At 69.5% G+C, this 48,024-nt stretch carries 47 protein-coding genes; 19 read left to right on the top strand and 28 right to left on the bottom strand.

From position 1 onward, the window contains the following. Positions 1-70 precede the first annotated feature (70 nt). From D7X96_RS22235 to D7X96_RS22215, 5 genes are all read left to right on the top strand, one after another. On the top strand, positions 71-1,762 hold the full coding sequence (locus D7X96_RS22235) for a methyl-accepting chemotaxis protein (RefSeq protein ID WP_120547418.1): 1,692 nt from the start codon (positions 71-73) through the stop codon (positions 1,760-1,762). Positions 1,763-1,777: 15 nt separating this feature from the next. Then, a complete protein-coding gene (locus tag D7X96_RS22230) occupies positions 1,778-2,317 on the top strand; it encodes a chemotaxis protein CheW (RefSeq protein WP_121770657.1) in 540 nt (179 codons plus the stop codon). Positions 2,318-2,321: 4 nt separating this feature from the next. Next, a complete protein-coding gene (locus D7X96_RS22225; RefSeq protein WP_121725303.1) occupies positions 2,322-3,215 on the top strand; it encodes a CheR family methyltransferase in 894 nt (297 codons plus the stop codon). Positions 3,216-3,300: 85 nt separating this feature from the next. Beyond that, entirely contained in the window at positions 3,301-4,089 is a 789-nt protein-coding gene (locus tag D7X96_RS22220) for an SDR family NAD(P)-dependent oxidoreductase (protein ID WP_121770656.1), read from the top strand. Between the two features lie 14 nt (positions 4,090-4,103). Continuing rightward, positions 4,104-5,024: a LysR family transcriptional regulator gene (locus D7X96_RS22215; protein WP_121725305.1), complete on the top strand. Its 921-nt coding sequence runs from the start codon at positions 4,104-4,106 to the stop codon at positions 5,022-5,024. A gap of 12 nt (positions 5,025-5,036) precedes the next feature. Here the strand turns inward: D7X96_RS22215 and D7X96_RS22210 are convergent, their stop codons facing one another. Then, positions 5,037-5,927, bottom strand: a complete 891-nt coding sequence (locus D7X96_RS22210; protein WP_121770655.1) for a CPBP family intramembrane glutamic endopeptidase — start codon at positions 5,925-5,927, stop codon at positions 5,037-5,039. Positions 5,928-6,028: 101 nt separating this feature from the next. On the opposite strand from D7X96_RS22210, the gene D7X96_RS22205 reads away from it, so the two are divergent. Continuing rightward, positions 6,029-6,400, top strand: a complete 372-nt coding sequence (locus D7X96_RS22205; RefSeq protein WP_120547424.1) for a type II toxin-antitoxin system PemK/MazF family toxin — start codon at positions 6,029-6,031, stop codon at positions 6,398-6,400. A gap of 93 nt (positions 6,401-6,493) precedes the next feature. On the opposite strand, the gene D7X96_RS22200 is transcribed toward D7X96_RS22205, so the two are convergent. Further along, the gene (locus tag D7X96_RS22200) at positions 6,494-7,372 is read right to left on the bottom strand and encodes an aldo/keto reductase family oxidoreductase (protein ID WP_121770654.1); all 879 of its coding nucleotides are present in this window, start codon (positions 7,370-7,372) and stop codon (positions 6,494-6,496) included. Positions 7,373-7,467: 95 nt separating this feature from the next. Here D7X96_RS22200 and D7X96_RS22195 point away from each other — a divergent pair, with 95 nt between their 5' ends. Beyond that, positions 7,468-8,376, top strand: a complete 909-nt coding sequence (locus D7X96_RS22195) for a LysR family transcriptional regulator (protein ID WP_121770653.1) — start codon at positions 7,468-7,470, stop codon at positions 8,374-8,376. An 11-nt stretch (positions 8,377-8,387) separates the two neighbouring features. Here the strand turns inward: D7X96_RS22195 and D7X96_RS22190 are convergent, their stop codons facing one another. Then, positions 8,388-8,906 carry a hypothetical protein gene (locus D7X96_RS22190; RefSeq protein WP_120547427.1) on the bottom strand — a complete coding sequence of 173 codons (519 nt, stop codon included), beginning with the start codon at positions 8,904-8,906 and terminating at the stop codon, positions 8,388-8,390. Positions 8,907-9,055: 149 nt separating this feature from the next. On the opposite strand from D7X96_RS22190, the gene D7X96_RS22185 reads away from it, so the two are divergent. Beyond that, positions 9,056-10,252: an FAD-dependent monooxygenase gene (locus tag D7X96_RS22185; RefSeq protein ID WP_120547428.1), complete on the top strand. Its 1,197-nt coding sequence runs from the start codon at positions 9,056-9,058 to the stop codon at positions 10,250-10,252. A gap of 10 nt (positions 10,253-10,262) precedes the next feature. Here D7X96_RS22185 and D7X96_RS22180 read toward each other — a convergent pair whose 3' ends face one another. Then, positions 10,263-11,990, bottom strand: coding sequence for a GMC oxidoreductase (locus D7X96_RS22180; protein ID WP_121770652.1), 1,728 nt, complete (start codon positions 11,988-11,990; stop codon positions 10,263-10,265). Here D7X96_RS22180 and D7X96_RS41035 point away from each other — a divergent pair. The 6 genes from D7X96_RS41035 to D7X96_RS22150 all read left to right on the top strand — a co-directional run bounded on the left by D7X96_RS41035 (position 11,874) and on the right by D7X96_RS22150 (position 17,066). Continuing rightward, positions 11,874-12,302 carry a DUF885 family protein gene (locus D7X96_RS41035; RefSeq protein ID WP_244219682.1) on the top strand — a complete coding sequence of 143 codons (429 nt, stop codon included), beginning with the start codon at positions 11,874-11,876 and terminating at the stop codon, positions 12,300-12,302. The genes D7X96_RS22180 and D7X96_RS41035 overlap by 117 nt on opposite strands. A gap of 321 nt (positions 12,303-12,623) precedes the next feature. Continuing rightward, entirely contained in the window at positions 12,624-13,367 is a 744-nt protein-coding gene (locus D7X96_RS22170) for a hypothetical protein (protein WP_120547430.1), read from the top strand. Between the two features lie 35 nt (positions 13,368-13,402). After that, on the top strand, positions 13,403-13,657 hold the full coding sequence (locus D7X96_RS22165) for a hypothetical protein (RefSeq protein ID WP_120547431.1): 255 nt from the start codon (positions 13,403-13,405) through the stop codon (positions 13,655-13,657). Positions 13,658-13,873: 216 nt separating this feature from the next. Beyond that, positions 13,874-14,797 (top strand): Hint domain-containing protein, encoded by a 924-nt coding sequence (locus D7X96_RS22160; RefSeq protein WP_233609860.1) that lies wholly within the window; start codon positions 13,874-13,876, stop codon positions 14,795-14,797. 61 nt (positions 14,798-14,858) lie between these two features. Further along, positions 14,859-15,653 carry a hypothetical protein gene (locus D7X96_RS22155; protein WP_121770651.1) on the top strand — a complete coding sequence of 265 codons (795 nt, stop codon included), beginning with the start codon at positions 14,859-14,861 and terminating at the stop codon, positions 15,651-15,653. Between the two features lie 6 nt (positions 15,654-15,659). Next, positions 15,660-17,066, top strand: a complete 1,407-nt coding sequence (locus D7X96_RS22150; protein ID WP_121770650.1) for a hypothetical protein — start codon at positions 15,660-15,662, stop codon at positions 17,064-17,066. Positions 17,067-17,069: 3 nt separating this feature from the next. Here the strand turns inward: D7X96_RS22150 and D7X96_RS22145 are convergent, their stop codons facing one another. The 6 genes from D7X96_RS22145 to D7X96_RS22120 form a co-directional block, all read right to left on the bottom strand. Continuing rightward, positions 17,070-17,804 carry a glycoside hydrolase family 16 protein gene (locus tag D7X96_RS22145; protein WP_121723421.1) on the bottom strand — a complete coding sequence of 245 codons (735 nt, stop codon included), beginning with the start codon at positions 17,802-17,804 and terminating at the stop codon, positions 17,070-17,072. 118 nt (positions 17,805-17,922) lie between these two features. Then, positions 17,923-18,285 (bottom strand): DUF3060 domain-containing protein, encoded by a 363-nt coding sequence (locus tag D7X96_RS22140; RefSeq protein WP_121770649.1) that lies wholly within the window; start codon positions 18,283-18,285, stop codon positions 17,923-17,925. A 108-nt stretch (positions 18,286-18,393) separates the two neighbouring features. After that, positions 18,394-21,099, bottom strand: a complete 2,706-nt coding sequence (locus D7X96_RS22135; protein ID WP_158626610.1) for a serine/threonine-protein kinase — start codon at positions 21,097-21,099, stop codon at positions 18,394-18,396. 30 nt (positions 21,100-21,129) lie between these two features. Next, a complete protein-coding gene (locus D7X96_RS22130) occupies positions 21,130-21,621 on the bottom strand; it encodes a hypothetical protein (protein WP_121723422.1) in 492 nt (163 codons plus the stop codon). A gap of 190 nt (positions 21,622-21,811) precedes the next feature. Beyond that, positions 21,812-22,501, bottom strand: a complete 690-nt coding sequence (locus tag D7X96_RS22125; RefSeq protein ID WP_120547438.1) for a DUF8817 family protein — start codon at positions 22,499-22,501, stop codon at positions 21,812-21,814. After that, positions 22,491-22,964 (bottom strand): MarR family winged helix-turn-helix transcriptional regulator, encoded by a 474-nt coding sequence (locus tag D7X96_RS22120; RefSeq protein ID WP_120547439.1) that lies wholly within the window; start codon positions 22,962-22,964, stop codon positions 22,491-22,493. The genes D7X96_RS22125 and D7X96_RS22120 overlap by 11 nt, the downstream gene beginning before the upstream one ends. Before the next feature lie 227 nt (positions 22,965-23,191). Here D7X96_RS22120 and D7X96_RS22115 point away from each other — a divergent pair, with 227 nt between their 5' ends. Next, complete coding sequence (locus D7X96_RS22115) at positions 23,192-25,159, top strand: phosphatase PAP2 family protein (RefSeq protein ID WP_147442677.1); 1,968 nt, start codon at positions 23,192-23,194, stop codon at positions 25,157-25,159. 79 nt (positions 25,160-25,238) lie between these two features. Here D7X96_RS22115 and D7X96_RS22110 read toward each other — a convergent pair whose 3' ends face one another. The 13 genes from D7X96_RS22110 to D7X96_RS22050 form a co-directional block, all read right to left on the bottom strand. Next, entirely contained in the window at positions 25,239-26,123 is an 885-nt protein-coding gene (locus D7X96_RS22110; RefSeq protein ID WP_147468368.1) for a hypothetical protein, read from the bottom strand. Between the two features lie 87 nt (positions 26,124-26,210). Continuing rightward, positions 26,211-27,371, bottom strand: a complete 1,161-nt coding sequence (locus D7X96_RS22105; RefSeq protein WP_121770645.1) for a C39 family peptidase — start codon at positions 27,369-27,371, stop codon at positions 26,211-26,213. A gap of 85 nt (positions 27,372-27,456) precedes the next feature. After that, positions 27,457-29,046 carry a methyl-accepting chemotaxis protein gene (locus D7X96_RS22100; RefSeq protein WP_121770644.1) on the bottom strand — a complete coding sequence of 530 codons (1,590 nt, stop codon included), beginning with the start codon at positions 29,044-29,046 and terminating at the stop codon, positions 27,457-27,459. 21 nt (positions 29,047-29,067) lie between these two features. Next, positions 29,068-29,505, bottom strand: coding sequence for a type 2 periplasmic-binding domain-containing protein (locus D7X96_RS22095; RefSeq protein WP_147468367.1), 438 nt, complete (start codon positions 29,503-29,505; stop codon positions 29,068-29,070). Positions 29,506-29,529: 24 nt separating this feature from the next. Further along, positions 29,530-30,639 (bottom strand): porin family protein, encoded by a 1,110-nt coding sequence (locus D7X96_RS22090; protein ID WP_121770642.1) that lies wholly within the window; start codon positions 30,637-30,639, stop codon positions 29,530-29,532. 339 nt (positions 30,640-30,978) lie between these two features. Next, entirely contained in the window at positions 30,979-31,974 is a 996-nt protein-coding gene (locus D7X96_RS22085; protein WP_121770641.1) for a hypothetical protein, read from the bottom strand. Positions 31,975-32,078: 104 nt separating this feature from the next. Beyond that, positions 32,079-32,714: a hypothetical protein gene (locus D7X96_RS22080; protein ID WP_120547447.1), complete on the bottom strand. Its 636-nt coding sequence runs from the start codon at positions 32,712-32,714 to the stop codon at positions 32,079-32,081. Then, positions 32,711-33,589 carry a ribonuclease HII gene (gene rnhB, locus D7X96_RS22075; RefSeq protein ID WP_120547448.1) on the bottom strand — a complete coding sequence of 293 codons (879 nt, stop codon included), beginning with the start codon at positions 33,587-33,589 and terminating at the stop codon, positions 32,711-32,713. Before rnhB ends, D7X96_RS22080 begins: the two co-directional genes overlap by 4 nt. A gap of 279 nt (positions 33,590-33,868) precedes the next feature. Continuing rightward, positions 33,869-34,264: a carboxypeptidase-like regulatory domain-containing protein gene (locus D7X96_RS22070; protein ID WP_120547449.1), complete on the bottom strand. Its 396-nt coding sequence runs from the start codon at positions 34,262-34,264 to the stop codon at positions 33,869-33,871. A gap of 67 nt (positions 34,265-34,331) precedes the next feature. Then, positions 34,332-35,762 carry a tetratricopeptide repeat protein gene (locus D7X96_RS22065; RefSeq protein ID WP_147468366.1) on the bottom strand — a complete coding sequence of 477 codons (1,431 nt, stop codon included), beginning with the start codon at positions 35,760-35,762 and terminating at the stop codon, positions 34,332-34,334. A gap of 13 nt (positions 35,763-35,775) precedes the next feature. Beyond that, a complete protein-coding gene (locus D7X96_RS22060) occupies positions 35,776-37,548 on the bottom strand; it encodes a M61 family metallopeptidase (RefSeq protein WP_121770639.1) in 1,773 nt (590 codons plus the stop codon). 36 nt (positions 37,549-37,584) lie between these two features. Continuing rightward, positions 37,585-39,072, bottom strand: coding sequence for an RsmB/NOP family class I SAM-dependent RNA methyltransferase (locus D7X96_RS22055; protein WP_370450137.1), 1,488 nt, complete (start codon positions 39,070-39,072; stop codon positions 37,585-37,587). A gap of 181 nt (positions 39,073-39,253) precedes the next feature. Beyond that, positions 39,254-40,930, bottom strand: coding sequence for a metallophosphoesterase (locus D7X96_RS22050; RefSeq protein ID WP_121770638.1), 1,677 nt, complete (start codon positions 40,928-40,930; stop codon positions 39,254-39,256). A gap of 208 nt (positions 40,931-41,138) precedes the next feature. Here D7X96_RS22050 and D7X96_RS22045 point away from each other — a divergent pair, with 208 nt between their 5' ends. The 4 genes from D7X96_RS22045 (at position 41,139) to D7X96_RS22030 (ending at position 42,539) form a co-directional block, all read left to right on the top strand. Then, positions 41,139-41,336 (top strand): hypothetical protein, encoded by a 198-nt coding sequence (locus tag D7X96_RS22045; RefSeq protein ID WP_014398265.1) that lies wholly within the window; start codon positions 41,139-41,141, stop codon positions 41,334-41,336. Between the two features lie 101 nt (positions 41,337-41,437). Then, on the top strand, positions 41,438-41,656 hold the full coding sequence (locus D7X96_RS22040) for a hypothetical protein (protein ID WP_147442680.1): 219 nt from the start codon (positions 41,438-41,440) through the stop codon (positions 41,654-41,656). Positions 41,657-41,841: 185 nt separating this feature from the next. After that, positions 41,842-42,249 (top strand): hypothetical protein, encoded by a 408-nt coding sequence (locus tag D7X96_RS22035; RefSeq protein WP_147468365.1) that lies wholly within the window; start codon positions 41,842-41,844, stop codon positions 42,247-42,249. Next, positions 42,246-42,539 carry a hypothetical protein gene (locus D7X96_RS22030; RefSeq protein ID WP_120547456.1) on the top strand — a complete coding sequence of 98 codons (294 nt, stop codon included), beginning with the start codon at positions 42,246-42,248 and terminating at the stop codon, positions 42,537-42,539. Before D7X96_RS22035 ends, D7X96_RS22030 begins: the two co-directional genes overlap by 4 nt. Positions 42,540-42,811: 272 nt before the next feature. On the opposite strand, the gene D7X96_RS22025 is transcribed toward D7X96_RS22030, so the two are convergent. Genes D7X96_RS22025 through D7X96_RS40030 form a run of 5 tightly spaced genes read right to left on the bottom strand, consistent with a single transcriptional unit; the run spans position 42,812 to position 48,022 of the window. After that, positions 42,812-43,618: a hypothetical protein gene (locus D7X96_RS22025; RefSeq protein WP_121725023.1), complete on the bottom strand. Its 807-nt coding sequence runs from the start codon at positions 43,616-43,618 to the stop codon at positions 42,812-42,814. Beyond that, entirely contained in the window at positions 43,615-44,325 is a 711-nt protein-coding gene (locus tag D7X96_RS22020) for a DUF4956 domain-containing protein (RefSeq protein WP_120547464.1), read from the bottom strand. The genes D7X96_RS22025 and D7X96_RS22020 overlap by 4 nt, the downstream gene beginning before the upstream one ends. A gap of 5 nt (positions 44,326-44,330) precedes the next feature. Beyond that, positions 44,331-46,040 (bottom strand): dTMP kinase, encoded by a 1,710-nt coding sequence (gene tmk / locus D7X96_RS22015; RefSeq protein WP_120547458.1) that lies wholly within the window; start codon positions 46,038-46,040, stop codon positions 44,331-44,333. 6 nt (positions 46,041-46,046) lie between these two features. Continuing rightward, on the bottom strand, positions 46,047-46,766 hold the full coding sequence (locus D7X96_RS22010; RefSeq protein ID WP_120547459.1) for a VTC domain-containing protein: 720 nt from the start codon (positions 46,764-46,766) through the stop codon (positions 46,047-46,049). A 14-nt stretch (positions 46,767-46,780) separates the two neighbouring features. Continuing rightward, the gene (locus tag D7X96_RS40030) at positions 46,781-48,022 is read right to left on the bottom strand and encodes a putative porin (RefSeq protein ID WP_158616177.1); all 1,242 of its coding nucleotides are present in this window, start codon (positions 48,020-48,022) and stop codon (positions 46,781-46,783) included. Positions 48,023-48,024 lie beyond the last annotated feature (2 nt).

The raw sequence follows: 48,024 nt of genomic DNA, 5'->3' as shown, positions 1-48,024 counted from the left end.
GGAAACCCCTCCCCCCGCGAACGCCCCCCGGGCGCCGTAGCGAACTTTTGCTGTCTTCCGGAGTCTCACCATGTTCAACAACCTGAGCATCACGGCGAAGCTGACGCTCGCCTTCAGCGCGATGGTGGCCATCATCATCGCGCTGGTCGTCACGGTGTACACGACCATCGTCAAGGTCTCCGTCACCGCCGAGGGCGACACCGAGAGCCACAAGGTGCTCATCGCCGTGCGCGGCCTGGAGGGTGACATGGCCGACCTGGAGACGGGGCAGCGCGGCTTCATCATCACCGGCGACGACAAGTTCCTGGAGCCCTTCAACCTGGGCCGGTTGAGCATGTCGCAGAACCTGGACAGCATCCGCCAGTTCACCCAGAGCGACCGCCGCCAGCAGGAGCGCCAGCAGGAGATCCGCGACCTGTTGCAGCAGTGGATCTCCCAGCACCTGGAGCCGCTCATCTCCCAGCGCCGCGAGGTCGCCGCGGGCCGTGGAGACCTGGCCCAGGTCATCGCGGTGGAGCAGTCCGCGCGCGGCAAGCAGACCGCGGACCGCATCCGCATGCTGCTCACCAAGCTGGCGGACGACGAGACGACCCTCCTGAACGAGCGCACCGCTCGCACCGCGGCCATGGTGGTGGACCTCTACAACCTGATCATCATGGGCGGCGTGCTGGGCGTGGTGCTCGCGGGCTTGCTGTCCTACTTCCTCACCCGCAGCATCGTGCAGCCGCTGACGGAGGCCGTGCAGGTGACGTCGCAGGTGACGTCGGGCGACCTCACCGCGAACATCGTCTCCCGGGGCACGGACGAGACGGGCCGGATGATGAGCAGCATGCGGGAGATGATCCAGCGGCTGTCGGGCGTCATCAGCGAGGTGCGCGGCGCCGCGGGCTCGCTGTCGTCCGCGTCGCTCCAGGTGGCGTCCGCCGCGCAGGGGCTGTCGCAGGGCACCAGCTCCCAGGCGGCCTCCGTGGAGGAGACCACCGCCAGCCTGGAGCAGCTCAACGTCAGCATCCGCCAGAACTCGGAGAACAGCCGGGAGATGGAGCAGACGGCCGTGAAGGGCGCCCGGGACGCGGAGGAGTGCGGCCGCGCGGTGAAGGAGACCGTGGAGGCGATGAACGCCATCGCGGAGCGCATCTCCATCGTGGAGGAGATCGCCTACCAGACGAACCTGCTCGCGCTGAACGCCGCCGTGGAGGCCGCGCGCGCCGGTGAGCACGGCCGGGGCTTCTCCGTGGTCGCCACGGAGGTGCGCAAGCTGGCGGAGCGCAGCCAGAAGGCCGCGAAGGAGATTGGCGGCCTGGCCACCTCCAGCGTGAAGGTCGCCGAGCGCAGCGGACAGCTGCTGACGGACCTGGTGCCCGCCATCCGCCGCACGTCGGAGCTGGTGCAGCAGGTGGCCAACGCCTCGCGCGAGCAGTCCGTGGGCGTGTCGCAGATGAACCGCGCCATGACGCAGGTGGATCAGGTCACCCAGCGCAACGCGTCCGCCGCGGAGGAGCTGTCCTCCACCGCGGAGGAGATGGCCACGCAGGCCGAGTCCCTGCTGCAGATGATGAACTTCTTCCGGTTGGTGGAGGGCTTCAGCTTCAACGGCCCCACCGCGCAGCGCGCCCCGGCCCACCACCGGGCCCCGGCCTCGCCCGTCCGCGGGCTCCAGGCCGCGGCGCAGGGCACGCTGCCCGCGTCTCCGAACGGAGCGCTGTCCCGGCTCCAGAACGGCGCGGAGCCGCCGGCCCCCCATGACTTCCAGCGGTTCTAGGGAGGCGCGTGAACCATGAGTGATTCCACCGAACCGGGCAACGGCAGGTCCAGCTACCTGAGCTTCATGCTCGCGGGCGAGGAGTACGCCGTGGGCCTCCTGCGGGTGCGGGAGATCATCGAACACCGCCCCGTCACCCGCGTGCCGGGCATGCCCGCGGCCGTGCAGGGCGTCATCAACCTGCGCGGCAGCGTGGTGCCCGTCGTGGACCTGGCGGTGAAGTTCGGGCTGCCGCCCCGGCCCATCACCCGCTGGTCCTGCTTCGTCATCGTGGAGGTGGCGCTGGACGGCCAGCAGACGGTGCTGGGGCTGCTCACGGACACGGTGCGCGAGGTGCTGGAGCTGGGCGCCTCGGACATCGAACCGCCCCCCGCCTTCGGCACGCGCGTGCGGCTGGAGTTCCTGCGGGGCATGGGCCGCCACAACGACGCGTTCATCCTGCTGCTGGACCTGGACCGGCTCCTGTCGCTGGAGGAACTCCTGCGGCTGACGGCCGCCACGGACGAGGCCGCGGCCCCGGCTCCGGCGGCTCCGGAAGCGTCAGGCAACGGGTGAGGGGATGAGCGGGGACGGGCCCTGGCCGTCCGCATTGCCCTCGGAGCTGACGCGCTCGGAGCTGGCGCTGTTCCAGGCCCTGGTGGAGTCGGAGGCCGGCATCCACCTGTCCTCCGCCAAGAGCGCGCTGGTGGCGAACCGGCTGTCGCGGCGGCTGCGGGAGCTGGGGCTCTCGTCCTTCGCCGCGTACCACGCGTACGTCACCTCGCGGGGGAACGAGGCGGAGAAGGTGCGGATGCTCGACAGCCTCTGCACCCATGAGACGTCGTTCTTCCGCGAGCCCCGGCACTTCGAGCTGTTGCGCGAGCACGTCTTCCCGGAGTGGGCGGCCCAGGCGGCGCAGGGCCGCCGTCCCCGCAGCGTCCGGGTCTGGAGCGCCGGGTGCTCCACGGGCGAGGAGCCGTACTCGCTGGCGATGGAGCTGCTGGAGGCGTTCCCCAAGGGCTCCGGGTGGAGCCTGGAGGTCGTCGCCACGGACCTGTCCACCTGGGCGGTGAAGCGCGCGGAAGAAGGCCTCTGGAACCTGGACCGGGCCCGGACCATCCCGCAGGTGCTGCTGCGCAAGTACATGCTCAAGGGCGTGCGCACCCAGGAGGGCCTGATGACGGCGGGCCCGGAGCTGCGGACCTTCATGCGCTTCGCGCGCGCGAACCTGCACGCGCCGGCCACCTGGCCGGTGGGCCCGTTCGACATCATCTTCTGCCGCAACGTGCTCATCTACTTCGGCGCGGAGGCCCGGACGCGCGTCATCCAGGGGCTGCTCTCGCGGCTGCCGGAGACGGGCTACTTCTTCCTGGGGCACGCGGAGAGCCTGATTGGCATCACCGCGTCGGCCAGGTCCGTGAGCGCCAACGTCTACACGCCGCGCCCGGGGCCTCCATTCCCGTCGCGCGAGTAGCCGCCGCGGCCGCTTTCCATTTCCGGAAAGCAGGTGCCCGCCGCTCTCCGTTGTCGTGAAGGCGGCCGGCGCCCATCCTTGCCCCATGAGACCTTTCGATTTCGCGGGCAAGACGGTGCTGGTGACGGGGGCGTCCATGGGCATTGGCGCGGAGTTCGCCCGCCAGCTGTCTCGGCGCGGGGCCACGCTGGTGCTGGTGGCGCGCAGCGAGGGGAAGCTCCAGGCGCTCGCGACGGAGCTGGGCAACGCGCACGTCCTCCCCTTCGACCTGACCGCGCCGGGGGCGCCCCGGAAGCTCCTCGACGCGGTCCGCGCGAAGGGGCTGGAGGTGGACGTCCTGGTGAGCAACGCGGGCTTTGGCCTGCACGGTGGGTTCGACGTGCTGCCCTTGGAAGATCAGCTGGAGCAGATCGACCTCAACGTCCATGCGCTCGTGGAGCTGACGCACGTCTTCCTGCCCATGCTGGAGCTGCGGCAGGGCGGTGTCATCCACGTGGCCTCGATGGCCGCGTACCAGCCGACGCCGTACATGGCGGTGTATGGGGCGACGAAGGCCTTCGTCCTGTCCTTCAGCGAAGCGCTCTGGGCGGAGTACCGCGAGCGCGGCGTGCGGGTGCTCGCCCTGTCGCCGGGGGCGACGGACACGCCGTTCTTCGAGCGCTCCGGAGAGGGCGCGTCCCCTGGGAGGAAGGCGCGTCCGGAGGACGTGGTGGACGTAGGGCTGGCCGCGTTCATCGCCGGGCGCTCGTCGGTGGTGCATGGGTGGGTCAACCGGATGGCGGCCTTCGCCAACCGGTTCTTCTCCCGGGCGCTGAGCGCGAAGCTCATCGCGCGGATGACCCGGCCGAAGACGCCCGCGCTCCCGGCGGCCTAGAGTGTTTTCCATCCATGGAAAACAAACTGCCCGCCTGGGATGACCTCCGCGTCCTGCTCGAAGTGCATCGCGGCGGCAGCTTCCTCGCGGCGGGGCTCCAGCTGGGCCTGTCCACCTCCACGGTGGCACGCCGCATCGGCGCGCTGGAGAAGGACCTGGGGCGCGCGCTGGTCCACCGCACCTCGCAGGGCGCCTGGCTGGAGAAGGAGGCGCTGGAGCTCATCGCGCTGGCGGAGCGCTTCGAGCAGTCATTGCGCGCGCACCGGCGGGACGAGGGAGGACGTTCACCCTACGCAGGCAGGATCCGCGTCTCCGTGCCGGACGGCTTCGGGGGAGGGGCGGCGGAGGCGGCCACGCGGTTCCGGCGGCTGCATCCGGAGACGCAGCTTGAAGTGATTTCAGAGCTGCGGTTCGTGGACCTGTCCTCGCGCGAAGCGGACCTCGGCGTGCGGGGCGGGCGGTCCTCCTCGCCGGTGCTCATCGACAAGCCATTGGGCGAGGTCGAGAGTGGCCTCTTCGCCAGCGGGGACTACCTCTCGCGCTCGCTTCCCAAGCGCTTCCTGGGCGCGGACGACTACCGGGAGCAGGACTTCGTCGTGGAGGACGAGACGCCTCGCGGGCAGGGGCCCTCACGCTGGTTGATGCAGCGGGGCGCGGCTCGCTTCCCCTTCCGCTCCAATTCGATGGAGGCGCGGCTGCACGCGGCGAAGGGCGGCATGGGCCTGGTCATGCTGGGACTGGGGGCCTCGAAGGACCACCCGGAGCTGCTCCCGGTGCGGCTGGAGACGCCGCTGCCGTCGCTCCGCTTCTACCTCACGATGCACAAGGACCTGCGCAAGGTCCCGCGCATCCGTGAGTTCGCGGCGACCTTCGAGGCCGTGTTCGCGGAGTACCTGGCCGCGCAGGCCGCCGCTCGCCGTCGGCCTCGGCGCTGAAGGCCTGAGCGCCTATCCGTTCAGCGCGGGCGCCTGCTCCGGACGGGGCAGCGCCTGCGTCTCCGGCGCGGCGGAGCCCTTCCAGCGCGTCAGGGCGGCAATCACGACGCACAGGACGACGACGCAGAAGATGGACGCCTCCAGGCCGTAGGCACCGCCGGACACCCACTCCGGGCGGCCTTCGAAGACGGGCGTCCACCAGCCTCGGGACTCCTTGCCGCTCACGCCGAAGCCCATCACGGACAGGAACCAGTTCCAGCCCATGTGCACGCCGACCGGCAGCGCCAGGTGCCGCGTGCGCAGGTAGCACAGGCCCAGCATCCAGCCCGCGAGGAAGGTGGTGACCATCGCCACGATGCGCGTGGGGACCTCCATGGCGGTGTTGAAGGGGTGGGCCAGGCAGAAGATGAGGGAGATGACGACCTGCGCCCAGCGGGTGCCCAGACCCCGGATGGCGCGCTGGAAGAGGTAGCCGTGGAAGAGCGCCTCCTCGAAGAGGCCCACGCCCAGCATCAGCCACGCCGCCTTCACGATGGACGCCAGCTGGGCGTTCCCGGCGCGCTCCAGGTGGTAGGCCCCCGCCGCCCAGCCGGCGAGCGCCACCATCCCCACGATGACGATGCCTCCCACCACCCCCAGGCCCAGGTCGCGCCCCGCGCGCCGGTCCAACGACATGCCGAGCGACGTCAGGGGCTGCTTTTCAAGGTACAGGAAGTCGAGGCTGACCAGCAGCACGCCCAGGAAGCCGAAGAAGGAGTGCGGCAGGAACGGCTGCACGGCGTCTGGCAGCAGCGTCCAGACCCACATCAGGATGCCCGCCATGATGGCGGAGGTCACGACGAAGCCCAGGCCCTTCCACCCGTTGCGCAGGTGTCCTTCGCCATCCCGGAACACGGCCTTCATGCGGTTCGACCTCTCAGCGTGGTTGCATGCCCTGCCTACAACCAACGCACGGCGCTGGGAAGGATTGCCCCGGTTCGACACGGCGTGGCACAACCCGTCCCATGAGCACAGGTCCGAGGACGATTCTCCGGGGAGACCTGTACTGGTGTGAGCCGGACGAGGCGCGGGGCTCGGTGCCCCCCATTGCCCACCCCTACCTCGTCATCCAGGACGACGTCTTCAACCGCTCCCGCATCCACACCGTCGTCGTCTGCGCCCTCACTTCCAACCTGAAGAAGGCGGGCGAGCCCGGCAACGTGCTGCTCGACGAAGGCGAGGGCCAGCTGGCGAAGCGGAGCGTGGTGGTCGTGTCCCAGGTGTCCTCGGTGGAGAAGGCGCGGCTCGGAGAGCGCATCGGGGCGCTCTCCGAGACACGGGTCGAACAGGTCCTCGCGGGCCTGCGCTTCCAGCAGGCGTCCTTCTTCAGGGACTGAGCCGCCTCACGGCGGCAAAACGGGATTGCCCCAGGCCCCCGTGCGGCCCGTCGTCGCGGAGCTGCTGGCGCGGCTGCGCGACGCTTCCTGGACTCAGGCGGGGCGGGCGCCGGCCACGGAGTCCAGCTCCTTGAGAGCGTCGTCCGGCAGCTGGAGCTCGCCCGCGGCCAGGTTCTCCTTCAGGTGCGCGACGGACGACGTGCCAGGGATGAGGAGCACGTTGGGCGAGCGGCGCAGCAGCCACGCGAGCGCCGTCTGCATGGGCGTCGCCTTCAGCCGGGCCGCGACGGCGGACAGCGTGGAGGACTGCAGCGGGCTGAAGCCTCCCAGCGGGAAGAAGGGCACGTACGCGATGCCGTCGCGGGCGAGCGAGTCGATGAGCGCGTCGTCCTGCCTGTGCGCCAGGTTGTAGTGGTTCTGCACGCAGACGATGTCCGCGATGCGGCGTCCCTCCGCGACCTGCGTGGCGGTGACGTTGCTCAGTCCGATGTGGCGCACCAGGCCCTGGCGCTGCAACTCGGCCAGGACGGTGAGGGGCGCTTCGATGGAGCCCTCCGCCGGGCCGTGCGTGTCGAACATGATTCGCAGGTTGACCACGTCCAGCACGTCCAGGCCCAGGTTGCGCAGGTTGTCGTGCACGGCCTGGGTCAGCTCTTCCTTCGAGTAGGCCGGCAGCCAGGAGCCGTCATTGCCGCGCCGGGCGCCAATCTTGGTGACGATGACGAGGCCGGCGGGGTAGGGCGACAGCGCCTCGCGGATGAGCTGGTTGGTGACGTGCGGGCCGTAGAAGTCACTGGTGTCGATGTGGTCCACGCCCTGGGCCACGGCCTCGCGCAGGACGGCCCGGGCCGCGTCCGGGTCCTTGGGCGGACCGAAGACACCGGGTCCCGCGAGCTGCATCGCCCCATAACCCAGGCGCTTCACGGGGCGGCCACCGAGGGGGAAGGTGCTGGAGGAATCGATACCGGGCATGCTGCGTCTCCTTTTTGGGATGCAGCATGCATAGCGGGCGCGGGCTTTCGGGATAACGGGGCACGACCCGTACAGGTTGTGCGGAGCGGCGAACAGTGAAGGTCGACCTGGGTGACTTGAACGCCTTCGTGGTGGTGGCCAGGGCCCGCAGCTTCCGCGAGGGCGCGCGCCTGAGCGGGAGCAGCGCGTCGTCGCTGAGCGACGCCGTCCGCCGGCTGGAGGAGCGGCTGGGTGTCCGCCTGCTCAACCGCACGACGCGCAGCGTGGTCCCGACGGAGGCCGGCGAAGGACTGCTGGAGCGCCTGACGCCCGCGTTGACGGAGATGGAAGCCGCGCTCGACGTGGTGAACGGCTACCGCAACCGGCCCGCCGGGGTGCTGCGCCTCAACGTGCCCATCAGCGCGTCACGGTTGGTGCTGCCGCGCATCGTCCCGCCGTTCCTCGCGGCCTATCCAGACATCCACCTGGAGGTCATCACCGAGGACAGCTTCGTGGACATCCTCGCGGCCGGCTGCGACGCGGGCATCCGCTACGACGAGCGGCTGGAGCAGGACATGATCGCCGTGCCCATCGGGCCGCGCGTCCAACGCAACGCCACGGCGGCGGCTCCCGCGTACCTGGAGCGGCATGGACGGCCGGAACACCCCCGGGACCTGCTGCGGCATGCCTGCCTGCGGGGGCGCTTCGCGAGCGGCGCGATGACGCTCTGGGAGTTCGAGCGCGACGGCGAGGTGGTGACGGTGGAGCCCACGGGGCCGCTCATCGTGCGCGCGGGCGGAGCCACGGACCTCGCCGTCGACGCCGCGCTCGCGGGCACCGGCATCGTGCACCTCTTCGAGGACTGGCTGCGTCCACACCTGGAAACCGGCGCCCTGGTGCCCGTGCTCGAGCCCTGGTGGCAGCCGTTTCCAGGGCCCTTCCTCTACTACCCGGGGCGGCGCCTGGTGCCGGCGCCGCTGCGGGCGTTCATCGACTTCATCAAGGCCCCGGAGGAGGCGCGCTGAGTCCGGCGCGCTCAGGGCTCGGACAGGCTCACGGTGAAGCCCTTGGGCACGTTGGAGTCGCCGAGCACGTACGCGGAGGCCTGAGCGGTCCACTCCACGTCGGCCGTTCCGGGGACGGTGTTGGCAGGCACCTCGAAGGCGACCTGCACCGTCCATTCGCAGCCGCTGTTCATGGAGCAGTCGGAACCCAGGCTCCCCACGCTCTTCACCGGCACGCTGACGCCGGGCTCCAGGACACCGGACTGGCTCCCCAGGTTGGACGCAGTGTCGAAGTGGGTGATCACCAGCCTGGGCTGCGCCGTCGCGGCCGGGTCGTTCGGCGTCCACTTCGCCTGGGCCTGGATGCGCAGCTCCCCCGCCACCGGCTTCGCTGGCTTCTCCTTCGCGCTGACCCGGACGACCATCGTGCGCGTGACCTTGGGGGCGTCCGCCGTCAGGCGGATGGGCGCGCCGGCGTGGACCGGAGACGCCACCTTGTCGGACCGGTTTCGCGACGTGGCCATCACACTGGCGCAGGCCAGCAGCAGCATCGCCCGAGACATCCAGGTACGGGCCGCGGCGGGGATCCGCTCGAAGCGGGAGGGATAGGCGGGACGCACAGCCAGCTCAATACCACACACCGCCGCATGGGCTTCCAGGACAGCGTCAGCGGACGAGGGAGTCGGGTAGAAGGGCCGCCATGAAGCCTCCTCGTGTCGTTATCGTGGGCGGTGGTCCCGCCGGAATGGTCCTCGCATATCAGCTCGTCACGAATGGCATTCCGGTGCGCGTCCTGGAGCGCCATCCGGACTTCGAACGAGAGTTCCGGGGAGAGCTCCTGCAAGCGCCGGTCGTCGAAGCGCTGAAGCGGGCAGGGCTCTTCGCCGCGCTGCTGGAGCGAGGGCAGGCCCTGCCGGACATCGAGCGGGTCATGTACGTGGGCAAGCGCCGTACGGTCCGCGTCCCCGGTCCCCGCGAACAGGGGGCCGTGGTGTCCCAGCCCGGGATGCTCGCGCTGCTCCACGAGCAGTGCCTGCGTCATCCCCACTACCGCATGGACTTCGGCACCACGGTACTCGACGCCGTGCGGGAAGAGGGGCGTGTCGTCGCGCTGAAGACCCGCCGCGACGGCGCGGAGGAGCGCGTCGACGGAGACCTCTTCATCGTGTGCAACGGGCGCAACAGCCACCTGCGCAAGTCCTGCGGCCTGGAGACCGAGCAGTTCGACACGACGGCCGATGCGCTCTGGCTGCGCTTCGACCTCTCCGACGTACCGGAGACGCTGCCCACGTCACTCCAGGTGCACATGTTCGGCAAGGGGCGGGTGGTTGTCTACCAACCCTCCACGCGGCACCGGCTGCACGTCGCCTTCAGCGAGCCGGGCGACCTCAACCGGCTGCGCAAGGACCTCCCGGAGCTGCGCCAGAGGCTGCTGCCCACCGTGCCGGACGCGCTCCGGCCCCACGTGGAGCGCAAGCTCGACGAGCACACGGAGTGGCAGGTGCTGCGCATCCTCGTGGACCGGGTGACGCGCTGGCATGCCCCGGGCGTGCTCTTCCTGGGAGACGCGGCGCACACCATGTCTCCGTCGGGCGGGCAGGGCTTGAACCTGGCAATCAAAGACACGTTCGTGGCCGCCAACCACCTGCTGGATGCCCTCCGGGAGGACCGGCCGCTGGACGCAGCGGTCTTCCAGCGCATCCAGGACGAACGCCAGCCCGAGGTCGACCGGGTGCAGGCGGGCCAGACGCGAGCAGGGCAGATGGTGCTCAAGCCGCTCGGAGTGCTGCACGTGATGTTCAGCATCCTGGGCGCGGTGATGGCCATCGCCGGCAAGAAGATGCAGGGCGCGGCCGGGCCCGCCCCCGAGCCGCGCTACCTCACACCGCTCGCTTGAACGCCTCCGCTCAGCCGCGGAGCCGGTCCGCCAGGTCCTGCGCCAGGCCGCACATGGTCAGCGTGGGGTTCCACGAGCCCGACGTGGGGAAGAGGGCTCCGCCCGTCACGTAGACGTTGTGGACGCCGTGCGGCCGGTAGTCGAGCCCCACCACCGACGTCGCCGGATCCCTGCCCATCCACAGCGGCGAGGCCTCGTGCACGATGATGTTCAGGCGGATGTCCTTGCGGCCCGGCCGCTCCGTCTGCCATTGGCCGCCGTCGCCGCTCGCGTCGTCCACCCAGTACTCGACCTCCGGGGCCGCCCCCGAGCACCCCGCGCGCCCCGCCATGACGTCGATGGCCTGATACGTCGCCTCATCCAGCACGTCCCACAGGTGGTGGTCCTGCTCTCCGGGCTGGAGCTGGAGGGTGATGTTGGTGGCCGGGTCCGTGCCGCCGTTCATGCGGATCCAGTTGTCCGGGTTCTGCTCACTGACCTCGCCCAGGGTCGCGCAGACGAACACGACGTAATCCTCGGAGCCCTTGAGCTGCGCCATCGACGCGACGGCCGCCGCGTCCGGGGCCTCGTGGGCGATGGTGCTCTCGTCGGACTCCGGGTTCGCGGAGGCGAAGGCGCTGGTCTGCACGTGGTACTGCAAGCCATTGGGGGCCTTGCCGTCCAGGTAGGTGGCGCCAATCTCCAGCGGAGACAGGTCCTTGAACGCGGACCGCTTCACGCGCGCCGTGATGTGGGACATGAAATGCCCCGTGTAACGCTTGCCGATGTTCGGCAGGGCCTCCTTGAAGGAGTTCATCAGGAGGGTCGCGGGCGGGATGGTCCCCATGGCCAGCACGACCTTCGCGGAGCTCACCGCCAGCGGGCCGCGGCTCGTCTCCAGCGCGGTGACGGTCCCCTGGCCGTCATGCACCAGCCGGTCGACGACGCAGTGGTCCACGATGGTGAGCGGCTGTCCCTTGCCCCGGGCCGCCAGCGCCTTCTGGGATTGCTGCAGGTCCAGCAGCGTGCCCACGGTGGAGTACTTGTAGAACTTGACGCCCTTCCAGGGCGTATGGCCCACGGCGATGGGCGCGGGGAACGCGTTCTGCGCCGAGGGCACGAAGCGCCGGAAGTTCTCCCGGAGGTTCACGTCGATTTGATGCTGGAGGCTTCCGTAGACGCCGTCGTGGACCCGGTCCATCGTGGTGACGTGCAGGAACGCGCGGGCGCGGTCCCAGAAGCCCGGCTGGAGCGTGACGTCGATCAGCTCCTGCGGCCAGTCGCGCATCAGGTCGGGGCCCGGCGCCGGGCACCAGGCGCTCCAGTAGGTGGAGCGGCCTCCCAGCACCGGGATGTAACCCGCCTGGAAGAACTCCTGCTCCGTGGTGGCCATCCGCGACGTGCGCGTCCACGGGTAGGTGGTGGGCGGTGAGCCGGTCGCGGCCTGGAACGCGAGCGGCAGCATCTGGTAGTGCGTGGGCAGCCAGAAGCCGCCCCGCTCCAGCACCAGGATGCGCGCGCTCGGGTTGTGCTTCAGCGTCTGTTCGATGAAGGCGACACCGGTGGGCCCGGTGCCAATCACGATGAAGTCATACGCCGACGCCTGGATGTCCGCCCAGTCATTCGGGGAGGCGAAGAACGCCTGTCCGGCGATCTGATCCGCGCTGGCCTCCTGCGGGCCGGGGACGGGATAGCCCAGGGAGATGCCCTTCGGGATGTTGCGGGAGCCAGCGAAGAACTTCTTGTAATTGGCGGCCATGGGACCTCGTCACGCAAGCGGGGGCTTTGGGGTGCTTGCCTTTGGAGTTGCAGAAGCCGTGCCGCGAACGGTGCGGGGCAGGGGACCACCGCGAGCCGAGGACCTGCGTCGCATCAGGAAGCGTGGGCGTCTTCCCGGGACGCGCTGCCCATCGTCTCCATCCACGAGGCCTACCCGGGCCACTACGTGCGGTTCCTGTGGACCAATCGCATCCAGTCCAAGGTGCGCCGGCTGCTGGGCTCCGGCTCCTTCAGCGAGGGCTGGGGCCTGTACACGGAGCAGATGATGCTGGACGATGACGCCAATCATTGACGCGGAGGCCCTAAGGGATTGCCCGCATATGCCATTGGCGAAATGCCCCTCGGATGCGGGGAATCCACTAGGGCTTTTAATCAGCACTCAAGGTTGGCTTTGCGCGTCAAGTGGTAAAGAACAGAAAATTAAGACAGACCATTGACCGGGGGTGAAGTCTGGTTGTATCCAGATAGGGCTTCACCTCCGCCTTTCCCGGGGCGTTCGAGGAAACTGCTCAAGCCCCGCACATGAGGTGTCACAATGGTGACTGTCGAGCTGGATATCTTCTCGGGGCGTCCCAATCCGCGGTGGACTCTTTCGGAGCGCGAAGCGCGTCAGTTGACCGAGCGCATCCGTGCGGATCCATCGCAGCTGTTGCCGATGGATTCGGACACGGGCGGCCTGGGCTACCGTGGCTTCATCGTGCGTGCCGAGGACACCGGCATGGCGGATGACTGGAAGCGTCTGGGGTTGCCGTCCATGGTGCGCCTGGGTGGCGCGTTCCAGCCGGAGGCGGCGGAGAGCTCCCGCTTCCTGCTGCACACGGCGGAGAGCGCGCGCCTGGACCTCAAGGATCCGGGACCGGTGCTGGCCCAGGCGGAAGCCACCATCATCGACTCGCGCAACGTGCAGGGCCTCGTGACCATCTGCTACCCGAATGCCCAGACCTCCGACACCGACTTCTCGTTCTGGAACGGTGCGAGCTACCAGCCGTACAACAACTGCTACAACTTCGCGAGCAACTACCGCACCAACACCTTCGCCCAGCCGGGACGGGCGGCGGGGTCGATGTACACGAGCATCGACTGCTCGGCGGTGGGCTCGGCGGCGGTGCGCGACGGGTGGCTGACGGCGTGTCGGTCCGACGCGAACTACAACGTGTGTCTGGTCATCTGGCCGGGCTACGACTACCACTGGTACCGGCTGTGCCTGAACAACCACTGGTGCCACAAGCCGGGCGGCACGGCGGCGCGTAACTACGACAACTCGGGGTTGCTCATCACCAACCCGGAGACGTGCAACCGCGGCGGCTACACCATCTTCTGCGGCTACTACAACGGCTTCGGCCTCGTCGTGTCCTGAGGCTTTCCACCACTTTTCAAGCGAAGGAGCGTGTCATGTCGGGAGACTCGAACCGCCGTCACTTCCTCAAGGCGATGGGCCTGACCGCCGTCGCCGCCGTCGTCCCCGTGAGCCTGGGTGCCGCCTCCGTGGCGGGAGCGGCCCCCACCGCCGCCACGGGTGGCACGGGTGCGATGGAGCTGTGGTTGCTGGACACCGGCGCGGGCGTGCTGGACGCGGGGCTGTACGGCACCGCGCGCCAGGACCTCGTGGCGTCCATCCGGGCGCGGGGTGAGGCCCTGCCCTACTGAAGCAGCAGTCCACGCCGCCCCGGTGTCACCGCCGGGGCGGCGCTGTCGTGCGCTGGATTGAGCCGCCCTGGCTCTCCGCGAAGGGGTCTCGTTGAACACGGTGTCGAGCGCCCGCCAAAGGCAGCTGCTCCATCGTTTCCGGCCCTCGTCATTGCTTGTCGTGATGGATGTGAGTGTCTTGCACCCCAACGCTGTTGGCTGTTGATGGAGCACTTCATGAATCGAAGTGGTCTTTTCGTGTCGATGTGTCTGGGAGTCGCGCTGCTGGGTACGGGTTGTGGCGAGCCCGCCGCGGCCCAGGAGAAGGACTCGGTCGGCAGTCAGTCCCAGGAGATCATCTACTGCCCCATTGAGCCGTTGACGGGCGTCGCGCAGTGCCCGAATGACCCGGGTGACCCGGGGGACCCGCCGCCTCCCTCCGGTGACACCGGTCCGGGCATGAACCTGGCGACGTACCAGTACTACGCCGCCAACAACCAGACCCGCTGCGCGGGCGGCATCACGCAGTCGGAGTGCATCACGGAGCTGACGTACGCGCTGAACAACCAGCTCATCACCGCGGCGGCCTACAACTGGGGCACCGCCAACGGCTACTACCCGGCGGTGGACCGCTACAACAAGATCGCCGCGGTCTGTAAGTGCGGCTGCTTCGAGGCGAACACCCAGGTCCTCGTCGAGGGCCGCGATGGCTTCGCCGAGTGGGTGTCCGCGAAGAACATCAGCCAGAGCACGAAGCTGGTGGCGCTGGATGAGAACACCACGCTGAGCGCGCCGGGCTTCATCAGCCAGTCCATCAAGGCGAAGACGGCCGGCGCCGAGCGGGCCGACCTCTTCGTCTTCGCGCTGGACAACGGCCGCGCGCTGAAGGTGACCCAGAACCACGGCATGCTCCTGGCCGACGGCCGCGTGGTGGAGGCCAAGACGCTCGGCGCCGGTGCCGAGTTCGTGGCCCTGGATGGCGCCACCGTCCGCGTCACGAGCATCTCCCGCGAGCCCACCATGCTCGACGTGTACAACTTCGAGGTGAACGCCGACGACAAGGCCGGCCACTTCGTCGCCGCCGAGGGCGTCCTCGTGGGCGACCTGGCCTGGCAGAACCAGCTCGCGCGCGAGCTGGGCTCCATCGCCGTGCGTCGCTAGCCGTTGCCTCTTCCCGCTTCCGGCGAAGCGCCGGAAGCGGGCCTTCCTCCCGGGAGCCTTCATGCGTCGTGGTAGCCGTTGGCGTTCAGGACTGGTGGTGACGGCCGCGGTGGCCTTTGGCGCGAGCCTGCTCGTGGCCCTGTGGCCTGCCGGCGAAACCCAGGCACCGGCGCCCGCCGCGCCGAAGGCCCGGGTCATCGTGCCCGCCACCCTGGAGACCATGGAGGCGAGGGCCACCGCGCTGGCGCAGGAGCGCAAGAAGCAGATGCCTCAGCCGGAGGTTCCCCAGCAGGTGGGTGGGTTTCCTCGCGAAGAGGTCGTGGCCGTGCTCAACGCCTATCAGGACATGATGGCGGTGCAGGGGCTCTACAACCAGGGCGTGACCCGGAAGAAGCTCGTGGAGAGCATCCTGGCCTCACCCCATGGCGCGGAGATCGCCGAGAAGACCCTGGCGGAGCCCTCCTTCGCCCAGGAGGCCTTTGGCGAGCTCCAGGCGGAGTCCCGCTACCTGGCCGTCACCGTGGTGACCGCGGCCGCGCGCAGGGGGGACGACCGGTACCTGACCCGCTCCGCGGAAGCCGTGGCCCGGGATCTCACCGGCTCCCTGGCGCGGGACGGGAAGCTGTCGGAGGGCCGCTCCACGGACCTACACGACCTTGTGCACGCCTACATCGACGTGAAGGGGCTGGAGGCCTTCTCGTCTGGGAATCCCCAGTCCCTGCGGGCGGTGGGGCTCGCTGGCGACCAGCCAGAAGAAGTCAGACGTATCTACGATGAGGTCGTCTTCATGCGCTTGAAGGCCGAATTTGGCCGGGAGCGCGCCTCCGAAATGACCGCCACCCTCATGCGTCCCTGAGGTTTCATGCATCCGCTTCGATGGTCGTTGCAGGCCGTGCTCCTGGGTTCGCTGTGCGCTTGCGGCGGGGACCCTGCCTCTCCGGTGATTCCCCCCGAGGATCCGCCCCTCAGCCAGCAGATGGACCCCGTCCTGGCGGATCAGATTGAAGCCGTCCGCCAGGCCGTCCTGGCGGACCGGTGCTTCCGCGAGCAGCCAGACGTCTCTGTCTGCAACTGGGGGGACTTCGCCTACAACCCCAGCCAGTTCGCGATGAGCCAGAACACGGGCGAAGCCATCCTCGTCATCGATGACTTCCCGACGCTGCCGCCGCGAGCCATCCGCTACAAGAACCGCATCAAGGGCTACTTCCGGGTGAACGGCCAGGGCCAGGTCGGGGCCGTGCCCTTCTCCTGGCGGGCCCCCGTCACGCTCTTCCAGGGCCTCAGCACGTTCGCGACCCCGGACTTCCATCCCGCGGAACAGCTGCGCGCGCTGAGGGAGCCGCTGGCGTCGACCTATGGCTTCTACGATGCCGGGAACAACGCCGGACATGGCAGCTATGTCCTGTCGTTGCTGGTGGAGGCCAATCCCCACCAGCCCCTGGTGCTGCTGGACACCTTGAGCTTCCACAACTTCGCGCTGGAGGACTTCTGTGACGCCTCCGGGTCGCAGGCCTCCCAGGACCGCCTGTGGGCGAAGGCCTCGACCGTCGCGTCGCAGCTGAGTGGCCTGATGTCGGCGCAGGGCGTGCGCTTCGTCAACCTGAGCGCGGGCATGACACTGGAGGCCGTGCGTCAGGAGTGGACAACGTTCTGCTCCGGGCCGCGTCCGGACGACAACGTGCTGCGCGGCAAGCTCAATGCCTACCGCCCCATCTACGACGTGCTCTTCCACACGCCCGGCGTCTTCGCGGCCCAGGCCGCGCTCAGCGCCTCCAGCGCGCAGGACAACCCCTTCGACTTCCCGTCGGCGGACTTCCCCAACCGGTTGCTGGTGGGGTACTTCACGTCGCTCAATTCCGGCCTGGGGGCCGACGGCCGCGGACCGTATTCGCAGATCGCCGGCTGGCCCGAGCGGGCCAACGTCGACATCTACGTGAACACGGGCGTGCTGCCGTACCGGCCCTTCGACTACAACCGGACGCCGCTCTTGCAGGTGGATGGCTTCGGGGTGGACATCCAGCCCATCACCCGCGCCACGACGTCCTGGGTCGCGCCGCTGGCGCTCTCCCGGTTCATCAACGCCCGGTACTCGCACTTCAATGGCATCCCGATGTCGGACGCGCTGATTCCCCTGGTCATGCGCAGGATGCTGCCCGCCCTGTGCGACGACCTGCCGGGACGCTCGTGCATGTACCAGGACCCGCTCCTGTACGGGCAGGTGGAGGCGGTCCGGCTCAACTACCGCCCCCGGGAGTACGTGGCCCCTTGAGGCTCAAGGCGCGGGGGTGAACTTGAACTCCGCGATGACGACCTCCGCCTCCTGCCCGTTCTTGGGCGCACGTCCCTGGAAGAGCCAGAAGTTCATGTGGACGGGCAGGGGGTTCTGGGGAACGCGCTGGACGGAGTCCGGCGGATTGAAGAGCCAGCTGGCCATCTGGTTGACGTTGCCATCCTGGTGGCCATGCAGCGCCTGGAAGAAGACCTGGCTCGACGACCACTGGAAGCGGTGGGTGGAGTAGGTCCCCCCGAGGCTGATGGGGTAGGCCTGATGGGAGTAGGGGATGCCCGTCACGGCGGGGTACACGGCCCAGTTGCCCATCTGCGGCTGGCTGCCGCCCCACTTCGCGAACTCGATGTCGATTTCGTTCGTGGCGTCCGGGCCCACGTCGGGACGCGTGTAGTTGAACAGGCCCAGGACCACGTTGTCGTCGAAGAGGTCCGGCCGGCCAATCACCTTGAACTGGTAGGTGCCAAAGCCCAGCCGCTGCTGCGGCATGTAGACCTCCGCCGCCGTCCAGCGTCCGTTGCGCCAGGCAATCTTCAGGTGGAGGTAGCCATTCGCATCCACCCAGGCGTTGCGGTCATCCCAGGTGTTGGGCCCCGGGCCACCCTGACCGCCGCGGACCTCCCATTGATAGCCGGAGAAGGACACGCTCTTTGCTTCCGCGAGCGGAGCAAAGGCAATGCTGGACACGAACGCGATTCCCAGGATTTGTGCGCTGCGCATGGACAACCCCCATTTCGAGAAGCTTGAGATGGGATTGTGCCACCGTTGCGGCAGCCCCACAGCGTTCCCGGGGAGCCCCTGCCTGCTTGGGCGGTTCGGGGCTCCCGGGCCCAAGCGACTACTTCACCTGGGTGACCTTGTTGTCCGTGCCGGTGCGGCTGATCTTCGGCTTCGACTTGCCGAGACCGCGCTTCCAGGTGACGGAGTTGGAGTTGCCCGTCACGGAGATGGCACCCGTGGCCTCCGCCTTCACGTTGTTGTCGGAGCCGTTCACGGTGATGCTCTTGCACTCGCCGGTCAGCGTCACGGTGTTGTCCGCGCCGGTGATCTCCACGGTGCTGCCCGGAGTGCACGCGTGGGTCGCGGTCTCGCCAGTGCCGGTGATGTCGATGTTGGCCGAGTCCTCCTGCGCGACGGCCGTCATCGGGCCGAAGGCACATGCCGCCATCATGAACACCGCCGTACCGAGCTTCCTGTTCATCCGTTGTCCCCCTTGGGAGTGGTGCGCGCCTGATGCCGCACGGCCCCATCTACGTGACGGACGGCGGAAGATTCAATCTCGGGATTCAGGTGGCTCCAGGGGAATGGCTCAGTCCTTCCCGAGGCCGTCCACCAGATAGAGCCGGGAGAGCGTCTCGAAGTAGCTGTACGCGTAGGCGCTCCCGTCCGCGGAGAGCGCCAGGGTCATGACCGAGATGAGCCCCGGCGGGGGGCCGCGCGCGGGGACCGTCAGGTGTGGCACGCTTTCGCCTGTCTTCACGTCGACCCGGTAGATCTGGACGGGAAGCGAGACACTGCGCAGGTAGAGGGCCGCGCCGCTCGCGTCCCAACCCACCACCCACTGTCTCGGGAACGTGCCCGGGACCACGCGCTGCGCGTCCCCCGTCGCGGAGAACAGGCGGAGGCTTCCCGATTCATCCACCGCCGCGAGCCAGGCTCCATCGGGGGAAATGGCCGTGTGGAAGCCGGTGCCCTCCGCCGTGACTGGCCGGGGGGCTCCGGCGCCCGGCTCGAACACCCACAAGCGGGCGGGACGCCCCTCCTGGCTCGCGCGCAGCAGCAACCGCTTTCCATCCGGAAACCAGCGCGCCGAAAGCACCGTGGCCACCGGAGCCAATGACACGCGGCGCGGCTCCCCCACGCCGGTGGGCAGCAGGAAGAACTCCATCCGCTCCCCATAACGCACGACCAGCGCCTGCTTGCCATCCGGGGACAGCGCTAGAGGATGCCCGTCTCCCAGCCGGACCGGAGGTGCGCCATGGGTGGTGCGCAGGTACGCGCCATAGGTGGGGCCTTCGATCTGGTTCTCCTCGGAGATGAGCAGCATCCCGCCATCGTGGGACAGGTCCGACAGGATCGAGGCGTCCGTCATCGTGAGATCCCGCTCCTCCCCCGCTCGGCCGAACACGAGCCCCGCCCGGATCACCTGGTGATCCACCAGGACGGTGCCGTCCTTCGAGATGTCGTGGAGCAGCATCCGCCCGGGGCCCCGATCCACGAGTCGCGTCGCGCCTCGCAGGTCGACCGCGAACAGCGCGGTGTCCGCACCGGTGCGGGCGGCGGTGAACCACACCTCGCTCCCATCCGGAGCCCACGCCAGTCCCCGGATGCACGCCCAGTCTCCGGAGAGTTCCCGGGGCGGCCCGTCCTTTTCCAGCACCCAGACCCCGCCCCGGTCGTCCTTCGGGTGCTCATGGAAGAGGAACGCGATTCGCGCGCCATCGGGGGACACCCGCGCGTGGCTGATCCACCCCTGCGACTCGAAGCGCACGGTGCCGGGCGGCCGCTCCAGCCGGAAGGTTTCGCCCACCCGGCGCACCACCGCCAGCGGTCCCTCGCCGCGCCCCCAGTCCGCCTCCAGCACACCGTCGAGCAGGGCTCGCGGCGCCCCTCCCGCCAGCGGCATCAGCCCGAGCGTGGCCGTGGGATGCTCCGGGTCGAAGAACCGGGGGGCGAGCAATACCGCCAGCTCTCCCCGGGACGACGCGGCGAGCACATCCGCGTTCAGTCCCAGGGGCTGCGACAGCGGACGCTCCGTGCGCGCGCTGTAGAGCCCTACGGGGCCTCCCTCCCACGCCGCGCCATAGAGAAACGTGTGTCCATCCGCGGAGAACCGCGCGCTCAGCACGGGGCCGCGCTGGAAGGTGGCCGGCCGGTACGTCGGGCCCGACGCCGGGACCTTCCACGGACGCCCGAACGCCAGGAGCCCACCCGCCACGCACAGCAGCGCGACCGCCAGGAGCGTGAACAGCGCCGGGCGCGGGAGGGCGCGCGGATGCACGGCCGGGGGCCCCTGACTTCCGGAGCGGGACGCGATGGACTCCAGGGCGAAGGCCAGGTCCTGCGCGGATTGGAACCGGTCACCGGGTGCCTTCGCCAGACAGCGGGCGAGGACCGCTCCCAGTTCACCTGGCAGCACGGGAGGCTCATCGCGGAGCGCGGCGCTCATGCGCTCCACCGGGTTGTCACCCCCGAAGGGGACCTGACCGCTCACGGCCTCATGGAGCACCGTGCCCAGCGAGAACACATCCGCGCGAGGATCCACGCTCTGCCCGCGGATCTGCTCGGGGGCCATGTAGCCCGCGGTGCCCATCACCGCGCCGCTCCGGGTCACCGCCGCGTCCTCGCCGCGCTCGGTGAGCCGCGCGAGTCCGAAGTCGAGGATGCGGGCACCGCCCTCCGTGCACAGGAAGATGTTCGCCGGCTTGAGGTCGCGGTGGATGACGCCGCGGGCATGCGCGGCCGCGAGCCCCTGTGCCAGCTGGATGCCCAGCCGCAGGACCTCCGCCAGGGGCAGCGGCCCGCGCATCAACCGCGTCCGCAGGGTGGTGCCCTCCAGCCACTCGGTGACGAGGTAGGGCGTGCCTTCCTGGTCTCCCACGTCGAACAAGGTCAGCAGATGCGGATGGGACAGCGCCCCCGCTGCGCGGGCCTCCTGGCGGAAGCGGGCCAGCCGCTCGGGGTCCTGGGCGAACCGCGCCGGGAGAACCTTCAGCGCCACGTCCCGTCCGAGCCGCCCATCGCGCGCCCGGTACACGTCGCCCATCGAGCCACTGCCGGCATGGCTGACGACGGTGTAGGGCCCCACCTGCTCCCCTGGAGCGAACAGGCGGGGCGGAGGCGCCGCTTCTTCCACCAGCCGTCCCTCCGCGTGCCATGTCGCCGTGACGGAGGCGAGCAGCGCCCCACAGGTGTCACAGCGTGAGAAGTGGGCCTCGGCCAGGGCCCGCTGCTCGGGAGGCAGGCGGTCCTCAACGAAGGCGAGAATCGTTTCCTCGGAAGGACAAGCAGACATGGCGGGGAGCAATTCTAGCCATGTTTGCATTCAAGGCAGAAGTGGCGGGACCGTCACCCGGTACGCGCGGAGGAGCAGGGAACGGGTCCCCTGCGCACCGGAATCCAAGTCAGGCTTCACCTCCAGCACCCACGCGAAGTCCTCGGAGAGCGCGGCGGCGACCAGTTCCTCGAATCCATTGTCGGGTCCCTCCTGGGCTCCCGCGTTCCCGCTGAGCGTCACCGTGGAGGCCTGGCCCGGCGTGCTCTCCACGACCACCAGACGCCGGGCTTCAATCCATTCCAGACCGTCTGGCTTTTCGAGCGCTGACGTCCGGGCGAGCATCACCGGCGCCTCCTCGGACTCCTCCGGCTGGGTGCCAATGGAGACCCGCGTGCCCGTGTCGCTCTTCTCGATGAAGAGGGTGAGCGAGGCTCCCCCAGCGGCGAGACGGACAAGGGTGTTCGTGATCAGATCCGTCGCGTACCTGTTGCCCGAGGCCTTGATGACAGAGACATCGTTGGCGAGTGTGCAAAGGGACATCCAAGGGCAGACGCACATGCGGGCCTCCTCGGGCGGCGTGGACGAGGGCCCGGAAACGTGGCCCTTCAACGCTCTGACACCGGCCAGGGAAACCCTTGCAGCGAAAGTCAGCGCCCTTTTTCCAATGAGGAGGCCATTCTCAATTGCTTACAAAACTGAGTGCCATGAGGAAAGGTGCGGGTCTGATGACCTACGGCTGGATGGCCTCCAGCTCCAACCGGAGTGCTTCGCGCTCTGCCGCCGAGAGGGGTAGGGCGCTGAGGTTCCGGTCCCGCTCCAGGGCGCCAGACGTGTCCCCCAGGGCCCTGGCCAGCTCGGCTCTGGCCGCGAGTGCCCGGGCCCGCTCCAGCGTCGTCCCGGCGCCGTCCTTCTTCAGCGCGGCGTCCAGGACCTTCGCGGCGGCGGCGTCATCGCCCTTGAAGTCGCGCAGGCGCCGGGCCGTCTTGAGTGCCTTGCCGAGGAGGGTGGTCGGAGCGTCCGCGTCGTCGCCGTAGCCCGAGGGCTCGTCCCGCCGGATGAACATGACGGAGTTGCCGGAGGGGTCGACGACGGTGAAGCGGGTCTGCCCCTTTCGCATGCGCGTCATGCGTGGGAGGCCCCGGACGGGAGTCCGGCCATAGGCCTGTCGCAGCGCGGCCAGGAATCGCGCGTGCAGTTCCTCCACCTCGTCCACGATGATCAGGCAGGTGCTGAAGGCCTTCAGCGGATCCAACCCCTTCAGGCCGAAGAAGTGGAGCTGGGCGCCACCCCGCCGCGTCGCCGCATAGGGGTTGGGCGCCCGCTGCTGGTACGTCACCTCGAAGCCCAGCAGGCCGTAGAACTCGAGCGTCGGCGCGAGCTCCACGCAGGGGAGCAGGGGAATGCTGGCGTCACCCTTCATGGGGGCGCGCCTCCACGCCCAGGTCCTTCTCCAGCCGCAGGCGCGCTTCACGGACGCCCTCGACCGCCGCTGCCAGGAGCGCCGGGGCGATGCTGGCGCCCAGTCGGTCCGCCCAGGCCGCATGCGCCTGTTCGACCTTGCGCAAGGCACGGCGCCCGGCGGCGGTGAGCGAGACGCACTTCGCCCGCTGATGATGCGGGTTGTCGACGTACTCCACGAACCCCTCCTTCGCGAGCGCGTCCGCGGTCTGCTGCACGCTCTGCCGCGCCAGTCCCATCGTGCGCGCGACCGCCGCCACCGTCGCGGGGCCATGGTCGATGACACCCAGCACCTGCCAGCGGGCGCTCGTCAGTCCCGCCGGAGCGCTCAGCCGGTCTCCGGCCTGGAGCAGCAGCCCATTCAGCTGGAACACCTCCAGCACCAGGGCGCTGAAGGTCTCCGCCTTCCGTGTGAGAGATGGCATGGACAGGAACCTGTCATTATGACAGGTTCCTGTCAAATGCTCCACTGACCCCGTTCGGGCGCATGCCCTGGGGGACAGGGTCACTGCACGCTGGCCAGCACTCCCGTAGGGGACAGGCCCATTTCCCGACACATGGCGGTGCTCACTTCCAGGCCCTGACCTGCGCGTTCAGGCCCATGGACGCATCTCCCTTCGGCCGGCCCCCCTGCCGGCGGAGGAACCCCCGGATGCGACGCTTTCGTCCCTTGATCCCCTGCCTCGTCCTGCTTGGAACGAGCGCCCATGCCCAGATCGCGAACGGCCTGCGTGCCGAAATCGCCCGAGCCCTCCGCGTCGGTGCCGCGGACGCGGAGTTCGCCGCGCCCCTGCCCGAGAACCCGGACAACAACGACGAGGAGCGCTATCCCTCGCGCTTCGCCAGCTACAGCAAGGGCTTGCAGCACGACGCATTCGGCGACGTCGTCACGACCGAGTACGACAAGCTGCTCGCCTCGCTGATTGGAGGAGACCCGGCCGCCGGCCTCGAAACGCTCTTCCTGGGCGAGCGCAAGCTCGTGAATCCCCTGGCGGGCTTCTCCTATCTGCCCGTGGGGCCGGATCCGCACGCACTCGCCCTGCGGCCCGCGCCGCTGTTCACCAGCGCCGAGGTCTCCGGTGAGCTGGACGAGCTGTACTGGATGTCACTCGTCCGGGACGTGCCGTTCCAGGACTACACCTCCAGTCCGCCCGCGGTCCTGACCCAGGCCATCCAGCGCCTCAATCAACTCCGCGAGTACCGTGGTGCGAAGGAGGGCGGCGTCGTGACCGGCGCGTCGTTGTTCCGGGCCGACCTGCCGGGGAGCGCGAAGGGGCCCTTCATCTCGCAGTTCCTGCTGCTGGACGTGCCTTACGGCGCGCAGGTGATTCCCCAGCGCAATCTGACGCGGGTGCCCGGCGATGACCGGGTCTTCCGCTTCGACACGTGGCTGAGCATCCAGAACGGCGCGCTCCCCACCCAGCCTCCTGTCTACGACCCGGTCCGCCGGTATCTCCGGAACGGCCGCGACCTGGCGGAGTGGGTTCACCTGGACTATCCGGTGCAGTCCAGTCTCAACGCCGCGCTGCTGCTCACCCGGCTGGGCGACGTGGACGCGGACCCGAAGTCCTCGCCGCTTGTCTTTGATGAGCTGAATCCCTACCGGAACTACCGCAACCAGGAGCCCTTCGCGACGCTGGGAAACGGTGACGGGCTGGACGTGGTGAGCCGCATCGTGAATCCGGCGCTGCGCGCGCAGTGGTTCCAGAAGTGGCTCATCCACCGGCGCCTGCGTCCGGAGGAGTACGCGGGCCGCGTGCACAACACCGTGACGGGCGCACGCACGTACCCCGTTCCCCCGGAACTGCTGGCGTCACCGGTGCTGCCGCTGGTCCTGGCCCGCAACAACGCGCTCAACGGAGGCGCGGGCGGCACGTACCTCTTGAACCAGGCCTTCCCGGAGGGAAGCCCGGTCCATCCCGCCTATGCGTCCGGCCACTCCACGTACATCGGCGCGGGGGTGACGATGATCAAGGCCTTCTACAAGGACCTCCCCATCCCGAACCCGGTCGTCCCCAACGCGGATGGCACGGCGTTGGTGCCCTATACCGGCCCCACGCTCTACGCCTTCGACGAACTGGACAAGCTGGTCAGCAACGTCGGCGTGGCGCGGCTCTTCGCGGGAGTGCACTACCGCAGCGACCATGACCACGGCTCGCGCCTGGGCGAACTCCTGGCGCTGCGCACGTTGCAGGACCTGGCGCGCTACTACAACGAGCCCTTCGATGGCTTCCAGGTGCGCACCTTTGGAGGCAACACGCTCACCATCGACCGGGACACGCCCGTGCTGCCCAACTTCGTGAGCACGGTGGACCGTTTCACCCTGGTGAACCCGAGCTCCGGCAACGACCTGGCGCAGGTGGAAAACGGCGCGGTGTTGGATTTGAGCGACCTGGGCACGGCGCAGGTGGCCCTGAGGGCCACGACTTATGAGTCCCAGGTGGGCAGCGTGCGCTTCGAGATCGACGGCACCGTGTACGTCGACAACCAGGCGCCCTACGTGCTCCCCATCACGGCGACCGTCGGCACTCACGTGGTGACGGCGACCCCCTACAGCGAGCCCAACGGGCAGGGGCTCGGGGGCGTACCGCTCACGGTGCGCGTGACCGTGCAGCCCTAGACGGGCACGACGCGCAGTTTCTTCTCCGCTCCGCCGACGACCAGTGAACGGCCGTCGGACTTGTACGCGCGCCAGCGCGTCACGGCGCGCAGCCTGGATCCGCTGGGCTCCAGGTGTACTGGGAGTCCAGCGTCAGCTTCTGATCCACCACCGGGCCCTTCATGCCGCGCGCGGTGAGCAGGAAGGCCTGCACCGGCGCGATGCCCGACACCTCGGCGCGATAGATGAAACGACAGCCCGCGATCCACGTGTCATCCGGGACCGGCGCGCGGGTGCCGTCGAGGCAGGGCTCCGGAAGGAAGCCCAGCTGGTCGGCGCTCTCCGAGTAGCGGTCCTTCTCCCCGAAGTACGCTTTCTGGGACGTGAAGAACCCCTTCAGGTTGCTGGCCCCCTCACACAGCGGGGCTGGCAGCGGCGTCCCCTCCGGCCTGCGCACGCCATGGCAGTCCTCGAGGACGAGCTCCGAGGGCCACACGCGCACGGGCTTCCCGTCCACGAACCCATGCGCCATCTCATACGTGAGCCCTTCGGCGAGCCCGCCCACGCCCACCGCGCGCACGCGGAAGGAGGTGTTGTCCGGCGGCGAGCCGGTCACCGAGATCGCGTAACGGAAGTGGCAACCCGCGAGCCAGGTGGCATCCGGCGTGGGCACGCGGCTGCCATCCGTGCACGCCGCCGGGACGGGGAGCCGTGTGACGTCCTCCGTCCAGCGGTCCTTCTCCCCGAAGTACTCCTGCTGCCCCGCCAGCAGCCCGCTGAAGCCGAGGAGCGCCTCGCATCGCAGCCGCTCGCGCAGCTCCGCCCCGGTGCTGCTAGGCGAGGGCGTGACCTTCGCGGGCGCGCTCGCCTTGACCGGAGCCGCGGCGGGGACCCGCGCGGGAGGCGGCTGCTCCTGGCGCTCACAACCGCCCAGCACCACCAACGCCGGAACGAGAAGGGGGATGCGGAATGAGCGGCTTCGCACTCAGGACTCCTCGGGTTCGCGCTTCAAGGCATCCATCATGGCGTTCCGGGCGCTTCCATGGCCATGAGGGATTGCCGGAAGCCCTCCCTATTCGGTCGCCGGGCCCGCGATGCCGATGGCGCCCGCGTTGCCGCGCATGAAGGCGTCCAGCTCCTCGGCCGTGACCTCGATGGGCGTGCGGCACGCGGACGCTGGATCGCAGACGATGAAGTTGCCCTCCGGCGTCATGCCCACCACCGCGACCAGATGCTCCTCGGCGCCGCCGCCTTGCTCCCAGGTGTCGCCCTTGAGCACCGGGGCGCCCTCCGGGTCCTGAGCGGACGGCTCGACGAAGTTCCCGGAGATGACCACCGACATGCCGGACTCGATGGCCGTCTTGATGCTCGCCGAGTTCGCGGCCACGTCCTCGCAGGTCCCGCCCGCGGCCGTCACCGCGTTCCTCACGTTCTTGAAGCCGGTGTAGAGCGAGTTCTCCTCCCCCAGCGCGTACACCGTCTCGCCCGCGTCGTTGGTCGTCACGCCGTCATTGCCGGTGTTGGTGCTGCCCCAGTAGCGCGCGGCCTGCACCTCGTCGCCGGCCGTGCCGCTGCTCGTGACGTCGGGGATGGGGGGGAGGGTGAGCCCCTCGTTGCGCAGCGCCATGAGCGTGGAGGCGGGGCCGCAGTTGGCATTGCGGGCAGACGGGTCCCCCACCTGCTTCTCCGCGTCGAACTGGTTGACGTAGATGCCCTGGTACGCGTCCGCGGCGTCCGTCTGGTGGTTCTCGGCGCGCTTCTTCGCGAGCTCGTCCGCCTTGACCTGATTGACGAACTCCTCGCTGACCTCCCCGACCAGGCTCTCGTGGACCCAGCCCTGTTTCCCGGACCGGCTCTCCACGTAGACGAAACCCTCCTGGCTCACGGCGCCGTTGTCCGGCGGCGGGATGATCTTCAGCAGCGTCCCCTCCGTGAAGGTGGTGTTGATTCCGCTCTTCGTGGTCGGCCGCTGACGCTGGTTCGCGCCGTCCTTATCCGTGACCGACAGCCAGTCCCCCGCCTCCAGCTTCCCGTCGACTTGCGGAGCCGGAGGTGGCGGCGGCGGGCTCAGCGCGACCAGCGGCGACCTGCCGCGCTCGAACGAGGACACCGCGAAGTTCGTGACGGCCTTCGCGGCGGGTTGCAGCGGTGGGGCGACCGCCTTCTCCACGGCGGTGTTCGCGACGGTGCGCAGCAAAGGCCCCAGGGCACGGCGGATTCCATCAGTCGACATGTCTTGTGCTTCCCCCTCTGAACATCTTCGAGGATGAAAGCGTTCGAGACGCCGGCCGGCGAATTAAACCGGATTAAATCAGGCCCTAGACGCGGAAGCCGCTCACGACGCCCTGGATGCCCCGGAAGGCGACCTCCAGCCGCTGGATGGCGGACTCCACGTCCTCGTTGGCCCGCACGCTGTCCTTCATCATCCGGGAGAAGTCCGTCACCACCGCGGTCATCTGCACGATGCCCGCGTTCTGCTGGGTGAACGAGCCCACGATGTCCTGGGCCGCGCTGCTGCTGTCCCGCACGGCCTCCGTCAGCTCCTGGAGGCTCTGCCCGGAGGAGAGCGCCTCGTGGATGCCCTCCGCCATCTTCTGGTGGCTGCTCTCCAGGGACTCGGTGACGGCGCTCACCGCGGTGCCCATCTCCGACAGCAGGCCGCTGATGCTCTGCGCGCCGCGCTGGGACTGCTGCGACAGCGACCGCATCTCCCGGGCCACCACCGCGAAGCTGCGCCCGTGCTCGCCCGAGCGCGCCGCCTCGATGGCCGCGTTGATGGCCAGCACGTTGGATTGATCCGACAGGTCCTTGACCGTCTGGAGGATGGCGGACGCCTTGCGAGAGCCCTCCGTGAGCCGCCCGATGGCCGGCATCAGCTCGCCCACCTGGGCGCGCAGGTGCTCCAGCGCGTCGCCGCTCTGGCGCAGCCGCGTCTGGCCCGTCAGGCTGGCCTGCTCCGCGCGCTTCGCGACCTGGAGCACCGTGTCGGCCTGCCGCGAGGCCTCCAGCGCCCGCTCCTGGATGTCCCGCATGGCCACGCTCGCCTCCTCGATGCTCGCCGACTGGCGGGTGAGGTGCTCGGACTGCTCGCGGCTGATGTGCGTCAGTCCCTCCACGCTGCCGGCCAGCTCCTTCAGCGTCTCCTGGAGGGTGACGGGGATGGTGCGCAGGCGCTGCACCAGGTGGTTGATGCTCTGGGCCAGGAGGCCAATCTCGTCCTCGGACCGGATGTCGATGACCTGGGTGAGGTCACCCTCGGTGGCGATGCGCGAGGCGACCTGCGTGAGCCGCGTCAGCGGCTGGGCCACCTGCGACACCAGCCACACCGACAGCGACGCGAGCACGCCCAGCAGGATGAGCCCCAGCAGGACCAGGCGCCGCTGGGAGCCCTTGTGCTCCTCCAGGGTGAGGGCGAAGGAGGCGCCCATCTTGAGCTGGTCCTCCTCGGTGGCGCGCTGGAGCGCGTCCCGCACCTGGTTGTAGCGCGTGGCCATCTCCGGGAGCCGGGCGGAGGCCTGGGCGTCCCTGCGGATCATCCGCTCGCTCGTGTCGCGGGCGAAGGCCACGTAGTCGCGCAGCTGCGCCTCCAGCGCGTCCATGCGCCCCGGCGTGATGGCGGGGTTGGTGCGCCCCTCGGCGACCCGCTGGAGGAAGCGCTTCGCGACGGCGTCCGACTCGGCCAGCTGCTCCAGGTCCTCCGCCGCGACCGCGTCCTGGAGTCCCCGTTGCAGCTGTTGCAGCAGCACGTCCAGGTCCCGGCTGAGGAGCACCGCGGGGACGTAGCCCTTCTCGATGCGCTCCAGGTGCTGCCGGGTGCTGCGCCCGAGCAGCTCCGAGAGCCCGATGATGGCCACGAGGAACAGGGCCGCGAGGACGGGGAGCAGCAGGACCTTGTGCTTGAATCGCATGGTGCCGGACTCGTTGTTCTTTCAGTCCAGCAGGGTGATGACCTTCAGCCCGGGGGTGGGGGTGCTCGCGGGCACGTAGCCCACGGCGCCGGGGTTCGCGCGCACGTAGGCGAGGACGTCCGCATCCGACGGCAGCTCCGGGGGCGGCACGTCGCGGCCGGAGAAGATGCGCTGCTGCCAGAAGGCCCGGACCGCGGGCAGCGAGCGCTTCAGGACCTCGTCGCAGAAGGCGGCGCGCACCGGCGAGCTGTCGTTCAGGTCCACCGGCATGGCGGTGACGCCTGAATCCCACTGGGTGCTCTTCTTGAAGAAGAGCTGCGAGAGCCGCGCGCGGCTCAGCTCGTTCACCGGGTTGTCCGGATGGACCACGACCTTGTAGGCCCCGGACGGCGCCCCCCGCGCCGGCCCGGCGAAGAGCCCGGCAAACCCACACAACAAGAGCAGGACAAGCGTTCTCATGGCGTTTCCGGAAAGGGGGTGGGTCTAGAAGCTGAACTGCGTGCCCAGGGACAGGAGCCGCGTGTGGGGCTCCGGGTGGAGGAGCGCCGCCAGGTCGTCAGTGGCCTCGGGCATGGCGAAGCGGTTGCCGATGACGTTGTGGAACGACACCTTGAAGACGAGGTGCGGGTTGAACCAGTAGTTCACCCCCACGGCGGCCTCGCGGTGGCGCAGGTAGGTGAGCAGCTCGGGCGGCACGGCGGTGGCGGAGGCCCAGGTGCGCGAGCCCTCCACGCGTCCGGCCAGCTGCCAGTGCGGGGTGAGGAAGTACGCCGCCTCCACGTAGCCCGTACGCGCCTTGGACTGCTCGGAGAACAGGTTGAAGAACTCGGCCCGCAGCCACAGCGACTCACCCAGGTACTCGGCGCCCGCGCCCACGACGCCCAGCACGTCGTGACTGCCCTCCGCCTTCGCGGGGTCGCGGGACACGAACCCGGACGCGGTGAAGCGCAGTCCCTCCAGCGGCGCCCACAGCGCCAGCCGGCCGCCGAGCAGCTGTGACTCGATGATGCACACGCCGCCCTCCGCCTCGTCACAGTCCTGGACGAGGGGCTGCTTCAGGTCGAGGAAGCCGCCGTAGGCGTCGTACTCCACCATCCACTCGCCCGGCAGGTTGATGCGGCCGGTGAGCCCCAGGCCGTCGTAGTTCTCCACGCCAATCGTCGTGGGGCCGTACGTCCCCTGGGGCAGGGCGTTGAAGGGCCGCAGCGTGCCCACGTCGTAGATCTCCGAGTACAGCGCCAGGGGGAGCTGGTTGCGGCCCGCGCGCAGGCGGAACGCGTCGGAGAAGGAGTACTCCGCGAAGGCGTAGTCCACCTCCGGCTCCAGCGACTGGCCGGGGGCCTTCTCGAAGGAGAACTGCGTGTTGATGACCAGCCGCTCCGCGGGGAGGGCCCGGACCAGCAGCGTGGTGCCCAGGTCCTGCAGGCCCACGTCCTCATTGCCGGCCAGGTAGACGTTCTCCCAGGTCTTGCCGGTGCTCAGGTGTGAGTACCCGTGGATGAAGAACTTCCCATCCGCCAGGGACATGCCGGACGCGGTGCCGGAGACCAGCAGGACTCCCAGACACAGGAGGAGCCGTCGCAGATGAAACATGGGAGTGCCTTTCAACGACGACCGAACGGGGGGCTGACTGGATTTTATGTGTATAAGAAAATTAAACCTCCTGTCCAGAGGAGGAGAGCGCTGAGCCGCGCACGGCCCTCCCCGAAACACCGCCGATATCTGGGGTGTCAAACGGGATCTTGGTTTGTTCGGGTTGTCGCGCTGGGCGGTGAAACGTGGTTTCACCGGTCTGGATGCGACACGGGAGGCGGGTGAGACATGCGCGCCGAGGGGGGCTGCGCCTGTGGAGCCGCCGCGGGCACTCCATCCTGGTGCATGGCAGTTGAAACAACCATGCGGAAATCGAGAGGACTCCACTCGGAGCAAGGACTAGCGGCGCTTCGTCCAGTCCCGGAACGGGGTCGCCTTCCAGCCCGTCCACTTGGACGGATCGTACTCCATCAGCGAGCTGCCTGGCACCTTGACGAGGCCAAAATGCGGAAGGGTGAGGATTGGCGTTTGACCTGTCTCCACGTCGCGCTGGCCCAGGTCTTCTGCCTTTTCCTCACCCCAGCCAGCAGCCAGCGCGGACATGATCATGTCCTGGATCAACCCGACCCGTTCCTGACGGATCCGCAGATCCTCGTCCTGCAGGCCCAGGTTCTCCGGCTTGAACAAGAATTGGGCGGACGTCGTGTCGGGTGTGTAGCTCATGGGCATCTCCGACGTGTAGAAGCCGGGGCCAATGCCTTTTCGATGATTGATGCCGGCCTTGCTGGACATGACCAGATAGGTGTTCAAGGCGCGCCGGGTGGTATCCGTGTAAGGGTGCGCATACAGCGCCCAGGCGTCGCCGACCCAGTGCGACTTGGTTAGCACGGGCATCGTCGTGTCCGTTTTCCACTCTGGCGGCGGCTGCTTGCCGAACCGGGTGAAGAACTTCGCCTGGAGGACGAACTCGACGCTGGCATCAAAGAAGTACCCGCCCACCACCCGCAGGATGCACAGGCTGGCCAGGTCTTTCGCGGCGGAGAGGGCGGCCAGACGCTTGAGGCTCGTGTAGACGTGACGCGCGGTCTCGGCCACGGTCGTGCTCGCTTCACGGGTGTCCTGCTTCCACCAGGTGAACAACTCACTCATCGACATCACCCAGATCTTGGGGTTGATCCGGTGAAGGACTGTCTCGGCGACGCGCTTGTTCCGGGACTCACACCAGAACACGATGCGGTTCCAGGGGACGTTCGTGAGATGGCTGGCTGTCCGGACGCCCTGGAACGCCTTCTCCGAACCCTCGTCGAGGTCGCCGATCCAGGCAAAGTTGACCATGTCGACGCCGATCTTCCTCGAGCCTTCGGCGAACTCGACGAGTTCTTGAATCCCAGGCATGTGCTGGCTCCCTTTGTGACAGCGATTGGAAGGCTTGACGCTATCCTTTTCGCGCACTCGGGGTAAATCCAGTTCACGCAGCTGCAGGCCGCCGGGCCCTCCGTCTATCGCGCTCGCTGCAGATGAATCATTGCCTCATCCAGCAGCGCGGCCACGCCCCGGCGCACCACGTGCACGACCTTGCGGTGATGTGACGAAGCCGGGTGCGTGTAGTGCGTGGACACCTTGTGGTGCAGCTCCGTGGCGCCCCACACCAGCACCAGGTCCGCCCACTCCAGGTCGCTCTTCGCGCGGTCCGCCGTGCGGCGCTCCGTGCCGTCCACCATGCGCAGGGAGATGGCGCCGCTCAGCTTCGCTTCCAATTCCTCACGCACCGCGGGCGAGCCGCCCACCACCACCACGCGCTGCACGCCGCGCTGGTGGCACATCTCCAGGAACGCCACCTCCGCTCGCCGGTTGGCGCTGCCGCCGCACCGCGCGCAGTGGCTCCGGGGCTCCACCCGCAGGGGCTCCCGGCCGCTCGCGGACGCCACCTGGAGGCAGCCGGGGTCCGAGCACACCTGGAAGAAGCGCTCGGCCAGGACCTCGGCCGCACGCTGGAGCTTGGGCTCGCTCATCCGCGCCTTGCCCGGCCGCGTGAGCCCTGCCTCCTCCAGCACGCCCCGGGCCTTCGCACGCGCGTCCATCAGCGTGACGCCCCGCTCCGCCAACCACCCGTCGATGTCCCTGTCCGCGCTCATCGCTTCGCCATCGGGGCAGAAGTAGCGGCGAACAGCTCCGACTGCATCGGAACGGGCCCTGAGGGCTGCGCCAGTCCGAGCGCCTCGCGCACCGGGCCGAAGCTCCGGCGGTGGATGGGCAGCACGCCCAGGGCCTGGATGGCCTGCACGTGCTGCGCGGTGGGGTAGCCCTTGTGGGCCGCCAGGCCGTAGCCGGGATACCGCGCGTCCAGCTCCGCCATCTGCCGGTCGCGCGTCGTCTTCGCCAGCACGGACGCCGCCGCGATGCTCAACGACAGCGAGTCACCCTTGATGATGCCCCGCTGCGGGGAAGGGCACTGCGGAATCGTGCGCGCGTCCACCAGCACGTAGTCTGGCTTCAGCCCCAGCCCCTCCACCGCGCGCCGCATCGCCAGCAGGCCCGCGTGGTAGATGTTGAGCTGATCAATCTCCTCCACCTCCGCCCGGCCCACCGCCCACGCCACCACGTCGCGCTTGAGCGCCTCCGCCAACGCCTCGCGCTTGTCCGGGTCCAATATCTTCTTCGAGTCGTCCAGCCCCTTGAGCTTGTAGCCCCGGGGCAGGATGGCCGCCGCCGCGACGACAGGACCCGCGAGCGGCGCCATGCCGGCCTCGTCCACACCCGCGACGTGCAGGAGGCCCTGCTCCCACAGCTCCGTTTCGAACTTGAGCAGGTGCCGCAGCCGCTGCCCCTCCGCCCGGTTCTTCTCCTGGCGCGACCGCAGCCGCTTCGCGAGCGCCTGCGCGCCCTGGCGGGGATCAGCTTCCAGCGCTTCCAGCAGCCCCTGGGGGATGGGCTGCGCCTGGGTGACGAACCGCCCGGTCAGCTCGGTGACCGAGCATGCGAGCAGGGCCTGCACATTTTCCGCGGACATGGGGGACCTTCGGGATTGCCTACCCGGCGGGTAGCGCTGTTGCACGGCTTACTGGAGCGGAGGAACACCAGTGCCGCGACAACACGCCCGCACGCACGCCGTCAGGCCAGACGGGCGGGCGGCGAGGCTGGGGGAGAGCCGGACCGACGCGGACGCACGCATGCGGGTTTGACGCATGGCGTAAGTGGTATCGCGTGCGGACGGGTGTGCACAACCGCCCGGCGGCCCGAGGCGGCGGATTTTCCGCGCGCGCCGGGCCTCACTGGCGGGTCTTCCCGTTCAATCCTGGAGCTTGAGCGTCACCGTGTCGGGAACAGGCGTGCAGTGACATGCGTCACACGTCCACTCCACGCGCTCCGCGTGCGTCACGTGCGAGCCCGCGGTGGCCACCACGCGGATGGGGCTGGGCGCGAGCGTTTCGTTGATGGCCGTGGTGACGCCGCGGTCATCCGTGATGCCGGTGATGCTGACGTTGGACTCCAGATTCGTGGCCGTCACCGAAGCGCCCTGGATGTACGCGCCGTCCGACGACATCACCTCCACGCGCAGCGACCTCGGCTCCGCGCAGGTGTCCTCGTGCCGGTTCGCGCTGGGGGCTTCATCACAGCCCGTCACCAGCACGCTCGCGAGGAGCCCCAACCAGCCCAGCCGCTTCCACTTCAGCTGCTTCTCCATCCCCACGCCCCCAACCCGTCCCATGCAGGGAATCTGGTACCGGGGGACGGGTGCTGCAATGCGTGTGTCAGGCTGCGGGCGCGAGCCGCGCATGGGCAAAACGTGCGGCCTCCGTGTCCGGATAACGATGCAGGATGTACCGGTAGATTTCCTCCGCGCGCACCGTGTTTCCCATCTTCTCCCCCTGCACGCGCGCCAGCAGCACCAGCGCGCGGGGCGCGGTGGGCGCATCCGGCGCTGAATCCGCCGCGGCTTCCAAAGCTTTGACCGACAGTGGGAAATCTCCTTCCACCGCCGCGGCCTGGCCAATGAACAGATGGTGTGCCGGCGAAACCTTCAGGCGGGGCAGAACGAGGAGCGCGCCATACAGCGCCAGCGCCTTCGCCACGTCGCGCGCCTCCACCGCCGCGGCGAGCTCCGCCTCCTGGGCGGCCTGGGCCGCTTCGGGATTCTCCACGCCGGCGGCCTCCGCCCGCACGGGCGCGTTCAGCACCGGCGGGGCCTGCATGGGAGAAGTGTCACCCAGCGCGGGCTCCAGGAAGTCGCGAGCGGGCAGGTAGTCCAGCACGTCGCCGTGCACGTACAGGACGAGCCCCAACACGTTCGCCGCCGCGAAGGGCACCAGGCACGTGAGCGCCTCCGCGAGGAGCCGGGGCACGAGGACGATGGGCAGGCCGAGCACCGCCTCCGCCACCCCGTGCAGCGCCCCATGCAGCAGGGTCAGCAGCAGGAACACCCCCGTCACCAGGCGAGCGTCGCGGCCCACCGCGCGGATGCACGCGAGCGCACGCAAGGGATTGAGCGCGGCGAGCACCGACCGTGACATCGCGGCCACCAGCAGCGCCCATGGCAGCCACAGGACCCCCAGGACCGCGAGCCCCCAGAAGAGCGGATCCGTCCAGAGGACGGGCGCGCTCAACGTCACCACCGGGTGGGCGACGCGCGTCAGGACGTCGGCGGAGGACGCGGACTCCAGGAGCCCCCACGCCCGCACGAGCGCGGGCACGAAGACGCCCACGCTGACGCACAGGCCGGTGAGTCCGGGCGCGAGGTTGTCCCGGACGATGTCGCTGAACCCGGGGGCCTCCGGCTCCTCTTCACCCCGCGCGGCGCCCCGCACGAGCGCGAAGAAGGACGCCCAGAAGACCCCCAGCGCGAGCGTGAGCGGCAGGACGGCGATGATCACGATGCCGACGACGGCCAGGCGCAGCACGGTCAGCGCGATGACGACGGCCACCAGCGTCTGGAGCCCCGGCCCGGTGAACGGGAAGCGCAGGGCCCCAGGCAGCCGCGCCGCCAGCGAGCGGTGCGAGCGGTGACGAAGCAATACGTCCGCCGTACCGCCGCAGCGTGAGCAGACGGCGTACTCCACCGTGCCCATGCGCCGGGTCTCCACGCACGCGGGGCACAGCAGGGCGTCGCAGTGCACGCAGCGCCAGCCGGCGGCGGCGTCCGGGTGTCCCGCGCAGGAGGGAGGGGCAGGGAGGGAAGGGGCCATGCGGCCCGGAAGCCTACGCCGGGCCGGGAGTCTCGTCCCAGGGGGAGCCCAGCCACGACTGGAACGCGGCCTTCTGCGCGTCCGTGGGGCGCTCCACGCGCTGGAGCCACACGGCGTCCGCGGGCTTCTGGCCCAGCACCACCGGCACCTCCAGCAGGCGGTCGCGGCGGAACAGCGTCACCCGCACGGTCTCGCCGGGGCGCTTGTCCTCGCAGCGGGAGATGAGCCCCGCGCCATCCACGCGCCAGCCGTCCAGCGCCACCACGTCGTCCTCCGGGTACAGGCCCGCCTCCAGCGCGGGCGTGCCCTCCGGGACGGTGGACAGCGTGGAGGAGCCGCGCACGGTGACGCCCAGCCAGCCCTTGGGCCGGGGCTCGCCCTTGAGGCGCGGCGGCGTGCCGCCCTTGTCGTTGGGGGCCTCGCGCACGCGGAAGGACACCTCCAGCCCCACGTGCGCGAACACGCCGTAGTCCAGGTCCTCCGTGGAGCGCACCGCCCGGTCGAAGAAGGACGTCAGGTCCACGCCCGTCACCTCGCTGGCGGCCTTCTCCACGCCGTCCTCCGGGACGCCGGAGCCGTCGCCATGGCGTTGCCACAGCAACCGCATGACGTCATCCAGGCACTTCGCGTCGCGCGTGGCGCGGCGCACCTCCAGGTCCAGCAGCGCGCACACCACCTCGCCCTTCAGGTAGTAGGAGACGGCGCTGTTGGTGGAGTGCTCGTCCGGGCGGTAGTGCTTCACCCAGCTGACGAGCGACGCCTCCGTGAGCGTCTGCACGCGGCGGCCTGGCGTCGAGTGCAGGAGGCTGAGCGTCTCCCCCAGCCGGGCCAGGTAGCGCGTGGGAGACATCAGGCCCGCGCGGCGCACGAAGAGGTTGTCGTAGTACGCGGTGCCGCCCTCGAAGGCCCACAGCAGCGTGGTGTAGTTCTCCTGCGAGTAGTCGAACGGCACCAGCGCGCGCGGCTTCACCCGCTTGATGTTCCACAGGTGGAAGTACTCGTGCGCCACCAGCGTGAGGAAGTCCTCCCAGCCCCGGTTCGTGGACAGGCCGGTGCGAGGGAAGAGCAGCGCGGTGGAGGCCTGGTGCTCCAGCCCGCCCCGGCCCTTGTCCGTGAGGTAGACGAGGAACAGGTAGCGCTTGAGCGGCAGCCCTTCATACATGCGCGCCTGGGCCTCGCAGACGCGCTGCATGTCCGCGCACAGCCGGTCCGCGTCCGGCACGCTGTCGCCCCACACCACGACTTCATGTGGCACGCCCGCGGCGGTGAAGGTGAGCGGCGTGTGCGGGCCCACTTCGAAGGGGCTGTCCACCAGCGCGTCGTAGTCCGGCGCGATGAAGGTGGCCCCTTGGGAGTCCAGCGCGCAGAACGTGCGCCAGCCCTGGGGCGCGTCCACGGTGACGTGGTGGGGCAGGGCGCGCGTGGCCTCCGTGTAGAGGAACACGGTGGCGCCGTTGAAGTAGGCGTGGCTGCCGTCCAGGTGGCTGGTGCGCACGGACAGCTCGTTCGCGTAGACGCGGTAGCGCAGCGTCACGGCCTGCCCCCTCGCGTCCACGCGCCAGGTGCGCTTGTCCAGGCGGCGCACCGGCAGGGGCCGTCCGTCCGGCCCCTGCGCGGTGACGTCCTGCACCTGGCGGGCGTACTCGCGCACCAGGTAGCTGCCCGGCGTCCACACCGGCATCACCGCGTCCAGCACGTCGGGTCCGGCGGGGAAGGCGGCCTCCACCTCGAACAGGTGCGCATGCGGGCGGGGCATGGCGACGCGGTAGTGGACGGCGAGCGACATGGACGGAGTGCCTTTCTTCCTTGGGGGACCGCGGGGTTACTTCGCCTTGACGAGCACGGCGCCGAAGAAGCCGTCGGTGCCGTGGGTGTGCGGGGCCAGCCGCAGGTAGGGGCCGGGGCCCAGCTTCCGGCCCAGCTCCTCTCCCAGCACCTCCGCCACGGGGCGCACGCTGAAGCCGGGGTGCTTGGACAGGAAGTCCTCCACCACCTCCTCGTTCTCCTCGCGCAGCACGCTGCACGTGCCGTAGATGAGCCGGCCGCCGGGCTTCACCAGCATGGCGAAGCGCGCGAGCAGCGCCTTCTGCCGGCCCACGTGCATCTCCAGATCTTCCGGCGTGAGGCGGTATCTCGCGTCCGGCTTGCGGCGGAAGGTGCCGGTGCCGCTGCACGGCGCGTCCACCAGCACGCGGTCCGCCAGGCCCTTGAGGGGGGTGAGCGCGGCGTCCGCGTCCGGACCTTCATGCGGGATGATCTGCGTGCGCACGTTGTGCACGCCGGCGCGGCGCGCGCGCTTGCGCAGGTCCTCCATGCGGCCCTCGTCCACGTCCAGCGCGTGCAGGTCGCCGCGGTTCTTCATCTGCGCGGCCAATTGCAGCGTCTTGCCACCCGCGCCCGCGCACGCGTCCACCACGCGGGTGGGCGGCGCGTCCACGAGCATGCCCAGCAGCTGGCTGCCCTCGTCCTGAATCTCGAACCCGCCGTCCTTGAAGTCCTGGAGGGAGAAGAGGTTGAGGCGCGTCTCCATCACGAGGCCCAAGGGGGACAGGGCCGTGGGCTTCGTGGACTCCACGTCCTCCGCGGCCAGGCGCTCCTGGAGCTGGGCGCGGTCGCCCTTGAGCGTGTTGGCGCGGACGATGAGCGGGGCGCGCTCGTTCATGGCCTCGGCGGCCTTCGCGGCGTCCTTGCCGAAGACGGCGCGGAAGCGGCCCGCGAGGAAGTCCGGCAGCGACGCGGCGATGGGGAAGCGCTTCTCTTCCGGCAGGGCGTCCAGGTCCGCGGCGGCGTCCGGCAGCCGGTCGAGCACGGACATGTCCGGGCCGGTGAGCCCGCTGGAGCGCGCGACGTAGGTGGGGTCCTCGCCGTGGAGGATGCGGGACGCGGCCAGGCGCATGACGTCCTGGCGCGTGGCGTCCAGCGCGTCGAACTTCCGGTGGGACTTCTCCAGGAGGAAGTCCACGGTGCGCTGGCGGCGCAGGAGGGCGTAGACGCGCTCGGCCACGGCGCGGCGCTCGGTGGAGTACAGGGCCGTCTTGCGGCGCAGCACGAACTCCAGCGCGCGGTCGGACAGGCGGCCCTCGCGGCGCACGCCGCCGTAGGCCTCCAGGCAGGCCTGGAGGACCAGGTCCTCGCGAAGGGGGCGGTTGGGGTTGGGGCGCGCGCGTTCATGCTGGGCGCGGCTCATCTTCGGTTTGTCGGCGCGTTTTCCGGCGTCCTTGCGCTTCTTGGCGCCGGGGCGGGACGAACGGGGCCCGCCGGACTTGGGGGCGCCACCGCGGGAAGGTCCAGGCTTGCGAGTCGTGGCCATGTCGCATGGGGCCTTCGCATCCCCCGGGCCGCGTTGACAAGCGGGGAACGCAAAAGACGCCCCCGGAAGGCCCTGGAGGGACCGGCCGGAGGCGTCTGGGAGCCGCTTCGGGGGGGCTGGGGCCTGGGACCGCCCCTCCCCGGTGGGGTTCTTGGAAAACCTGTCCGACTGTCGGACAGGTTCAGCGGTCGCGGCGCCGGCGGCGCACGAGCCCGGCCACGAGGGCCGCGGCGGCGGGAATCAGGGCGGCGGACGGGCCGGCGGCGCAGCCCCCGGGGCCGTTCGAGCCCTCCCCATCCCCCGGCGTGACGCCCGGCGTCGTGGGTGTGGCCGGAACCTCGGGCCGCGGGTCGGGGTCGGACGGCGTGGTGCCGGGGTCCTCGCCCGAGCCGGTGCCCGGGCCGGTCCCGGGGTCGGTCGTTCCGTTGGACGTCACGGTGACGACGGTGGTGGCCGTCAGCGGCGCGGCGCCCTGGACGGTGGCACGGGCCGTCACGGTGTAGGTGCCGGCCTGGGCGAAGACGTGCTGGGCCTGGGGGCCTTCAGCGGTGGCGCCGTCGCCGAAGTCCCAGGTGATGGTGGCGTTGGCCTGGGGCGCGGTCGCGGTGAACGAGGCCGTGTGGGGCGCGGCGCCGCTGGCGCTGTTCACGGCGACGTTCAGCGTGCCCTGGGGCTGCTCGGGGGGCGCGGGCAGCGTCTTGGAGAGGGTGAAGGTGTCCAGGACGCCGCCGTCCGTCTTCACCAGCTTCGCGGTGAGGTTGCCCTCGACGACGTCCACGTCGAGGAAGCCGTGGGCCGCGTCGTCGCGGATGACGCTCCAGGACGGGCGCGACGTGGCGAACGTGCGCAGGGTGGCGCCGCCGCCGCCGACGACGAGGTAGGGGATGCCCGCCTCGTTCCTGCCGGCCTCGGCGTCACCGAGCATGGGCTTGCTGCGCTCGTAGTCGTGGTCATGGCCGGTGAGGACCAGGTCCACGCCGTACTTCTCGAACAGGGGGCCGAACTGGCGGCGCATGGTGAGCTGCGAGCCGTGCTCGCCGCTGGACCAGGACGGGTGGTGGAAGAAGACGACCTTCCACGGCTGCGTGGTGGCGGCCAGGTCCTTCTCCACGAACGCCTTCTGCGCGGCGAGCGTGCACTTGCTCGCGGACGCCAGGCCCACGGCGCAGTTCGAGTCGATGGACACGAAGTGCACGTGGCCCCAGTCGAACGAGTAGTAGCGCTCCGAGCCCTCCGGGTTGTTGGTGGGCAGGTAGAGGTTGTCCAGGTAGGGCTGGGCCTCCTTGGTCACGTACTCGTGATTGCCGGGCGTGGCGAACATGGGCACCTGCGACAGCAGGGCGGCCATGGGGGTGAAGAGGTTGTTCTGGAACTCGGCCTCGGTGCCGGACGCGTAGGCGTTGTCACCCAGGGCGACGAAGAGCTCCGGCTTGTTGGTGAGCATGGAGGCGGCGACCTTCTTCTGATCGCTTCCACCGGTGCCGAAGTCACCCACCGCGGCGAAGTGCACGCGCCGCGTGCCGGGCACGGGGGCGGTGCTGAACGTCTTCGCGGGAGTCGTCTCACCGCAGCCGTCCACGGAGTACGTATAGGTGGTGGCGGGGGACAGGCCGGTGAGGACCACGGCGTGGATCTTCGCGCTGGCCGAGGACTTCGCCGTCTGGCTGGTGTTGCCCACGCCGTAGCGCACCTGGGCGTTGGAGCAGTTCGACGCCAGCCGGAACGCCACGGTGGCGGTGTCGGGGCCCACCTTCTGGAGGTAGGGATCACGCGGCAGGGCGAGCGCGTCACCCGAGGCAAAGCCCCCGACGAACAGGGTAGCCAGGGCAGCGAGCGATAAAGACTTCGTCCGGTCCATGAATCCTCCGGCCCGAGACATTCGGGACGGGGGCGCAACGGTTCACCGCTCAACGATCATCCGGAAATCAGCCGCCCGGGAGTAGGCAGGGGAGGGGGCGCCCGGTGAGGCGGAAAGACAGACGAGCGGGCTGGCGTTGCAGGTTTCAGGGCATGTTCTTCAGAGGGGCCGTCTTGCGGTGTCCGAAGGGTGCGTTACCCCTGAAGACATGACCGAAGTCCACTCCCAGACCCGAGAGTACACCCTGCCCGCCGGGTGCCCCGTGTGCGAGTCGGACCTGCCGGTGCGCGTGACCGCGACCGGTCCGAACGCGGTCTGCACGCACTGCGGCTGGATGGGGCGTCCCTTCATCACCGTGACGCACGACGGCCTGCGCGTGTCGTACGACGACGCCGCACGGGCCTGAGCGCCGGCAGTATGCCCTTCGCGGCAACGGGTGGCCGAGCGCTACGTCTATCGGGACGGGAAGCCATTGAGCCCGCGTGGTCCGCCCGGAGACCCCGTTCCATGACAGCGCAGATTCGAGACGTTCTCGTGTTCGAGCAGCGTTCCTTCGCACTGATGGCCGTCCGCTGGCACGTTCCGTTCACCGGAGGCCTGGTGGTGGCGCGTGACTCCATTCCAGGGCTCGCGCCCCGCGAGAAGTCCGTCGTGAGCTCCGTGTCATCACCCATCTGGATGTTCAGCGAAGTGCGTGAGTTCCACTTCGTGGAAGGCCAGTGGTGAACCGCACCGCCTGCGCAGACGGATTACAGTGCGCGAGCCCCACCCTCGGGATGAAGCGTGGGACAGGAGGCGGTGGAGATGGCGCCCATTGATGATGTGAAGGCCTTTCTCCTGCTGCATGGGCTGGAGACAGAGCAAACCGCTTATGGCTTGCGCGGGGAACTGGAGTGCGGGCGGATGCGCGAATGAGTCAAGCAGACCTGGTTGCCGTGGTGAACAGGATTGATTCTCGGATCAGGTCCCATCCGTGGATGGATTTTGAGATCTGGGAGTACGTCGGCGGAAACCTGATTGTCGCCGGGTTCATTGACACGACCGTGGAGCCGGATCTCTTCATCAAGTTTGACGGAGTCTTTCTTCTCTCGCTGCCTGCTGAGTGGAACACGGATACATCCAAGAGGGTGTTCCAGATGCTGGAGGGGGACGAGGCGCGTCAGTGGAATCTGAGGTTCAAGGTTGAAATCGGGAACACATTGTTCTCGTTTGCCCCGGAGCACTACTCGCCTGACTTCAAGTGCGTGGTGGCCGCGAAGTCCGTGCGGATGTCCACAACGCTCGAGGGACTGAAGGTCCCGCCGCTGAGGGACAGATGATCGACATCGTCCTGGAGTTTCCGGCTGGTTTCGAGGACTCCGATTGGGAGGTTAAGGCCAAAGGCTGGCTCCCCGGAGTCGTCGCGGTGATTCATGGGCTTCGGTACGCGCTCACCGTGTACAGTCCGGCTCGCTTGGCCCAAGATGTTGATGAGGCATTGAAGGACAGCAGGGTGTTTCTTGAGCGGAATCTCGTGGTCGTCGCTTCCGTCACGCGGGAGCGGATCGCGTCTGCCATCCAGGAAATCGTTGAGACAGGCAGGGTCGGCGACCTTCAGCCGGACCCGTAGTAGAAGGGAGGCTGTGACGGTGCGTGATGAGTCGCTCCGCGCGAAACTTCGGTCAGACGATGAGTTCGTGGTTCTTCGTGGGCTTGCTGAGCTCGGAGGGATCGAGGACTACACGCCTGCTGACGACATCCTCGATTTGGCGATGACGTTCTTGAGATTTTGATCAGGGGGATAGAAAGGCTGAGCCGGAGTCACGAGAGACATCGAAAGCCCGGGCCAGCGCATCCCTCGCGCCAACCCGGGCCTCAATCCCATCCAGATGAATCAGCGGCCTACGGCTTCTTGATGTCGTAGGACACCAGCTCCTCCAGGCGTTGCCCGTCCTCGCGGACCTTGCCCACGCCGGGGACCAGCCAGTAGGTGCGCGACTTCTCCTCCTTCACCTCGCCGCTCTTGTTCAGCTTGTCGCGCTGGACCTTGATGGCGTTGGTGAACGTGCCCGCGGGCGTCGTCACCGTGACGTCCTTCTCCAGCACCTTCCAGACGTACGTCGGCTCCTTGCCCTCCGTGCCTCCCGCCGCGTAGGTGATCAGCTCACGCACCTTGTCCTGGTGCTCCCAGGGCACGGAGGCAGGCGTCGCCGCCAGGGACTTCACCATCGCCGGGGACCAGGTCGTCGCCTTGGACGCCAGGCCGTCCGTGATGTCCTCCTCGCGCAGGCGCACCACCAGGCCGTTGGTCAGCTCCAGCTGCCAGGAGTTCTCCTCGTAGATCGTGCCCGACTGCGTGCGGTCCTGCTTGCTGTGCACCTTCACGGCCGTCATCGTCGTGCCCGGCACCGTCTCCGGGCCCTGCACCGTCACCACCTTGTTGAAGACACCTTCCTGCTCGTCGGTGATGCGGTAGGTCCACGTGGAGCCCGTGGTCAGCGGCCAGAGCGTCGTCATCTCCGGCTTCTGATCCGGCTTCGTGCCGCCGCCCGTGTTCGGGTCCACCCCGGTGCCCGGCAGGTCCACCGTGCCGTCGGGATTCGTCGTGGGCGCGCCCGGATCATTCCCCGTCGGCAGGCTGCCCCCGCCACCACAGGCGGCGAGCGCTCCGCACGCCGCGAACAGCACCGCCAGCTTCCTGAACTTCATGACATCTCCTCCCGCGCGCCCTTCGCGCTCACCGCCGTCCACCGCAGGCCCCGCAAGGGCGCCCCTTCCGTCCGTCCCAACGCCGCCGCCAGGCTTCCAGGCTCCGGCTCCTCCACTTCCAGCTCCACCCGCCGCGCGGAGAAGTCCATCGCGCAGCTCTTCACCATCACGTTGCGCTCCCCCAACGCGGCCCTCAGCGTGGCCTCCGCGCGCACCAGGTCGTCCGCCTGCGCGGACACCACCAGGCGCTGCTTCGCCTCCTTCGTCGCCACGGCCTTCTTCTCGAACAGGTCCAGCACGAAGAGCAGCGCCGCCACGAACCCCGTGCCCACGAACGCCAGCACCAGGTTGCCGTGGCCGCACGCCATGCCCAGGCCAATCACCAGGAACAGGATGGCCGCGTCGCGCGGGTCCTTCAGCCCCGAGCGGAACCGCACGAACCCGCCCAGGCCCACCAGCCCGAACGCCTTCGCCACGCTGTTGCCAATCACCGCAGTGATCACCGCCGCCGCCGCGCAGAGGAGGATCTGCGCCTGCACCATCTCCACCTTGGGCAGCGGCTTGCCCGTCAACATCCGCCAGGGGCGCGCCGACAACAGCGCGCCAATCACCGCCGACGCCACCAGCCGGGGGAGGATGGCCCCCATCGACAGCGCCGACAGCTCCTGCTCCACGTCCTGGAACAGCGCTCCGAAAGGACCCTCCATGGGCATCACGCCTCCTGCCGCCCGGCGTCCACGCTCAGGGTCTCCGCCAGGGCCCGCGCCGGCCGCTGCGCCTGCTCCAGCGCGCGGGCCTGCGCCACCACCGCGTACGCGTTGCGCAGCACCGGCAGCTTCCCGGCCTGCTCCTCCAGGATGCGGTCCAGCAGCGCCCGCGTCTCAGCGACCAGCGGCAGCCCCCTCATCGAGGACACCACCGTCGCCGGCCACCGGCGCGCCGCGGAGGCACGCAGCTTCCACGCGGCCGGCGAGTCCATCCCGTCCACCGAGTCCAGCGCCTCCTTCGTCAGCGCCGCGCCCCGCTCACGCATGGCCCAGGCCCGCGGCGTGTCCACGCCCGTCAGCGAGCGCAGCACCAGCTTCAGCGCTCCCTTCTCCAGCTGCTCACGCAGGCCCACCGCCACCGGCGTCTCCAGCCCCGTGGTGCTCTTGAGCACCGCCAGCCGGTCGTGCGGAATCAGCGCCTCACGCAGCGCCTCCGCGCGCTCCGTGGTGAGTCCGCCCAGGCTGCGCGCCACCTCCGAGTACAGCTTGCGCTGCATGCCCGCCTCGCGAATCACCCAGGACTCGTCGCCGTCCACGCCAGCCAGGCCCAGCAGCACCGCGGCCAGGTGCCCGTCCTTCACGCCCCGCTCGCGCAGCGCCCACGCCTCCGGCGAGTCCTGGCGCTTGAGGCCCTCCAGCACCGCCGCGGGCGCCTGCGCGTACAGCCGCTGCCGCAGCGCGTGCGAGCGCGGCGACGTCACGAACCCAATGCCCTCCGCCACGTCCGCCGGCACGCTCGCCGACAGCACGTCGCGCAGCGTCCACGCCGTGTCGTCCTCCAGCCCGTTCAGGCTGCGCGCGACGAGTCCCGGCAGCCGCTCCGCGTACGCCAGCCGGCGCTGGTGCGCGGGCAGGCCCGGGATGCCGTTGAGCAGCCACGCCGCCAGCTGCGGCTCGCGCGCCTCCAGCGCGTCCACCGCCTGGAAGAAGCGCTCCTCCACGTCGTCCACCGACGCCACGCACGAGGGCAGGGAAGGGGCGGGCACCAGCCGCTGCACCGGCTGCTCACGGCCCTCCAGCCGCGCCACCACGGCCTCCACCAGGCGCTGCTCCAGCACGCGCAGCGGCTGATCATTGTTCTCCAGGATGATCCACCGCGACGGGTCCTTCCGGGCCTGCGCGAGGAACGCCTCGCGCACGCGCACCGCCAGCCCCGCGCCGACCAGGCCCTTGCGGCTGTCCGAGTCGTTCGCCTTGCCGCTCTGCACCTTGCCCAGCCGCTTGCGCAGCCGCGCCAGGTCCGGGTCGACGTCCACCAGGATGACCAGGTCCGGCCACAGCCCCTGCGACGCCAGCTCGCAGGAAGGCAGCAGCTGCTCCTCCTTCAGGCCCCGCCCTCCGCCCGTCAGCGCCAGCTGCGAGTAGAGGTAGCGGTCGGTGATGCACACCTCGCCCCGCTTTAGCGCGGGCGCGATGACTTCATCCAGCTGCTGCGCGTCGCGGGCCAGGTTCAGGAAGAACTCGGCGCGCGGGCACATCTCCAAAAGCTTCGCGTCGCGGGTCAGCTCCCGGATGCGCCGCGCGGTGGGCGACTGCAACTCGCCCCCCTCGCGCGCGTGCGCGACCTTGTAGCCCAGCTTCTTCAGCCGGGACGCGAGCAGGTTGGACAGCGTCGTCTTGCCGCTGCCGTCAATGCCTTCGAAATCGATGAACACGGTGCCCTAACCCCCTACGACCCCAACGCCACCTGTTGTGAAGGCATGCACCCGCGCCATGCCCTCCGCGAACTTGCTGTACGCCGTCGGCCCCCCTGGATTGAGGGCCGCCAGCCACTCGGGCAGCGCCGCCCCGAGGTGCTTCACCTCCACCACCACCCGCGAGTCCTCCCACGCGGGCATCCCCAGCCGCTCCACCGTCAACGCCAGCGGCGACAGGGCCAGCTCCGGCGAGACGGAGTGGAAGCCGATGTCCCGGTCCACCGTCACGCGCCACTCCTGCGACACCTGGTACACGTGCCGCCGGTACGTCACCGCCAGCACCGGCGACAGGCTGCCGCCGGTGAAGAGCGGCAGCAGGCTCACGCCGCCCCGGATGGCCCGGCCCAGCTCCGCGCGGGGCACCCACACGCGCCGCTTCTGCGTCAGCCCGTTGCGCTCGCGCTTCACCTCCAGCACCACGCGCTCACGGCCCGCGGCGCCCACGTCCGGCGAGTACTCCTTCGTCCTCACCTTGAGGCAGTCCTCCGGCGTGCTCAGCGCGCGCGCCGTCAGCGGATAGCCCGGCTTGTCGAAGTACACCGACACGATGCGCGTGGGCGGCGGAAGGACTCCGCCCAGCTCCTGCGACAGCCGCGAGCACACCCCCTTGGCCTCGGAGGCCTCCAGCACGCGCTTGAACTCACGCCGCAGCTTCGTCACTTCGCCTTCCGCGAACGAGATCATGTCCAGGTGTCTCCTCATCGGAAGCGGGTGGCGAGCTGCACCGACAGCTCGAGCGCGGGCGCCACGTCCCCTGGCCGGAGCGCCCGCTCCGCCTGGACCTGCGCCTTGAACGAATCCGCCAGCAACACGTTGAATCCCCCCGTCACCGAATGCCCCTGCGCCTGGATGCCGCCCTGCAACTGCAGCGCCTCCGCCCCCACCACCGGCTGCACCGCCCACCCCTCGCGGCCCACCGGCACCGTCCAGTAGGCCAGCACCGACTGCGACTGGAACGGCCCCAGCGCCAGCCGGCCCATGGCCGCCTCGCCCGTCAACGACAGCCCGCCGAGGCTCAGCTCCGCGTCCGCCGCGGTCGCGTACTGCTTCGTCCCGTCAATCACCTGCGTCAGGTACGTGCTCGTGCCCAGCGTGAGGAACTTGAACGGGCGGATGCTCAGCCGCGCGGAGCCGTCCTCGGAGAGCCGCTTCCCCGTCGCGTCCTCGCTGCCCTGGAAGAGGCCCGCGGACAGCTTGAAGCCCCAGGCCTGCTTGAGGCGCAGCTCGCCCATGAAGCCCAGGCGCCGGCCGCCCAGGTTGTTGGTGTCCGTGAGGTAGTCCTCCACCAGTCCGCGCTCCTGGATGGGCAGCCGCCACGCCGACTCCTGCGAGCGCTGGAGGAAGGGGGACTTGAAGCGGCCCGCGTACAGCCGCAGGCGCTTGTCGTCGTCCGAGAGCCGCACGAACGCGTCCTTCAAAATCGTCTTGGAGGCGAGGTCCGCGCTCACCTCCGCGTCCACGTTGGACAGCGACGCGGCCACGCCCACGCGCGCGGACTCGATGCCCAGGTCGCGCTGGTACTTCTGGCGCTCGTCCGCGGCGCCGCGCGCGAACACGCGGCCGAACACGCGGATCCGCTGCTGGGGCCCGCCCTTGTCGTCCACCTTGTCCGCTTCGTCCGGCGCCTCGCCCAGCGTGTCCGCCTTGGGCCCGGAGTCCTTCTTCTTCTTCTTGCCCGGCACGGCCGCGTCCGGCACCGGCGCGCCCGGCTCGTTCACCTGCTCCGGCGACCCCATGACGGGCCCCTGCGAGCCGCCCGGCATGGCCTGCGCCACCGCGCCTTCCAGCGCGCCAGCGTCCCCGTCCACGTCGAGCGGCTGATCCGCTCCCTCCACCGCAGCGTCCTCGTCCGGTTCCGGCGCCGCGCTCGCGGCCACCGGCAGGCCCAGGAGGACCGCGAGGAGCAGTCCACGCCGCCAACCCTTTTCCTCCCGCCCCATCC

This window comes from Corallococcus interemptor (genome assembly GCF_003668875.1).
Classification (GTDB): Bacteria; Myxococcota; Myxococcia; order Myxococcales; family Myxococcaceae; genus Corallococcus; species Corallococcus interemptor.
This window is presented reverse-complemented; position numbering and strand designations above follow the sequence as displayed.

What these genes read in the sequence shown, in the direction of transcription:
- D7X96_RS22150 (WP_121770650.1), top strand. Translation starts at nt 15,660, where the DNA reads ATGCATCCGCTTCGATGGTCGTTGCAGGCCGTGCTCCTGGGTTCGCTG.
- D7X96_RS22200 (WP_121770654.1), bottom strand. Translation starts at nt 7,372, where the DNA reads ATGCCCGGTATCGATTCCTCCAGCACCTTCCCCCTCGGTGGCCGCCCC.
- D7X96_RS22185 (WP_120547428.1), top strand. Translation starts at nt 9,056, where the DNA reads ATGAAGCCTCCTCGTGTCGTTATCGTGGGCGGTGGTCCCGCCGGAATG.
- D7X96_RS40030 (WP_158616177.1), bottom strand. Translation starts at nt 48,022, where the DNA reads ATGGGGCGGGAGGAAAAGGGTTGGCGGCGTGGACTGCTCCTCGCGGTC.
- D7X96_RS22140 (WP_121770649.1), bottom strand. Translation starts at nt 18,285, where the DNA reads ATGAACAGGAAGCTCGGTACGGCGGTGTTCATGATGGCGGCATGTGCC.
- D7X96_RS22235 (WP_120547418.1), top strand. Translation starts at nt 71, where the DNA reads ATGTTCAACAACCTGAGCATCACGGCGAAGCTGACGCTCGCCTTCAGC.
- D7X96_RS22020 (WP_120547464.1), bottom strand. Translation starts at nt 44,325, where the DNA reads ATGGAGGGTCCTTTCGGAGCGCTGTTCCAGGACGTGGAGCAGGAGCTG.
- D7X96_RS22105 (WP_121770645.1), bottom strand. Translation starts at nt 27,371, where the DNA reads ATGTCGACTGATGGAATCCGCCGTGCCCTGGGGCCTTTGCTGCGCACC.
- D7X96_RS22095 (WP_147468367.1), bottom strand. Translation starts at nt 29,505, where the DNA reads ATGAGAACGCTTGTCCTGCTCTTGTTGTGTGGGTTTGCCGGGCTCTTC.
- D7X96_RS22100 (WP_121770644.1), bottom strand. Translation starts at nt 29,046, where the DNA reads ATGCGATTCAAGCACAAGGTCCTGCTGCTCCCCGTCCTCGCGGCCCTG.
- D7X96_RS22090 (WP_121770642.1), bottom strand. Translation starts at nt 30,639, where the DNA reads ATGTTTCATCTGCGACGGCTCCTCCTGTGTCTGGGAGTCCTGCTGGTC.
- D7X96_RS22120 (WP_120547439.1), bottom strand. Translation starts at nt 22,964, where the DNA reads ATGCCATCTCTCACACGGAAGGCGGAGACCTTCAGCGCCCTGGTGCTG.
- D7X96_RS22045 (WP_014398265.1), top strand. Translation starts at nt 41,139, where the DNA reads ATGACCGAAGTCCACTCCCAGACCCGAGAGTACACCCTGCCCGCCGGG.
- D7X96_RS22190 (WP_120547427.1), bottom strand. Translation starts at nt 8,906, where the DNA reads ATGCTGCTGCTGGCCTGCGCCAGTGTGATGGCCACGTCGCGAAACCGG.
- rnhB (WP_120547448.1), bottom strand. Translation starts at nt 33,589, where the DNA reads ATGTCCGCGGAAAATGTGCAGGCCCTGCTCGCATGCTCGGTCACCGAG.
- D7X96_RS22180 (WP_121770652.1), bottom strand. Translation starts at nt 11,990, where the DNA reads ATGGCCGCCAATTACAAGAAGTTCTTCGCTGGCTCCCGCAACATCCCG.
- D7X96_RS22080 (WP_120547447.1), bottom strand. Translation starts at nt 32,714, where the DNA reads ATGAGCGCGGACAGGGACATCGACGGGTGGTTGGCGGAGCGGGGCGTC.
- D7X96_RS22220 (WP_121770656.1), top strand. Translation starts at nt 3,301, where the DNA reads ATGAGACCTTTCGATTTCGCGGGCAAGACGGTGCTGGTGACGGGGGCG.
- D7X96_RS22050 (WP_121770638.1), bottom strand. Translation starts at nt 40,930, where the DNA reads ATGGACCGGACGAAGTCTTTATCGCTCGCTGCCCTGGCTACCCTGTTC.
- D7X96_RS22065 (WP_147468366.1), bottom strand. Translation starts at nt 35,762, where the DNA reads ATGGCCCCTTCCCTCCCTGCCCCTCCCTCCTGCGCGGGACACCCGGAC.
- D7X96_RS22070 (WP_120547449.1), bottom strand. Translation starts at nt 34,264, where the DNA reads ATGGAGAAGCAGCTGAAGTGGAAGCGGCTGGGCTGGTTGGGGCTCCTC.
- D7X96_RS22230 (WP_121770657.1), top strand. Translation starts at nt 1,778, where the DNA reads ATGAGTGATTCCACCGAACCGGGCAACGGCAGGTCCAGCTACCTGAGC.
- D7X96_RS22130 (WP_121723422.1), bottom strand. Translation starts at nt 21,621, where the DNA reads ATGTCCCTTTGCACACTCGCCAACGATGTCTCTGTCATCAAGGCCTCG.
- D7X96_RS22145 (WP_121723421.1), bottom strand. Translation starts at nt 17,804, where the DNA reads ATGCGCAGCGCACAAATCCTGGGAATCGCGTTCGTGTCCAGCATTGCC.
- D7X96_RS22025 (WP_121725023.1), bottom strand. Translation starts at nt 43,618, where the DNA reads ATGAAGTTCAGGAAGCTGGCGGTGCTGTTCGCGGCGTGCGGAGCGCTC.
- D7X96_RS22010 (WP_120547459.1), bottom strand. Translation starts at nt 46,766, where the DNA reads ATGATCTCGTTCGCGGAAGGCGAAGTGACGAAGCTGCGGCGTGAGTTC.
- D7X96_RS22125 (WP_120547438.1), bottom strand. Translation starts at nt 22,501, where the DNA reads ATGAAGGGTGACGCCAGCATTCCCCTGCTCCCCTGCGTGGAGCTCGCG.
- D7X96_RS22225 (WP_121725303.1), top strand. Translation starts at nt 2,322, where the DNA reads ATGAGCGGGGACGGGCCCTGGCCGTCCGCATTGCCCTCGGAGCTGACG.
- D7X96_RS22115 (WP_147442677.1), top strand. Translation starts at nt 23,192, where the DNA reads ATGCGACGCTTTCGTCCCTTGATCCCCTGCCTCGTCCTGCTTGGAACG.
- D7X96_RS22055 (WP_370450137.1), bottom strand. Translation starts at nt 39,072, where the DNA reads ATGGCCACGACTCGCAAGCCTGGACCTTCCCGCGGTGGCGCCCCCAAG.
- D7X96_RS22135 (WP_158626610.1), bottom strand. Translation starts at nt 21,099, where the DNA reads ATGTCTGCTTGTCCTTCCGAGGAAACGATTCTCGCCTTCGTTGAGGAC.
- D7X96_RS22085 (WP_121770641.1), bottom strand. Translation starts at nt 31,974, where the DNA reads ATGCCTGGGATTCAAGAACTCGTCGAGTTCGCCGAAGGCTCGAGGAAG.
- D7X96_RS22040 (WP_147442680.1), top strand. Translation starts at nt 41,438, where the DNA reads ATGACAGCGCAGATTCGAGACGTTCTCGTGTTCGAGCAGCGTTCCTTC.
- D7X96_RS22215 (WP_121725305.1), top strand. Translation starts at nt 4,104, where the DNA reads ATGGAAAACAAACTGCCCGCCTGGGATGACCTCCGCGTCCTGCTCGAA.
- D7X96_RS22155 (WP_121770651.1), top strand. Translation starts at nt 14,859, where the DNA reads ATGCGTCGTGGTAGCCGTTGGCGTTCAGGACTGGTGGTGACGGCCGCG.
- D7X96_RS22205 (WP_120547424.1), top strand. Translation starts at nt 6,029, where the DNA reads ATGAGCACAGGTCCGAGGACGATTCTCCGGGGAGACCTGTACTGGTGT.
- D7X96_RS22165 (WP_120547431.1), top strand. Translation starts at nt 13,403, where the DNA reads ATGTCGGGAGACTCGAACCGCCGTCACTTCCTCAAGGCGATGGGCCTG.
- D7X96_RS22030 (WP_120547456.1), top strand. Translation starts at nt 42,246, where the DNA reads ATGATCGACATCGTCCTGGAGTTTCCGGCTGGTTTCGAGGACTCCGAT.
- D7X96_RS22160 (WP_233609860.1), top strand. Translation starts at nt 13,874, where the DNA reads ATGAATCGAAGTGGTCTTTTCGTGTCGATGTGTCTGGGAGTCGCGCTG.
- D7X96_RS22210 (WP_121770655.1), bottom strand. Translation starts at nt 5,927, where the DNA reads ATGAAGGCCGTGTTCCGGGATGGCGAAGGACACCTGCGCAACGGGTGG.
- D7X96_RS22035 (WP_147468365.1), top strand. Translation starts at nt 41,842, where the DNA reads ATGAGTCAAGCAGACCTGGTTGCCGTGGTGAACAGGATTGATTCTCGG.
- D7X96_RS22060 (WP_121770639.1), bottom strand. Translation starts at nt 37,548, where the DNA reads ATGTCGCTCGCCGTCCACTACCGCGTCGCCATGCCCCGCCCGCATGCG.